The organism is Sphingomonas aliaeris (genome assembly GCF_016743815.1).
Classification (GTDB): Bacteria; Pseudomonadota; Alphaproteobacteria; order Sphingomonadales; family Sphingomonadaceae; genus Sphingomonas; species Sphingomonas aliaeris.
Genome location: NZ_CP061035.1, coordinates 3,685,880 through 3,740,005, shown reverse-complemented (window position 1 = coordinate 3,740,005; position 54,126 = coordinate 3,685,880). Strand labels below are relative to the sequence as shown.

The 54,126-nt window shown below is 65.4% G+C and carries 61 protein-coding genes, 1 tRNA gene and 2 pseudogenes (2 of these 64 only partly in view); 23 read left to right on the top strand and 41 right to left on the bottom strand.

The window, feature by feature from the left end:
* Together H5J25_RS17750 and H5J25_RS17745 are read left to right on the top strand one after the other, a co-directional pair.
* Positions 1-426 carry the 3' portion of a cell wall hydrolase gene (locus H5J25_RS17750; protein WP_202093353.1) on the top strand. Its footprint begins 231 nt before the window's first position, so the window shows 426 of its 657 coding nt (coding positions 232-657); the start codon falls outside the window, past its left edge; its stop codon occupies positions 424-426.
* 49 nt (positions 427-475) lie between these two features.
* On the top strand, positions 476-976 hold the full coding sequence (locus H5J25_RS17745; protein WP_202093351.1) for an MmcB family DNA repair protein: 501 nt from the start codon (positions 476-478) through the stop codon (positions 974-976).
* 173 nt (positions 977-1,149) lie between these two features.
* On the opposite strand, the gene H5J25_RS17740 is transcribed toward H5J25_RS17745, so the two are convergent.
* Entirely contained in the window at positions 1,150-1,770 is a 621-nt protein-coding gene (locus H5J25_RS17740) for an ankyrin repeat domain-containing protein (RefSeq protein ID WP_202093345.1), read from the bottom strand.
* Between the two features lie 101 nt (positions 1,771-1,871).
* Here H5J25_RS17740 and H5J25_RS17735 point away from each other — a divergent pair, with 101 nt between their 5' ends.
* The 3 genes from H5J25_RS17735 to H5J25_RS20945 are packed head-to-tail and all read left to right on the top strand — an operon-like array spanning position 1,872 to position 3,609.
* The gene (locus H5J25_RS17735) at positions 1,872-2,483 is read left to right on the top strand and encodes an SCO family protein (protein ID WP_202093343.1); all 612 of its coding nucleotides are present in this window, start codon (positions 1,872-1,874) and stop codon (positions 2,481-2,483) included.
* Positions 2,480-2,926 (top strand): YcgN family cysteine cluster protein, encoded by a 447-nt coding sequence (locus H5J25_RS17730; RefSeq protein ID WP_202093341.1) that lies wholly within the window; start codon positions 2,480-2,482, stop codon positions 2,924-2,926. The genes H5J25_RS17735 and H5J25_RS17730 overlap by 4 nt, the downstream gene beginning before the upstream one ends.
* A gap of 8 nt (positions 2,927-2,934) precedes the next feature.
* Positions 2,935-3,609, top strand: a complete 675-nt coding sequence (locus H5J25_RS20945; protein ID WP_225883549.1) for a M48 family metallopeptidase — start codon at positions 2,935-2,937, stop codon at positions 3,607-3,609.
* Between the two features lie 445 nt (positions 3,610-4,054).
* On the opposite strand, the pseudogene H5J25_RS17725 reads toward H5J25_RS20945, so the two are convergent.
* The 10 genes and pseudogenes from H5J25_RS17725 to H5J25_RS17680 all read right to left on the bottom strand — a co-directional run.
* Positions 4,055-5,590: pseudogene (locus tag H5J25_RS17725) on the bottom strand (transglycosylase domain-containing protein); the annotation flags it as partial.
* A gap of 282 nt (positions 5,591-5,872) precedes the next feature.
* Positions 5,873-6,277, bottom strand: coding sequence for a peptide-methionine (R)-S-oxide reductase MsrB (gene msrB, locus H5J25_RS17720; protein WP_202093338.1), 405 nt, complete (start codon positions 6,275-6,277; stop codon positions 5,873-5,875).
* Positions 6,278-6,324: 47 nt separating this feature from the next.
* Positions 6,325-7,425, bottom strand: a complete 1,101-nt coding sequence (locus H5J25_RS17715; protein ID WP_202093336.1) for an NAD(P)/FAD-dependent oxidoreductase — start codon at positions 7,423-7,425, stop codon at positions 6,325-6,327.
* Complete coding sequence (locus tag H5J25_RS17710) at positions 7,404-8,090, bottom strand: methyltransferase domain-containing protein (RefSeq protein WP_202093334.1); 687 nt, start codon at positions 8,088-8,090, stop codon at positions 7,404-7,406. The genes H5J25_RS17715 and H5J25_RS17710 overlap by 22 nt, the downstream gene beginning before the upstream one ends.
* On the bottom strand, positions 8,087-9,199 hold the full coding sequence (locus H5J25_RS17705) for a type III polyketide synthase (protein WP_202093332.1): 1,113 nt from the start codon (positions 9,197-9,199) through the stop codon (positions 8,087-8,089). Before H5J25_RS17705 ends, H5J25_RS17710 begins: the two co-directional genes overlap by 4 nt.
* Before the next feature lie 134 nt (positions 9,200-9,333).
* Complete coding sequence (locus tag H5J25_RS17700; protein ID WP_202093330.1) at positions 9,334-9,750, bottom strand: hypothetical protein; 417 nt, start codon at positions 9,748-9,750, stop codon at positions 9,334-9,336.
* A gap of 65 nt (positions 9,751-9,815) precedes the next feature.
* Positions 9,816-10,130, bottom strand: coding sequence for a hypothetical protein (locus H5J25_RS17695; RefSeq protein WP_202093329.1), 315 nt, complete (start codon positions 10,128-10,130; stop codon positions 9,816-9,818).
* Positions 10,127-11,221 (bottom strand): hypothetical protein, encoded by a 1,095-nt coding sequence (locus tag H5J25_RS17690; protein ID WP_202093328.1) that lies wholly within the window; start codon positions 11,219-11,221, stop codon positions 10,127-10,129. The genes H5J25_RS17695 and H5J25_RS17690 overlap by 4 nt, the downstream gene beginning before the upstream one ends.
* Positions 11,222-11,355: 134 nt before the next feature.
* Positions 11,356-11,442, bottom strand: a tRNA-Leu gene (locus tag H5J25_RS17685).
* 119 nt (positions 11,443-11,561) lie between these two features.
* A complete protein-coding gene (locus H5J25_RS17680; protein ID WP_202093327.1) occupies positions 11,562-12,335 on the bottom strand; it encodes a zinc-ribbon domain-containing protein in 774 nt (257 codons plus the stop codon).
* 221 nt (positions 12,336-12,556) lie between these two features.
* Between H5J25_RS17680 and ftsE the strand changes: the two genes are divergently transcribed.
* The 4 genes and pseudogenes from ftsE (at position 12,557) to H5J25_RS17660 (ending at position 15,409) form a co-directional block, all read left to right on the top strand.
* On the top strand, positions 12,557-13,261 hold the full coding sequence (ftsE, locus tag H5J25_RS17675; RefSeq protein WP_202093326.1) for a cell division ATP-binding protein FtsE: 705 nt from the start codon (positions 12,557-12,559) through the stop codon (positions 13,259-13,261).
* Complete coding sequence (locus tag H5J25_RS17670) at positions 13,261-14,154, top strand: cell division protein FtsX (RefSeq protein WP_202093325.1); 894 nt, start codon at positions 13,261-13,263, stop codon at positions 14,152-14,154. The genes ftsE and H5J25_RS17670 overlap by 1 nt, the downstream gene beginning before the upstream one ends.
* Positions 14,155-14,179: 25 nt before the next feature.
* A complete protein-coding gene (locus H5J25_RS17665) occupies positions 14,180-14,716 on the top strand; it encodes a YdcF family protein (RefSeq protein WP_202093324.1) in 537 nt (178 codons plus the stop codon).
* Positions 14,713-15,409 (top strand): annotated as a pseudogene (locus H5J25_RS17660) (lysophospholipid acyltransferase family protein). The gene H5J25_RS17665 and the pseudogene H5J25_RS17660 overlap by 4 nt, the downstream one beginning before the upstream one ends.
* Positions 15,410-15,670: 261 nt before the next feature.
* Here the strand turns inward: H5J25_RS17660 and H5J25_RS17655 are convergent.
* Complete coding sequence (locus tag H5J25_RS17655) at positions 15,671-16,579, bottom strand: prephenate/arogenate dehydrogenase family protein (RefSeq protein ID WP_202093323.1); 909 nt, start codon at positions 16,577-16,579, stop codon at positions 15,671-15,673.
* Positions 16,579-17,703, bottom strand: coding sequence for a histidinol-phosphate transaminase (hisC, locus tag H5J25_RS17650; RefSeq protein ID WP_202093322.1), 1,125 nt, complete (start codon positions 17,701-17,703; stop codon positions 16,579-16,581). Before hisC ends, H5J25_RS17655 begins: the two co-directional genes overlap by 1 nt.
* A 66-nt stretch (positions 17,704-17,769) precedes the next feature.
* Between hisC and metX the strand changes: the two genes are divergently transcribed.
* From metX to H5J25_RS17635, 3 genes are all read left to right on the top strand, one after another.
* Positions 17,770-18,903, top strand: a complete 1,134-nt coding sequence (gene metX / locus H5J25_RS17645) for a homoserine O-acetyltransferase MetX (protein WP_202093320.1) — start codon at positions 17,770-17,772, stop codon at positions 18,901-18,903.
* A 70-nt stretch (positions 18,904-18,973) separates the two neighbouring features.
* Positions 18,974-19,561 carry a methionine biosynthesis protein MetW gene (metW, locus tag H5J25_RS17640; protein WP_225883214.1) on the top strand — a complete coding sequence of 196 codons (588 nt, stop codon included), beginning with the start codon at positions 18,974-18,976 and terminating at the stop codon, positions 19,559-19,561.
* Positions 19,562-19,625: 64 nt separating this feature from the next.
* Positions 19,626-20,027 carry a response regulator gene (locus tag H5J25_RS17635; protein WP_202093316.1) on the top strand — a complete coding sequence of 134 codons (402 nt, stop codon included), beginning with the start codon at positions 19,626-19,628 and terminating at the stop codon, positions 20,025-20,027.
* Positions 20,028-20,060: 33 nt separating this feature from the next.
* On the opposite strand, the gene H5J25_RS17630 is transcribed toward H5J25_RS17635, so the two are convergent.
* Genes H5J25_RS17630 through H5J25_RS21735 form a run of 7 tightly spaced genes read right to left on the bottom strand, consistent with a single transcriptional unit; the run spans position 20,061 to position 25,974 of the window.
* Complete coding sequence (locus tag H5J25_RS17630; protein ID WP_202093314.1) at positions 20,061-21,620, bottom strand: sensor histidine kinase; 1,560 nt, start codon at positions 21,618-21,620, stop codon at positions 20,061-20,063.
* Positions 21,621-21,649: 29 nt separating this feature from the next.
* Positions 21,650-22,204, bottom strand: coding sequence for a single-stranded DNA-binding protein (gene ssb / locus H5J25_RS17625; RefSeq protein ID WP_202093308.1), 555 nt, complete (start codon positions 22,202-22,204; stop codon positions 21,650-21,652).
* Positions 22,205-22,215: 11 nt separating this feature from the next.
* Positions 22,216-24,075 (bottom strand): ferrous iron transporter B, encoded by a 1,860-nt coding sequence (feoB, locus tag H5J25_RS17620; protein WP_202093307.1) that lies wholly within the window; start codon positions 24,073-24,075, stop codon positions 22,216-22,218.
* Complete coding sequence (locus H5J25_RS17615) at positions 24,072-24,368, bottom strand: FeoA family protein (protein ID WP_202093306.1); 297 nt, start codon at positions 24,366-24,368, stop codon at positions 24,072-24,074. The genes feoB and H5J25_RS17615 overlap by 4 nt, the downstream gene beginning before the upstream one ends.
* Before the next feature lie 46 nt (positions 24,369-24,414).
* Entirely contained in the window at positions 24,415-25,029 is a 615-nt protein-coding gene (locus tag H5J25_RS17610) for a COQ9 family protein (protein WP_404829624.1), read from the bottom strand.
* Positions 25,030-25,060: 31 nt separating this feature from the next.
* Complete coding sequence (locus H5J25_RS21740; RefSeq protein WP_404829553.1) at positions 25,061-25,384, bottom strand: EamA family transporter; 324 nt, start codon at positions 25,382-25,384, stop codon at positions 25,061-25,063.
* 23 nt (positions 25,385-25,407) lie between these two features.
* On the bottom strand, positions 25,408-25,974 hold the full coding sequence (locus H5J25_RS21735) for a DMT family transporter (RefSeq protein ID WP_404829552.1): 567 nt from the start codon (positions 25,972-25,974) through the stop codon (positions 25,408-25,410).
* An 85-nt stretch (positions 25,975-26,059) separates the two neighbouring features.
* Between H5J25_RS21735 and H5J25_RS17600 the strand changes: the two genes are divergently transcribed.
* A complete protein-coding gene (locus H5J25_RS17600; RefSeq protein ID WP_202093300.1) occupies positions 26,060-27,148 on the top strand; it encodes an alkene reductase in 1,089 nt (362 codons plus the stop codon).
* 77 nt (positions 27,149-27,225) lie between these two features.
* Complete coding sequence (locus H5J25_RS17595) at positions 27,226-27,438, top strand: hypothetical protein (RefSeq protein WP_202093298.1); 213 nt, start codon at positions 27,226-27,228, stop codon at positions 27,436-27,438.
* A gap of 431 nt (positions 27,439-27,869) precedes the next feature.
* On the opposite strand, the gene H5J25_RS17590 is transcribed toward H5J25_RS17595, so the two are convergent.
* From H5J25_RS17590 to gltX, 8 genes are all read right to left on the bottom strand, one after another.
* Positions 27,870-29,243 (bottom strand): cytochrome P450, encoded by a 1,374-nt coding sequence (locus tag H5J25_RS17590; protein ID WP_202093296.1) that lies wholly within the window; start codon positions 29,241-29,243, stop codon positions 27,870-27,872.
* 358 nt (positions 29,244-29,601) lie between these two features.
* The gene (locus H5J25_RS17585) at positions 29,602-30,138 is read right to left on the bottom strand and encodes a GNAT family N-acetyltransferase (protein WP_202093294.1); all 537 of its coding nucleotides are present in this window, start codon (positions 30,136-30,138) and stop codon (positions 29,602-29,604) included.
* Positions 30,139-30,151: 13 nt separating this feature from the next.
* Positions 30,152-30,571: a 6,7-dimethyl-8-ribityllumazine synthase gene (gene ribH, locus H5J25_RS17580; protein ID WP_202093292.1), complete on the bottom strand. Its 420-nt coding sequence runs from the start codon at positions 30,569-30,571 to the stop codon at positions 30,152-30,154.
* 168 nt (positions 30,572-30,739) lie between these two features.
* A complete protein-coding gene (locus H5J25_RS17575) occupies positions 30,740-31,357 on the bottom strand; it encodes a riboflavin synthase (RefSeq protein ID WP_202093290.1) in 618 nt (205 codons plus the stop codon).
* Positions 31,358-31,360: 3 nt separating this feature from the next.
* On the bottom strand, positions 31,361-32,314 hold the full coding sequence (ribD, locus tag H5J25_RS17570; RefSeq protein ID WP_202093288.1) for a bifunctional diaminohydroxyphosphoribosylaminopyrimidine deaminase/5-amino-6-(5-phosphoribosylamino)uracil reductase RibD: 954 nt from the start codon (positions 32,312-32,314) through the stop codon (positions 31,361-31,363).
* A 14-nt stretch (positions 32,315-32,328) separates the two neighbouring features.
* Complete coding sequence (locus H5J25_RS17565; RefSeq protein WP_202093286.1) at positions 32,329-32,676, bottom strand: hypothetical protein; 348 nt, start codon at positions 32,674-32,676, stop codon at positions 32,329-32,331.
* A gap of 55 nt (positions 32,677-32,731) precedes the next feature.
* Positions 32,732-33,406 carry an energy transducer TonB gene (locus H5J25_RS17560; protein WP_202093284.1) on the bottom strand — a complete coding sequence of 225 codons (675 nt, stop codon included), beginning with the start codon at positions 33,404-33,406 and terminating at the stop codon, positions 32,732-32,734.
* A 530-nt stretch (positions 33,407-33,936) separates the two neighbouring features.
* Positions 33,937-35,265, bottom strand: coding sequence for a glutamate--tRNA ligase (gene gltX, locus H5J25_RS17555; protein WP_202093283.1), 1,329 nt, complete (start codon positions 35,263-35,265; stop codon positions 33,937-33,939).
* Between the two features lie 102 nt (positions 35,266-35,367).
* Between gltX and H5J25_RS17550 the strand changes: the two genes are divergently transcribed.
* Complete coding sequence (locus tag H5J25_RS17550) at positions 35,368-36,303, top strand: ribose-phosphate pyrophosphokinase (RefSeq protein WP_202093282.1); 936 nt, start codon at positions 35,368-35,370, stop codon at positions 36,301-36,303.
* 274 nt (positions 36,304-36,577) lie between these two features.
* Here the strand turns inward: H5J25_RS17550 and H5J25_RS17545 are convergent, their stop codons facing one another.
* Positions 36,578-37,312, bottom strand: a complete 735-nt coding sequence (locus H5J25_RS17545) for a sulfite exporter TauE/SafE family protein (protein WP_404829623.1) — start codon at positions 37,310-37,312, stop codon at positions 36,578-36,580.
* Between the two features lie 11 nt (positions 37,313-37,323).
* The gene (locus H5J25_RS17540; protein WP_404829551.1) at positions 37,324-37,863 is read right to left on the bottom strand and encodes a sterol desaturase family protein; all 540 of its coding nucleotides are present in this window, start codon (positions 37,861-37,863) and stop codon (positions 37,324-37,326) included.
* A 23-nt stretch (positions 37,864-37,886) separates the two neighbouring features.
* On the opposite strand from H5J25_RS17540, the gene H5J25_RS17535 reads away from it, so the two are divergent.
* The 4 genes from H5J25_RS17535 (at position 37,887) to H5J25_RS17520 (ending at position 41,220) form a co-directional block, all read left to right on the top strand.
* The gene (locus H5J25_RS17535; RefSeq protein WP_202093280.1) at positions 37,887-38,195 is read left to right on the top strand and encodes a hypothetical protein; all 309 of its coding nucleotides are present in this window, start codon (positions 37,887-37,889) and stop codon (positions 38,193-38,195) included.
* A gap of 107 nt (positions 38,196-38,302) precedes the next feature.
* Positions 38,303-39,502 (top strand): ADP-forming succinate--CoA ligase subunit beta, encoded by a 1,200-nt coding sequence (gene sucC / locus H5J25_RS17530; protein WP_202093279.1) that lies wholly within the window; start codon positions 38,303-38,305, stop codon positions 39,500-39,502.
* Positions 39,503-39,547: 45 nt separating this feature from the next.
* On the top strand, positions 39,548-40,294 hold the full coding sequence (locus H5J25_RS17525) for an electron transfer flavoprotein subunit beta/FixA family protein (protein ID WP_202093277.1): 747 nt from the start codon (positions 39,548-39,550) through the stop codon (positions 40,292-40,294).
* A complete protein-coding gene (locus H5J25_RS17520; RefSeq protein WP_202093275.1) occupies positions 40,291-41,220 on the top strand; it encodes an electron transfer flavoprotein subunit alpha/FixB family protein in 930 nt (309 codons plus the stop codon). The genes H5J25_RS17525 and H5J25_RS17520 overlap by 4 nt, the downstream gene beginning before the upstream one ends.
* A gap of 374 nt (positions 41,221-41,594) precedes the next feature.
* Here H5J25_RS17520 and H5J25_RS17515 read toward each other — a convergent pair whose 3' ends face one another.
* From H5J25_RS17515 to H5J25_RS17500, 4 genes are all read right to left on the bottom strand, one after another.
* Complete coding sequence (locus H5J25_RS17515; protein WP_202093273.1) at positions 41,595-42,602, bottom strand: histone deacetylase family protein; 1,008 nt, start codon at positions 42,600-42,602, stop codon at positions 41,595-41,597.
* Positions 42,602-43,786: a Na+/H+ antiporter NhaA gene (nhaA, locus tag H5J25_RS17510; protein ID WP_202093271.1), complete on the bottom strand. Its 1,185-nt coding sequence runs from the start codon at positions 43,784-43,786 to the stop codon at positions 42,602-42,604. The genes H5J25_RS17515 and nhaA overlap by 1 nt, the downstream gene beginning before the upstream one ends.
* 220 nt (positions 43,787-44,006) lie before the next feature.
* On the bottom strand, positions 44,007-44,537 hold the full coding sequence (locus tag H5J25_RS17505; RefSeq protein WP_202093269.1) for a 2'-5' RNA ligase family protein: 531 nt from the start codon (positions 44,535-44,537) through the stop codon (positions 44,007-44,009).
* 6 nt (positions 44,538-44,543) lie between these two features.
* Positions 44,544-46,124, bottom strand: coding sequence for a lysine--tRNA ligase (locus H5J25_RS17500; RefSeq protein ID WP_202093267.1), 1,581 nt, complete (start codon positions 46,122-46,124; stop codon positions 44,544-44,546).
* Between the two features lie 113 nt (positions 46,125-46,237).
* Here H5J25_RS17500 and H5J25_RS17495 point away from each other — a divergent pair, with 113 nt between their 5' ends.
* The 3 genes from H5J25_RS17495 to H5J25_RS17485 are packed head-to-tail and all read left to right on the top strand — an operon-like array spanning position 46,238 to position 49,949.
* Entirely contained in the window at positions 46,238-46,633 is a 396-nt protein-coding gene (locus H5J25_RS17495) for a hypothetical protein (protein ID WP_202093265.1), read from the top strand.
* Between the two features lie 51 nt (positions 46,634-46,684).
* Entirely contained in the window at positions 46,685-49,399 is a 2,715-nt protein-coding gene (locus H5J25_RS17490; RefSeq protein ID WP_202093263.1) for an ATP-dependent DNA helicase, read from the top strand.
* 10 nt (positions 49,400-49,409) lie between these two features.
* Entirely contained in the window at positions 49,410-49,949 is a 540-nt protein-coding gene (locus H5J25_RS17485; RefSeq protein WP_202093261.1) for a SixA phosphatase family protein, read from the top strand.
* A 37-nt stretch (positions 49,950-49,986) separates the two neighbouring features.
* On the opposite strand, the gene H5J25_RS17480 is transcribed toward H5J25_RS17485, so the two are convergent.
* From H5J25_RS17480 to rpmF, 6 genes are read right to left on the bottom strand one after another with little or no spacing between them, the layout of a single operon-like run.
* On the bottom strand, positions 49,987-50,343 hold the full coding sequence (locus tag H5J25_RS17480) for a MerR family transcriptional regulator (protein ID WP_202093258.1): 357 nt from the start codon (positions 50,341-50,343) through the stop codon (positions 49,987-49,989).
* Position 50,344: 1 nt separating this feature from the next.
* A complete protein-coding gene (locus H5J25_RS17475) occupies positions 50,345-50,644 on the bottom strand; it encodes an integration host factor subunit alpha (RefSeq protein ID WP_202093256.1) in 300 nt (99 codons plus the stop codon).
* Positions 50,623-50,799, bottom strand: coding sequence for a hypothetical protein (locus H5J25_RS17470; RefSeq protein ID WP_202093253.1), 177 nt, complete (start codon positions 50,797-50,799; stop codon positions 50,623-50,625). The genes H5J25_RS17475 and H5J25_RS17470 overlap by 22 nt, the downstream gene beginning before the upstream one ends.
* A gap of 17 nt (positions 50,800-50,816) precedes the next feature.
* Complete coding sequence (locus H5J25_RS17465) at positions 50,817-51,788, bottom strand: beta-ketoacyl-ACP synthase III (protein WP_202093251.1); 972 nt, start codon at positions 51,786-51,788, stop codon at positions 50,817-50,819.
* Positions 51,785-52,816 (bottom strand): phosphate acyltransferase PlsX, encoded by a 1,032-nt coding sequence (gene plsX / locus H5J25_RS17460; RefSeq protein ID WP_202093249.1) that lies wholly within the window; start codon positions 52,814-52,816, stop codon positions 51,785-51,787. Before plsX ends, H5J25_RS17465 begins: the two co-directional genes overlap by 4 nt.
* A 55-nt stretch (positions 52,817-52,871) precedes the next feature.
* Positions 52,872-53,051: a 50S ribosomal protein L32 gene (gene rpmF, locus H5J25_RS17455; protein WP_055774773.1), complete on the bottom strand. Its 180-nt coding sequence runs from the start codon at positions 53,049-53,051 to the stop codon at positions 52,872-52,874.
* Positions 53,052-53,260: 209 nt separating this feature from the next.
* Between rpmF and H5J25_RS17450 the strand changes: the two genes are divergently transcribed.
* Positions 53,261-53,701 (top strand): MAPEG family protein, encoded by a 441-nt coding sequence (locus H5J25_RS17450; protein WP_225883213.1) that lies wholly within the window; start codon positions 53,261-53,263, stop codon positions 53,699-53,701.
* A 4-nt stretch (positions 53,702-53,705) separates the two neighbouring features.
* Here the strand turns inward: H5J25_RS17450 and H5J25_RS17445 are convergent, their stop codons facing one another.
* Positions 53,706-54,126: the 3' portion of an MBL fold metallo-hydrolase gene (locus H5J25_RS17445; RefSeq protein WP_202093247.1), read on the bottom strand. Its footprint extends 242 nt past the window's final position; the window shows 421 of its 663 coding nt (coding positions 243-663); the start codon falls outside the window, past its right edge — the gene reads right to left on this strand; the stop codon is at positions 53,706-53,708.

The window sequence follows — 54,126 nt, the reverse complement described above, 5'->3', positions numbered from 1 at the left end:
GACGCGGATGACGGCTATGACAGCCTCTCCGAAGCAGTGGCCGATCAGGATTCCAGCGCAGATTTGAACGAGGACCTGACGTGCCTGGCCGGTGCGATCTATTTCGAATCCAAGGGTGAACCGCTGTCGGGCCAGCTCGCCGTCGCCGAAGTGATCATCAACCGCGCCAAGTCCGGCCGGTTCGGATCGTCCATCTGCGGCGTGATCAAGCAGCGCGGGCAATTCTCCTTCGTTCGTGGCGGCCAGATCCCGTCCATCCCAAACAACAGCAATTACCGTACCGCAGTCGCAGTCGCGCAGGTCGCAATGGGTGACGATTGGGCGAGCCCCGCACCCAACGCCTTGTATTTCCACGCACGCCGCGTCGCGCCTAGCTGGCGGATGCAGAAGGTCGCTGCGATCGGCAATCACGTCTTCTACCGCTGAACCGGCGGTTTCGACTTTACCTGTTCGTGTAATGTTCTAGATCGGGTGGATGCTCCAGCGTCCGCCCGATTCCTGTATCGACGCCCCTGGCTCGCCATTATGCGCCGCCGACGTCTGCCGCGGTACGACGCGAATGCTGTTGCGGCACGATCTCATCGCGATGGGAGAGGTGCCGCTGGACGGCGGGCGTCGCGCCGATCTGATGGCGATCGACGCGCGCGGGCAGATCGTGATCGTGGAGATCAAGGTCTCGCGCGCCGACCTGCTCGGCGACGGGAAATGGACCGATTATCTCGCGCATTGCGATCGCTATTACTGGGCGATCCCCGCGGGGTTCGACGCATCGCCGCTGGATGGCGCCGCCTTCCTGCCGGAACGCACCGGAATCATCATCGCCGACCGATATGACGCGGCGATCGTCCGCGAGGCGCACACCGACCCATTGTCGGCCGCGACGCGGAAGAAATGTACGTTGGCGTTCGCCCGGCGTGCGGGGCGGCGGCTGATCGGGACGATCGATCCCGATGCGGACGGGCTCGCCTGGCCGTGACGGGGGTGGCCGGTGGGTCGGCTGGATGTTCCGACGATTCGTGAGACTTACCGCGGCCCAGACCACCTTCGTCCTGAGCTGTCGAAGGACGGCGAGGCAGGACAGGCGCTTCAACAGGCTCAGCACGAACGGGTTGGGGGGTTAGTGATTCTGTTCTGGGGAGCCGGATCGCCCTAAAGCTTCGGCCCAGACACCGCGCGGCGCTTGGCTTTGGGCGCATCCGCCAGCGCCTTGGCGACGGCGGGGGAGCGGGTGTCCAGCTTGGCATAGTCGCGGGCGGATTGACCGGCCAGCAGATCGGCCTGGTCCGGATCGGCCCCGGCTGCGAGCAACGTCTGGATCATCGTCAGGTCGCGGCGGCGGACCGCGGCGATCAACGCCGTCTCGCCATTCGAATTGCTGAAATTGACGTTCGCCTTGCCCGCGATCAGACGCTCGACCAGGTCGTTCCGCCCGCGATTGGCAGCCATAACGATCGGCGCATTGCCGGCATTGTCGCGAACATTGGGGTTGGCACCCTTTGCCAGCAGGAACGACAGATAGGTTTCGCTGCCATTCTGCACGACGATGTGCATCGCGGTCTCGCCGGTCGTGATCGACCGCGTGTTGATGACGGTCGTGCCGGGCTTGTTGAGCATCTGCTCGACATCGTTGCCCTTTTCGTTCTTCACCGCGTCGAGAAACTTATACCCCTCGGACTGCTGCTGCGCGGCGGCGGGTGCCGCGGCCACGGCGATAAGGGGAACGGCGAGCAAAGCGGCGGCGAAGGCGCTGCGAAAGGATGTGGCGACCATCGTGAAGGGGAACCTCGGCGGATTGAAGGGACACGGATCAAAAAGTTATGGATTCGGTGGATTCTACGGACCCGAACTTGCGCCGCCGCACGTAACAGATCATGGCTGGCGACGCCATGAACGAGATCGTCCGTCTGGTTGCCGCGCTATCGATCGCGTGTCTTCCCATCGCCTGTTCCAGCCCCGCCGCGCCCGCCGCCAGCCCCCCGCTGGAAGGTGCCCGGATCGGTGGGCCCTTCGCGCTGACCAACCAGAATGGCCAGAAGGTGACCGAACGGGCGTTGCTCGGCCGATATGCCATCGTGTATTTCGGCTATACGTCCTGCCCGGATGTATGCCCCGTCGACATGCAGAATATCGGTGCCGGCCTGCGGACGTTCGAGAAATCGGATCCGGCGCTCGGAGCGAAGGTCGTGCCTGTCTTCGTCAGCGTCGATCCCGAGCGAGACACGCCAGCGGTGCTGAAACAGTTCGTCGGCGCCTTCCATCCGCGCACGATCGGCCTGACCGGCAGTCCCGAAGCGATTGCCGCCGCCGCCAAATCCTATGCCGTGTACTTCAAGAAGGGCGAGGTGACGTCGAACGGCGGCTATATGATGGATCACAGCCGCGTCGCCTATTTGATGAGTCCCGAAGGCAAGCCGATCGCATTGTTGCCCAGCGACAAGAGCGGCGATGCCGTCGCCGCAGATCTGAAGCGCTGGGTCCGTTGAGCGGCGATACCGAAGGCGCATTCTGGGAAACCAAGCGGCTCGAGGACCTCGATCGCGGGCAATGGGAGGCCTTGTGCGACGGCTGCGGCAAATGCTGCCTGCACAAGCTGGAGGATGACGAGACAGGCGAACTGCTCACCACCAACGTCGCGTGCAAGCTGCTCGACCGGCGCAGCGCGCAATGTTCGAACTACAAGCATCGCTTCGCTTTCGTGTCCGAATGCGTGCGGCTCACGCGCGACAACGTCCACGATATCGACTGGCTGCCCAGCACCTGCGCCTATCGCCTGCGCCGTGAGGGCGAGCCTTTGCCGCGCTGGCACTATCTGGTCTGCGGCGACCGGGAAGCGGTGCACCGCGCGGGCGAATCCGTGCGCGGCTGGACCGTGTCGGAGGTCGATGCGGGCGAACTCGAGAACCACATCGTCGACCGGCGGCTGTGACGGCCAACATAACGGCCGACATCGAAGTCGTTCGCAACGCGCGGTCGCGCCGGGCGAAGCTGTCGGTCGATCCGGCTAGCGGTCGGGTGCGCCTGACATTGCCGACACGGACGCCGATCAAGGCGGCGTTGCGCTGGGCCGAGCAACAGCGCGTGTGGATCGATCGCCAGCGCGCGCGACTACCGCAAGCGCGGCCCTTCGCGCCCGGCGCGATCCTGCCCGTCGACGACGCCATGCTGTCGATCGCCTGGGCGGAGGATGCGCCCCGCCGGATCGCGCGCAACGGCGACACGCTGACCTGCGGCGGGCCGATCGACGGCTTGTCCCGCCGGATCGAGGCGTGGCTGAAACGCGAGGCGCTTCGCATACTGACCGACGACACCGCCGAATTCGCCGCGCGCGCCGACGTCACTGTGGCGAAGGTGTCGGTCGGCGATCCGCGCTCGCGCTGGGGCAGTTGCGCATCGTCAGGCGTGATCCGCTACAGCTGGCGGTTGATTCTGGCGCCGGCGTTCGTGCGCCGATCCACCGTCGCGCATGAGGTCGCGCACCGCGTGCATATGAACCACGGCCCGGCCTTCCACGCGCTCGCCGATGCGCTGACCGAAGGCGATCCGGAGGAGTCGCGCGCCTGGCTGAGGGCCAATGGCGCCGCGCTTCACTGGTTCGGACGCGAATCCTGACTGCGATCCGCCGGCCGGTCGGGCGCCCGGTCTGCGGGGGAGACCCGGGCGGTGCGCGCGGAGCCGGGGCGGGGCGCGACGGCTGGTTGCGGTCCAGCACTCGGTCGATCCACTGCTGGTCGAGCTTTTCCGTCTGGGGTGACGTCGTCGTCGTGGTCGTGGTCGAAGGGTTTGCCGGCCGCGCGGCGGGCGGGGGCAGGGGGTTGCCGTCCGCATCGACCTGTTCGTCCTCCTGCTGCGGTTGCGCCGCCGGGTCGACCGGATTGCCATCCGCATCGACGAACAGGCCATTGTCGGCCTGGCCGAAATAGCTCTCCTCGTCCGGCTCCAGCTGCCATTCGGGCAAGGTCACCTTAGTATCGAATTCCTCGATCGGCCGCTTGGCGACCGCGGGCGTCATGAACGCGGCGAAGGCGCGGGCGGGCGCGGTGCCGCCCTGCAATCCAGGCACGACGCGCGCATCGTCGCGGCCCATCCACACGCCGGTGGTTAGTCCCGACGAGAATCCGACGAACCAGCCGTCCTTGTTCGAGCTGGTGGTACCGGTCTTGCCCGCGACCGGACGGCCGATCTGCGCGGCCTTGCCCGTCCCGGTGTTGACCGCGGTCTGCAACAGGTCGGTCATCTGCGCCGCGACATAGGGGGCGACCAGCACCTGGCTGGTATCCACCTTCTGCTGATAGATCGTCTCGCCCTGCGCGGTGACCTTGGTGATGCCGTACGGGGTCACCGCGACGCCTTTGTTGGCCACGCTGGCAAAGGCGCGGGTCATGTCGATCAGCCGTACGTCGCTGGTGCCGAGCACCATCGCCGGATGCGTATCGATCGGCGTCGTGATCCCGAAACGGCGCGCCATGTCAGCGACCGTGCCGAACCCGACCTCCTGGCCCAGCTTCGCCGCGACGGTGTTGACCGAATAGGCGAAGGCAGTGCGCAACGTCATCTCGCCACGGTTCGCGCCCGACGAGTTGCGCGGGCTCCAGCCGTTGATCGCCACCGGTTCGTCGACCACCTTGTCCTCGACCTTGTGCCCTGCCTCCAGCGCGGCGAGGTAGACAAACAGCTTCCACGCCGATCCCGGCTGGCGAACGGCCTGCGTCGCGCGGTTGTAGATCGAGCTGACATAATCGGTTCCGCCGACCATCGCGCGCACCGCGCCGTCGCGGTCGATCGACACCAGGGCGCCCTGCGCGTTCTTCGGCGCATTGTTGCGGATCGCCGCATCGGCGGCGCGCTGCATGTCCAGGTCCAGCGTGGTCCACACTTCCAGCGGGCGCGTCGTCTCGTCGATCAGCACTTCCAGCTGCGGCAGCGCCCAATCGGTGAAGTAGCGCACGCTGTTCTGCTTCGGCTCGGGCGCCAGCGTCACGCTCTTCGGGTCGGCGGCGGCGGCCTGTGCGGCGGTGATGGTGCCCGTCTCGCGCATCAACTGGATGACCACGCCGGCGCGACCGATCGCCGCCTCGGCATCGGCGGTGGGAGAATACCGTGACGGTGCCTTGACCAGACCGGCGATGACGGCGGCCTCGTTCAGGTTCAGCGTCTCGGCGCCGTGGCCGAAGAATTTGCGCGATGCGGCATCGATGCCGTACGCGCCGCCGCCGAAATAGACCTTGTTCAGATACAGTTCGAGGATCTGGTCCTTGGAGAATTTCCGCTCCATCGCCAGCGCAAGGATCGCCTCGCGCGCCTTGCGGCTGACATCGTATTTGTTCGACAGGAATATCGTGCGCGCGACCTGCTGCGTGATCGTCGATGCCCCCTGCAGGCGGCGACCGGTGCCGCGATGCTGATAGGCAAGCTTGGCCGACCGGGCGAGACCGATCGGATCCACGCCGGGATGCGACCGGAACCGCCGATCCTCGACCGACACCATCGCATCGCGCATCACGTCCGGAATCTGATCGTAAGACAGCCATTCGCCATAGCTTGGCCCGAGCGACACGATCACCGTACCGTCGGCAGCGTGGACGCGGATCATCTGGCCGTTGGGCGACGATTTCAGTTCATCGAAGCTCGGCAGTTGCGACCGCGCGACATAGACGGCGATGACCAGCCCGATCAGCGCGAGCACCCCCAGCCCGAACAACACCTGGATCGTGCGCACGATGCGACGACGCCACGGCGACCGGGTCTTGGAACGGGATTTGGGGGAGGGTGCGCGGGCCATGTGAAGCGCGGATACGGATAGGCGTTATACGCAGGCTGAACAAGCGCCAGAAACTACACCGCAACGATACCGCAACGGCATGCCTATCGGCCCCTAGTCCTCCGTGCCGCGGGCCCGGAAATCCAGGCTCAGCGAGTTGATCGCGTATCGAAGGCCGGTTGGCGGCGGGCCGTCGTCGAACACATGCCCGAGATGCCCGTCGCAGCGCGTACAGCGCGCCTCGATCCGCTTCGCTCCGCTGCCCGCATCGCCGTGCGCGCCGACCCGATCCGCGCCGATCGGCTGGGTGAAGCAGGCATATCCGAATTCCGTCTCGAACTTGTCCGCGCTATCGAACAGCGGCGTCGCGCATCCGGCGCAGCGGTACAGGCCATCGGACCGGTTATTGTCGTATCGTCCGGTAAAGGGCGCCTCGTTCGCCCCCTCGCGCAACACACCATATTGGTCCGGGCTCAGTCGCTTGCGCCATTCGGTCTCGGACAGGGTGAAACGGTCCATGATCTGCCGAAAAAGCCCCTTGCCGGCCGCATTGCCCGCCGCATCGTTCAGCCGCGATCATGGCCGATGCGCGTCGCGCGGGCGATAATCTCGATCAGCGCCGGGACGTTTCGTGCCAGCGGCAATGCCGCCCGGGCGATGCCCGGACGTTCGGCCGCAGCGCGGATCACGCCGGCCAGCCCGATCGGCCGTGCCAGATCGCGCGCCAGCCGTTCCTGAAACGCAACCGCGACGCCCGGGCCATGCGCGACGTAGGCGTTGGCGGCACGGATGCCGCTGGCGATTGCGATCCCCATGCCTTCGCCCGCCAGCGACGGGATGACGCCAGCCTGATCGCCCAGCCGGAAAAGACCCGCCTCGCCGTGTCGCACGCGCCAGCCATAGGGGACGTTCGCCACCGCATCGATCGCACCCCCCGCGCGATACGACATCCGCTCGGCCAGCCGCGGGCTTTCGATCGCGAGGGCGAGCATGAGTTTCTCCGGGTCGCCCGCATCGCTCAGTCGCGATCGATGCACCGCCATGCAAAGGTTGGCGGTGCCATCCTCCTGCATCACGATACCGGCATAGCCCCGGTCGAACAGGTGAAGCTCGATAGACCCTCCGATCAACCGGGCAAGTCCGGGTGACGGACCCAGACGCACGCGCAGACCCAAAGTCGGATCGGCCCCGCGCGCGTCCTCCGGGCGGGCCAGGCCGCGTACGTCATGCTTGCCGCTCGCCAGGAACAGCGCGTCCGTCTCCAGCATCGTGCCGTCATGAAGTCGCGCCGCGCGACTGGTCGTCTCCTTCACCGTCACCCCGCGCTCGATCGCCGATCCTGCCGCTGCCGCACGGGCGAGCAACAGCGTGTCGAGGTGATGGCGCGACACGCCATGCGCCGGACGGGGCAATCGCGCCTCCGCCACGCCGTTCCCGCTGAACAGCCGCACGTCGGTGACCCGCGCGGGGCCGAGTGCGTCCGTGTCCACGCCGATCGTCGCCAGCGATTCCAGCGTCCGCCAGCTCAGGAAACCACCACACAGCGCATCACCCGTCTCGCGCGTCCGCTCGATCAGCAGATGCGGCCGCCCCGCCTGCGCCAGGCGGATCGCCGCGCTCGCGCCCGCCGGGCCTCCGCCCAGGATCAGCGCAGGCGTTCGACGCACAACCGGAACGGGAATCGGCGCATTATCTGCGCGTCGGAAATACCGGCTTCGGCCAGCAATGGGGGCCATTCTTCGGGTCGATAGGAACGGGCGATCGACAGTGTGCCGTCCAGCCGCACGATCCGGTGCCACCCGAACACGCGCGCGAGCAGCGGATAGCCCGCATGCGCAAAGCCGTGACGATGCAGATCGTTGACCAGCCAGCCCCTTACTGCGCGCGCTTCCATGAACCGCAGGAATGCGATCAGTTGCGTATGCGTCATGTGATGCGCGACCAGACTGCTGATGATGAAGTCGAACGGTTCGTCCTGGTCCGCATAATCCCCCGTCACCCACCGGATCGGCTGATCCGGTGGCGTATGGGCGCGCGCCGCTAATTCGCTACGCGGGTTCAGATCGACGCCGACCAGATGGGCCTCGATCCCCTGCCGGCCTGCCCAGCGCGCGATCCGTCGCAGCATGTCGCCATCGCCGAAACCCACGTCGAGCAGGCTGAACCGCGGCAATCCGGCCGTTCCACGCCGCAGGAAATCGATCGTCGGTCGCCCGGCCATCGTAACCGCATTGACCCGCGCAAGATCGCCGACGACCGCGGCATAGGTCTCCGCGTCCAGATCGTCGGCGTCCATCAGCTCCTCGGCGATGGCGCGGTGTTTCAGGCTCACGCCGCCGCGCCCGCCGCGCTGCGAAAGCCGAACCCCTCGGCGGCAAGACCCGGTCCGAACGCCAACGCAACGCCGTCACGGATCGGCGGCCCGTCGAGCATCCGCGCGAGCGCGAACATCAACGTCGCGGACGACATGTTGCCATTCTCCGCCAGCACCGCGCGCGATGCGGCCAAGGCGTCGGGCGACAGGCAAAGGCTGGTTTCCACCGCATCCAGGATAGAGCGGCCCCCGGCATGCACCGCCCAGCCGTCAATTTCCTCCGGCAAGCGACCACCGGTCGCTGCATGTGCGAAATCCGGGTCGGCCAATCCGGCCGCGATCCTCGACGGAACTTCGCCCGACAGATGCATCGCGAACCCACGATCGGTGATGTCCCAGCGGATCAACGCGTCGGATTCGGGCAAAGTGGTCGCAAATGGCTGGCCGATCGAAAAGCCCAGCGGCTCCGCCGTGACCAGAGCCGCCGCCGCGCCGTCGCCGAACTGCAGCATCGCCAGCAGCGGCTCGATCTCCGGCGTATCCTGCAGGTGCAGCGTGGACAGTTCAACGCATACGACCAGCACGCGCGCGGCGGGATCGGAGCGGACGATATGCCGCGCGCTGCGGAGCGCCGCGACCGCGGCGTAACAGCCCATGAACCCAACCAGCAGCCGCTCGACAGATGGCGCGAGGCCGATCCGCCGCGCGACGATCTGGTCCACGCCCGGCGCGACGAAGCCGGTGCAGCTCGCGACGACCAGATGGGTGATATCGTCCAGCGACACCTTCGCCCGCAACGCCTCTATCGCGGCGATCGCCAGATCCGGGGCGGCCTGCGCGTACAGTTGCATCCGCTCGGCCGTACCGGGCAGGATCGCATCGGCGTAAAATCCCCCGGCGTCCACCGGCGACCCGCCATCTTCGCCCACCGGCAGTACGGACCAGCGATGGCCGATCCCCGATCGCGCCGCCATCCGGTCGAACAGCTTCGCCGACCGGGCGTCGTCCAGCCGCGCGCGTGCCCAGCCGATAAAGGCGTGGTGGATGTCATGGCCGGGAACGGCCGTACCGATCGCGTTGATACAGGGGGCTGTATGATTGGGGTCGGCGGAATGGTCTGGGGACAAGGGCGGCTTTCAGTCGCGCAGGGTTTGGCCCCTGCGTCGATCGTTCAACGCTACTCCTTTACAGTCGATCCACCAGCCCGAATATCGTTGCGTACGCGGATGTTATGGTCGGTGCGCCCACCGCGACTTCGCACCTACAGATCGTAGACCGGAAACGCATCGGGATCCCACGGCGGATAGACGATCGGCTTGTCGCCAAAGTGCCGCCGCACCGATCGCGCGCGCCGGTCCGCCAGATCCTCCTCGGGGTCGATCTCGTCGGGGTAGAAATAGTTCACATCGAATCGCCCGTCCCGCAGCACATATTCCAGTTCGGACCACCGGTCGTCACCCTCCTGCGCTTCCCACAATTCGAGCAGCGCATAAGGAAGCCGCCGGTTCAGCGGGTCGCGGTACAGGAACTGGTTGCCGAGAATCTTGAAGATCGATTCGCCGATATAGTCATGCCCGACTTCGGCATAGAGCAAGGTATCGACGCCGGGATAGTCCCGGTCCTGCGCCAGCAATTGCCCGATTTCGTTGAGCAAGGCATCCGACCCATCCGTTTGCACGACGTTTCTCCGATCGTTCGTTTGGGATCAGCGTGAGCCGGGGTGCAGCGTGGATGCCGGTTTAACTAGAGCGGCGTCGCATCACGTATCGCCTCCAGTTCAGCCAGCCTCACGGGATCGTCCGCCGCCAGCTCCTCCTCAAGATAAAAATCGAGCGGTATATTACGAACGATATCATGCGACTCACCAGTATATTCCGAAGCAACGATTGAAAACGCATCGATCAGCTCCCGGAGGAAAGGTTTGTCCAATAACAAAAGAAGATGTCCGAGATATTCCATGATCTCGCAGGATTCGTCCGGATCGAGCAATTCATCATCCGTAACGCTACAAAATACGACAAATACAGCGATAATCCGCGCGACTTGAACAGCTATCATGGTTTGACAATCCTCACTTTGATGTTTTTCACGTTCATCTCTTTAAGTAGCTTCAAGGCTTTCTCTTTTTGAAGGGCAGTAGGCACCTCCCAAAGGCCGATCTGTCGATTTTGCGCTAAAGCTTGGGATTGACGCAAAACCTGTGCCCTCGCTCTTGGGCGGTTCACTACGGTCCATTTGCGGTCGATTAGGTAATCGCCATCGATACCGTCGAACTTCACGGGCCGTTTTGAGCCATCCGGCAAGGTTCGCATCAGTGTGGGGGCCTTACCGGGCCGTGCGCCGGTCGCAGAATCGTTATATATTTTCCAGAGTTCCCTGCTCTTCAGATTTTCGTTCGCCCAACCGATCTCCGGTGGCAGGTAGGTTGTCCTAGGCCGCGCCTTCCGTATCGCCCGCGCAACGGAAATCCTTGAAAGGGCGGGAATCGGAGCGGCCGCCAGGGCCACGTTGCCAACGACCGATCCGGCGGCCCGGCCAATATCGCGTGCCGAAGCCTCACGGGCGATTTTGGCCGCGCGCGATATTTGGACGCTGGCGGGCGTATCCTCCGCCACCAAGGCATCGTCCACAGCATGTGCTAATCTGTCGCCCAGGTTACGGGCAGTGGTCACAGGATTTGTCGTCAGTGCAGAATATAGCCCGGATACGGCGCCTTTGCCGGTAGAATATATCTCTTCACCAAAGCCGATGACCCCTTCGACGACTGGATTCTTCGTATCATTCAAGCTCAGAGTATTTGTCCGAGTGCGATTTCTGATCGCGGCTTGATCGTTCAACTTGGGACTGACGACTGTTCGTGGCCGGGTGGGCGACGCATTCGCCAGCGCACTGCTTCCCCCGCGAGGCTTGCGGGTGGCGCCAGAGTTCTCAACATTACGTGGTATGTTGCGCGCGCGGGCGACCGTCATCGTACCGCCGGCATTACCATATCGACGCCCTGACCCGACGAATGTGAACCGGCCGTCTTCGGTGTCATGCCAGGGATTGAATTTGAGTTCGTGTCCGTCCGCATTGCGCACGGACGGCAGTCGGCCAGTACGCAGCCATGTGGAAAAGCCTTGCCGCCGTTCAGTGTCCGATAGGTTCATCTTGCCCCCCGCGGTCGTTGCGGTGAGAACATTTGAGGAACACAATCCAACAAGTCAAACGGCCGAATCGGCGGCAAAGCGCTGGTTCGGGAACCTTGCCCCGTTAGCTCTTCGTATCGGGGGATTTAAAAAAGTGGTGCGGCCGAGAAGACTCGAACTTCCACGGGCTTTCGCCCACAACGACCTCAACGTTGCGCGTCTACCAATTCCGCCACGGCCGCACGTAACACTCGCCGGGCGGACCCGGCAGCTGGTAGGCGAGCGCCCCTAGCAAGCGCTTGAGCCATTGGCAAGCGTACCGTGCGCGGGTCTGGCGACGCGGCACGCGCCGCCGGCGCGATTATTGCGGGGAGCCGCCCGAGAAGCTCAGCACCAGCTTTTCCGAATTGACCGGCACGTCCAGCTTGGCGCTGTTGAAATCGACCGAACCACGCGGCGGCAATGCGGTGACTTCCGGCCGGATCGTCCAGCTGTAAACCAACCGGCCTTGGGCATCGCGCAGCTCGGCGCGGATGTCGGGGACGCTCTGGTGCGTGTCGGTCGGGTTGGTCACCTTGCCGCTAACCGCGAACATCTCGCTGCCATTGCTCAATTCGCGCCGTTCGATCGGATTGTCGATCAGCCGCAACGGCGTTTCCTGCGGCGCGATCGGCAGGCCGAGCCGCTGCGCGATCCCGGTATCGCCGGTAAAGACGAGCGCGATCAGCCCGGCGAGCAGCAGGAAGCCGACCACGAAGGCGATGATCGTCCACTGCTTCGTCCGGTTGCGCCGCGGCTGGAACGGCGCTTGGTGCGCGAAGGGATCGTAGTCATCCGTTTCGCTCGCCGGGGGATAGACGTCGCGCGCCGGGGGCGGGGGCGATGCCTCTCGCATCTGCTCGGTCACGTCCGGTTGCGCCACCGGAGCAGGCGGGGCGGCCGGCTCGACAAGCGGGGGCGTGGCCGCGTCGGCCTGCGCCCGTTCAACCAGATCGGCTGGTTCGGCTGGTCCGGACGCCGGCGCCTGGAACCAGCTGTGTCGGCAATTGGCACAGCGCACGGTGCGGCCTTCGGCGCCGATCGCGGTATCGGGGACGGTGTAGCGGGTCCCGCATTCTGTGCATTCGAGGATCATCAAGGCTCTTCGCGCTCTGCACCCAGGAGTATGGGGCGGCAAAACTAAACACGCGATGGCGGCAACTGGCAAGAGCGCTCGATACGTCTCGTTCCTGCACCACACCCCGCGCTTGCCGCGCGGGCAGGGCCCCTACTACCCCGCGCTTGCCGCGCGGGCAGGGAACGTGCGAAGGCTGACCCGGGGCATACATCAGGTAACGAAGCAGGCACTCGCCGGTAATGGCCAATATCGCGCAGTTCGAGAATGTTGGGCTGCGGTATGGCACCGGGCAGGAAACGCTGTCCGATGTCTCGTTCACCCTGGCGAGCGGCGCTTTCTATTTCCTCACGGGGTCAAGCGGCGCGGGCAAGACGTCGCTGCTCAAGCTGTTGTATCTAGCGCAGCGCCCGACGCGCGGTCTGATCCGGCTGTTCGGCGAGGATGCCGTCACGCTGCCGCGCAAACGCCTGCCGGGTTTCCGTCGGCGCATCGGCGTCGTGTTCCAGGACTTCCGGCTCGTCCCCCACCTGTCCGCTTTCGACAACATCGCGCTGCCGTTGCGCGTGTCGGGCGTGCCGGAAAGCGATATTGCCGAGCCGGTGCGCGAGATGCTCGCCTGGGTCGGGCTGAACGACCGTGCCAATGCGAAGCCGCCGACCTTGTCGGGCGGTGAACAGCAACGCGTCGCGATCGCACGCGCCGTGATCAGCCGGCCGGAAATCCTCGTCGCGGACGAACCGACCGGCAACGTCGATCCGGACATGGCCGAACGCCTGCTGCACCTGTTCCACTCGCTCAACCGGCTGGGGACGACCGTCGTCGTCGCGACGCATGATTTCCATCTGCTCGGGCGCATCCCGGGCGCGCACATGATGCGTCTGGATGGCGGCCGCCTGCTCGACCCAACGGGATCGCTCCGCTTCCCGCCCGCGCAGGCGGACTAATGCCGGTTAAGCTCATCCCGTCCGCCGCCGACCGCCGCCTGCTCGACGAAAGTCGCGGCACGCGTGCGATGACGTGGATCATGGCGATCATGCTGTTTCTCACGGTGCTCGCCGGTGCGCTCGGGCTGGGCACGCGATCCGCGGCGGCATCGCTCGACCGGCAACTCGCCGGGCGCCTGACCGTACAGGTCGTCGCGCCGGTAGGATCGGTGCGCGAGGCCCAGGCGGCGGCGGCACTCCGGGTGCTGCGCGGACTGCCTGACGTCAAGCGGGCAGTGATGGTCGATCGTGCCGAACTCACCGATCTGCTCCGGCCGTGGCTGGGCAGTGACGCAGCCGATCCCGATCTTCCGATCCCGGCAATGATCGACGTCGATCTTACGCCCGCATCGAGCGCGTCGATCGCACGCGCCACCGCCGCGGTCCTCGCGGTTGCTCCTGCAGCGCGGATCGACCGTCAGGAAAGCTGGATGGCACCCGTCCGCACCTTCATGGGGATGATCACCAGCCTGGCCGGCGCGATCGTGCTGCTGATGGCGGCGGCGACCGCGGCGGTGGTTATCCTCGCGGCGCGCTCGGGGCTGGATACGCACCGTGACACGATCCAGGTGCTTCACATGCTGGGATCGACCGATATCCAGGTGTCGCGCCTGTTCCAGCGTCGCATCGCGCTGGATACGCTGGTCGGCGGCGTGATCGGCACCGCCGTCGCCTGTGCGCTGATCGGTCTGGTTGGAATGCAATTGGGCGCGATCGGGTCCGATCTGCTGTCCGGGGTGATCCTGTCGCCACGCGACTGGGCGCTGCTCCTGTCGCTGCCCGTGCTGTTCGCGCTGCTCGCCACGCTGGCCGCGCGCATCGCGGTGACGGCGGCGTTGAGCAAGATCCTGTGAGCGCCGCTCGCCACGGCCGGCCGGTATGATCCGGCGGCTACTGTCCCTCATGCTGATGCTATGGCTGCTCGGGTTCGCCGTGTTCATGCTCGTATTGTCAAGGCCGCTGAACGACGTGGTGACCGATGCGATCGTCGTCCCCACCGGCGGCCCAGGCCGGATCCAGCGCGGTTTGGAACTGCTTCAGGCGCGCGCCGCCAAACGCATGCTGATCACCGGGGTCGCGCCGGAGGTGGAGGCAAGCGAACTCGCCGCGGAATACAAGGTGTCCGACCAGATCTTCGATTGCTGCATCGATCTGGGTCAGGAGGCGGTCGATACCAAATCCAACGCGACCGAAACCGCACGCTGGGTGCGCGATCATCGCTACCGGACGGTGCGGCTGGTCACGTCGGACTGGCACATGGCGCGCGCGCGGCTGGAACTCGCCTACGCGCTCGGCAACGATGTCGAAGTGGTCGGCGACGGCGTCCCCAGCCATCCGCGCTTCGCCACCCTGGTCGCCGAATATAACAAATTCCTGCTGCGGCAGATCGCCTTATGGACTGGAATCGGACGATGATCGCCCTGCGCAACCTGCTGTTCAAGATCGTATTCTACACGATCTCCGTCCCGATCGTTCTCGCCACGCCGATCAGCGCGCTGTTCGGCCGAAACGCGATCATCGTCAACACGCACATCTGGACCGCCTTCCACCATTGGGCGACGCGGACGTTCCTCGGCATCCATCAGAACATCGAGGGCACGAAATTTCCCGGCGGCCCGGTCATCTATGCCGCCAAGCATCAGGCGATGTATGAGACGCTGGAACTCGGCCGGATGCTCAATACCCCGGCGATCGTGATGAAGCAGGAACTGGCCAGCATCCCGGTCTGGGGCTGGGCCGCGCGCATCTACGGCTGCATCGTCGTCGATCGCGAGGCATCGGCCGGGGCATTGCGCCGCATGGTCAAGGAAGCGAAGACCGCGCTCGCCGAGGGACGCTCGATCCTGATCTTTCCAGAGGGCACACGCGTCCCCCCCCGGCGAACACCCCCCGCTGCGCGCCGGGTTCGCCGGCCTATATCAGATGCTCAAGATTCCCGTCGTGCCGATCGCGATCGATTCCGGAATAGTCTGGCCTCGTCACGGCCCGAAAAAGGCGGGCATCGTGACGTTCCGCTTCGGTGACGTCATTCCCGCAGGCCTGCCCCGCGAGGAAGCCGAAGCCCGCGTCCATGCCGCGATCAACGCGATGGATGTGGCGAAGGGTTGATTCGACGTGCCTTGAGGGGGAGGGGGTGCCGTTACTGCTCCGCCCTGAAGGGTGGCGTCCTTAACTGCTCCCCTCCCTGAAAGGGAGGGGCCGGGGGTGGGTCGATGCGCGCGATACGGCAACCCAAATACAAGCGGCAACGGTACGCCCGGACAACACCCACCCCCAACCCCTCCCTTCCAGGGAGGGGAGCAAGAAGCGGCCACCGACGCCCACCTAACAAGGCCGGCAAGAAGTCCCCACCGCCCCCTTCCAAAACCCTCAGTCGTGCGTCCGCCCGAAATCGGGCGCAGGATCGTCCTGCCCCTGTTCGATGATCCCGCGCCGTATGTCGCGCGTACGGGTGAAATGCTCGAACAAATCGTCGCCCTTGCCCAGCCGAATCGCGCGTTGCAGCGCGGTCAAATCCTCGGAAAAGCGTTGCAGCATATCCAGCACTGCATCCTTGTTGGTCAGGAACACGTCGCGCCACATCGTCGGGTCCGACGCCGCGATCCGCGTGAAATCGCGAAAACCGCCGGCGGAATATTTGATCACCTCGGACTGGGTCACTTCCTCCAGATCCGATGCGGTGCCGACGATCGTATAGGCGATCAGATGCGGCAGGTGGCTCGTCACCGCCAGCACGCGATCATGATGTTCGGGCGCCATCATCTCGATGTCCGCGCCCAGCCGGCGCCAGAATTCCGCCACGCGCTCGACCGCGGCCGGGTTCGCGCCCTCGGGCGGGGTGATGATGCACCAGCGTTTGTGGAACAGCGACGCGAACCCCGCATCCGGCCCGCTGCGCTCCGTGCCCGCCACCGGGTGTGCGGGGATGACGATCGCGCCGGGCAACGCCTCGCCCAGCACGCGCGCGACCTCCGCCTTGGACGATCCGACATCGCTGACGATCGCATCGGCGGGCAGGTCCTGCGCGAACTCTGCCGCCGCCGCGCCCATCGCGCCGACCGGCACGCACAGGATCACCAGATCCGCGTCGATCACCGCCGCGCCGCTCGAATCCGCCACGTCGTCGCACAATTGCAACCGGTCCACGGTCTCGCGCACCTGCGGGTCGGCATCGTATCCCGTCAGCCGCACGGTCGGCATCGCCAGCCGCACCGCGCGCGCGATCGACGATCCGATCAGCCCCAGCCCGATGATCGTGACGCGCGAAAACGGCAGCATCAGCCGGCGGTTTCGACCAGATCGCGCAGCGCGCCCAGCACGCCCTGTGTCTCGTCCGCCGTGCCGATCGTGATGCGCAGCCCGTCGGGCAGGCCCTGACCGGGCAGCCAGCGGACGATATAGCCCGCATCCATCAGGCCCTTATACGCGACCTCTGCGGTCAGCTTGCCCTCGAACAGCACCAGCACGAAGTTCGCCTGGCTCGGCACCGCGCGCAGGCCCGCATTGCCCAGCTTGCCGATCTCGTCGCTGAACCAGCGGCGCCACTCCGCATTGTGCCCCCGCGTATTGTCGACGAATTCCGTATCCGCGACCGCCGCGACCGCCGCCGCCGTGCCTGCGATCGTGATCGAGAAGGGCAGGCGGATGCGGTGCATCGCGTCGATGATCTCCGCGGATCCATATCCCCAGCCGATCCGCTCCGCCGCCAGCCCGTACATCTTGGAAAAGGTCCGCGTCACCAGCACGTTGGACGCGCTCTCGGCCAGAGCCATCCCGCCATCCTCGGCATCGCCATCGATATATTCGGCATAGGCATGGTCCAGCACCAGCAGGATGTCGGGGCGCAGGCCAGCGTGCAGCCGCGCGATCTCGTCGCGGGCCGAATAGGTGCCGGTCGGGTTGTTCGGATTGGCGACATAGACCAGCTTGGTGCGATCAGTGACGCAGGCCAGGATCGCGTCGACATCGGTCGCATAGTCGCGGTCCGGCGCGATCACCGGAGTCGCGCCGACGCGGCGGGTGGCGATCTCGTACACCGCGAAGCCGTAGCGGACATGGATGATCTCGTCGCCCGGCCCGGCGAACGCGCCGGCGACCAGATGCAGCACCTCGTCCGATCCGTTACCATAGATGATCCGCGCCGGGTCCAGACCGTGCTTCGCGGCCAGAACGTCGCGCAACTCGGTCGCGCTGGCGTCGGGATAGCGTTCCAGCTGGTTCGCTGCCCCGGCGAACGCCGCACGCGCCGCCGGGCTGGTGCCGAGCGGATTCTCGTTTGATGAAAGCTTGATGACCTTGCGGCCATCATCGGTGGTCGACCGGCCCGGAATATACGGGGCGATCGCCAGGATCCAGGGGTTGGCCACGGGTTTGGCCGAGGATTTGGTTTCGGGTGCGCTCATGCGCTGGCGGCATAGCGGGCCTGTACAAATTGACAAGGCGACGCCGTGGGCCGTAGCGCCCGATGCGTGACTTCGACCGATCAGCGCTACGGGCTCGCCCGCTCCGTCACCCTGCCGGGACCGCTCAGGCTGGACGGCGGCGTGCTGCTGTCCCCTGTCGATATCGCATACGAAACCTACGGTACGCTGGACCCGGACGGCGGCAATGCGATCCTGATTTGCCACGCGCTCACCGGAGACCAGCATGTCGCGAGCAACCACCCCGTCACGGGAAAGCCCGGCTGGTGGACGCGGATGGTCGGTCCCGGCAAGCCGATCGATCCGGCGCGCGATTTCATCGTCTGCGCGAACGTGCTTGGCAGCTGCATGGGCTCGTCCGGCCCGGCCAGCGTCAACCCGGCGACCGGCCGCCCCTGGGGCATGGCGTTTCCGGTCATCACGATCCGCGATATGGTCCGCACACAGGCGATGCTGCTCGATCATCTGGGTGTCGGCATATTGAAGTCCGTCGTCGGCGGGTCAATGGGCGGGATGCAGGCGCTCAGCTGGCCTGCGACCTTCCCCGATCGCGTCCGCGCCATCGTCGTCATCGCCTCGACCGCGCGCCATACCGCGCAGAACATCGCGTTTCACGAGGTTGGCCGTCAGGCGGTGATGGCTGACCCAAAATGGCGTGGCGGCGACTATTACGGCATCGGCGGAGAGGCCACCGATCCACCCGCCGCCGGTCTCGCCGTCGCGCGTATGGCGGCACACATCACCTATCTGTCGGAAGCCGGCCTGACCGAGAAGTTCGGACGGAAACTCCAGGCGCGCGAGACGAAGACGTTCGGGTTCGACGCGGACTTCCAGATCGAAAGCTATTTGCGGCACCAGGGCATCGCCTTCGTCGATCGCTTCGACGCCAACAGCTATCTCTACATCACCCGCGCGATGGATTATTTCGATCTCGCGGAGGAACATGGCGGCCAACTCGCGCGCGCGTTCCGGACGAGCAAGGCGCGCTTCTGTCTCGTCAGCTTCGATACCGACTGGTTGTATCCGACCGCAGAATCCCGCGCGATCGTTCACGCCCTCAACGCAGCCGGCGCGCCGGTCAGTTTCGTCGAACTGTCCAGCCCGTTCGGTCACGACGCCTTCCTGCTCGAATCGCCCGAACTCAACCGGGTCGTCGACGGCTTCCTGAAGGCCCGCACATGAGCGACATAATCTTATCCCGCGCTAAAGCATTGTTACACGTGGAACAGGCGTTCGCGATGTGGGGGCCAGCGTGATGCTCCGGCCCGACCTCGCGATCATTGCCGACACGGTTGCCGCCGGTTCGCGCGTGCTGGACGTCGGCTGCGGTGACGGCGCATTGATGGCCGCCCTGCGCGACACTAAAGGCGTCGATGCGCGCGGTCTGGAGATTGCGGCCGATAACGTCGCCGCCGCCGTCTCGCGCGGCCTGTCGGTAATACAGGGCGATGCCGACACCGATCTGGCGGCCTATCCCGACGCCAGCTTCGACTATGCGATCCTCAGCCAGACGCTGCAGACCGCGCGCCGCCCCGATGTCGTGTTCGATCATCTGCTCCGCATCGGTCGCCGCGCCTTCGTGTCCTTTCCGAACTTTGCCCACTGGCGCGTCCGCGCATCGCTCCTGTGGGGCGGTCGCATGCCCGTGACGCGGCTGTTGCCCGAACGCTGGTACGATACACCCAACATCCACCACGTTACCGTGGACGATTTCCGCGCGTTCGTGGCGGACCGCGGAATTGAGGTCGAAGGCGCCTGGTTCCTTTCCGGCGACCGTCGAACGAGTTCGGCCGCCGCCAATTTCCGCGCCGAACATGCGGTATTCCTGCTTCGGAATTGATCGCGATCAAGGAACCTAACGGCTGATCGGCGGTTTTTAACGGCTCATCGCTCTTGGAAATTCAATGACCGCCACTGCCTTGATTGTCGAAGACGAGATTTTCGTCGCGCTCGATCTGGAGCGTATCCTGACCGACGCCGGGTACAAGGTGAAGGCGATTGCCGCCGATCGTTCCACCGCCTTGCAGGAAGCCGGGGAGTGCAGTTTCGCACTGGTGGACATAAATCTTCGAGACGGACCGACCGGTCCCGCGCTCGCGCAGACGCTGTCGCAGGAATACGGATTGAAGGTGGTATTCGTCACCGCAAATCCCGCGCAAATCGGCGAGGCGAGCAACGCGCTCGGTTATGTCCGCAAGCCGTTCAGCGAGGCCGCGATCCTTGCCGCTGCAGCACTCGCCAGCGCTGGCGGGGGTCATCCGGCGAATGACGATCTCGTGCTGATCGACGACGCGATCACCGGCTGACACCGGACACTCCGCACCGAAGATCGCGCACGTTTACCGGCTGAACGCTTTCGCCGGTATGCAGGCGGTGACGACCAGCCCGTTCGCCTTCCAGTCCCGTTCGACCGTTCCGCCCAACTGCCGGACCGCACTCATCTCGATCAGCTGTGATCCGAATCCGCTCGATTCAGGCGCGACCTCGATGGTCGGGCCACCAGTCTCGCTCCAGATCAGGCAAATCCGCTCGTCAGGCGAAACGATGTCCACGGTAATTTGACCGCTATCCCTGGACAACGCGCCATATTTCGTCGCGTTCGTCGCCAGCTCGTGGAACAGCAAAGCCAGCGGCGTCGCGGACCGGTCGTCGATCCGCACGTCGTTGCCGGTTACGGCGATCCGGGCTGCGCCGCTCTGCTGATAAGGCTTGAACAGTTCGTCCAGCAGACCCCGAAGGCTAGACTGCGCTGCTGCCGGGCGGGAATGCGTGCTGTGCGGCCGAACGAAATCGTGCGCACGGCCCAGTGCCATCACCCGGTCGCGCAGATCGTCGGCGATCACCCGGAATCCGGGATTGGCACGCGCTGCGAACCCGATCAGGCCGGATATCACCGCAAAGATGTTCTTGATCCGGTGGCTCAGTTCCTGCGCCACGATCTCGCGCTCTTCGCTGGCCTGCTTCTGTTCGTGAATGTCGGTGCACGTGCCGAACCAGCGGACGATCTCGCCCGCCTCGTCGCGCAACGGCAAGGCGCGCCCCAGCGTCCAGCGGAAGTCGCCGTCATGGCGGCGCAGGCGATATTCGATCTGGTACGGCTCGCCCGTCGCCAGGCTGTGCGACCACGCCTTGTGCGATCGCTCCTGATCGTCGGGATGAAACATGCCGTTCCACTCCGCGCCGTCGGTCGATCCCTCGGGCACGCCGGTGAATTCGTACCAGCGCGCATTGTAATAATCGTGATAGCCATCGGGCAGGGTGGACCACACCATCTGCGGCATGGAATCCGCCAGCACGCGGAACCGGCCGTGGCTTTCGGTCAGGGCGCGATGATTGGCATTATGCGTGTCGCGCCATGCGGCGGCATCCCGGCTGTCGCGCAACCGCGCCATCACCGCGTCCGCCAGCGTGCTCAGCCCCTGCTGCTGCAATGGCGTCAATCCGGCGCGCGGCACGGTATCGATGATGCACAGCGATCCCATCGGCATGCCGTCGTCGGCGATCAACGGCGCCCCGGCATAGAAGCGGATGTGGGGGTCCCCGGTAACCAGGGGATTGTCGGCGAAGCGCGAGTCAAGCGTCGCATCCGGCACGATCATGATGTCGCGATCAAGCATCGCGAACGCGCAGAAGCTCGTCTCGCGCGGGGTTTCCGTGTCGCACAGGCCGGTCCGGGCAAGGAACGTCTGGCGGGTTTCCTCGACCAGGCTGACCAGGGCGATCGGCGCCTCGCACAGCGCGGCGGCGAAATCGGTGAGCCGCTTCAGCCCCTCGCTTTCGCGCAGCGATCCGATGTCATGCGCGGCAACCGTGCGCAGGCGTGCCGCCTCGTCCAGCTGCCAGCCGCGCGGGGTATCGCCGGGCGATTGCCCGGTCGGCTGGTTTTCGGCATCGGTCATCGTGTCGCGTTCAGGCGGGGCGTCGTCCTTCAAAACGGTACGTCGTCGTCAAGGTCGTCGGCGAAGCTGCTGCGGCTGCCGCCACCGGCCGGCGCGTTGCTCCGGCCACCACCGCCGCCGCCGCCATAGCCGCCACCCGATCCACCGCCGGAACCGCCGCCGAATTCGTTACCGCCGCCGAAATCGTCACGGCTGCCGCCGCCACCAGCGCCACCGCCGCCGCCCTGACCACCGGCGCCGTCCAGCATCGTCAGCACGGAATTGAATCCCTGCAGCACGATTTCGGTCGAATAGCGGTCCTGCCCCTGCGGGTCCTGCCACTTACGCGTCGTCAGCGCGCCCTCGATATAGACCTTGCTGCCCTTGCGCAGATAGCGTTCGGCGACATTGGCCAGCCCCTCGTTGAACACCTTGACGGTGTGCCACTCGGTCTTCTCCTTGCGCTCGCCCGAATTGCGGTCCTTCCAGCTTTCGGACGTGGCGATGCGCAGTTCCACCACCTTGCCGCCATTCTGGAAGCTGCGGCTTTCCGGATCGCGGCCGAGATTGCCGACGAGAATGACCTTGTTGACGCTTCCCGCCATATTCCTGTTTCCTACAAACCTATTGCTGTCGCGGCCCAGTATGTAGCCCCGGCCGCGATATATGCCAGCGCGAACAGGTATCCCACCATGAACATCGGCCATCGCCAGCCATTGGTTTCCCGTTTCGTGACGGCGATGGTGGAGATGCATTGCGGCGCGAAAACGAACCACATCAGGAACGCCAGTGCGGTCGGAAGGCTCCACCGTCCGCGCAGGCTTTCCGCCAGCCGGCCTTCCCCCGCCGGTTCGTCGGGATTGTCGATCGCATAGACCGTCGCCATCGCGCCGACCGCCGCCTCGCGCGCGGCCATTGCGGGCAGCAGCGACAGCGCGATGTCGTGATTGAACCCGATAGGCTTGACGACGATTTCGATCCCGCTCGCGATGCGCCCCGCGATCGAATATTCGCTCTGCCGCTGCCCCTCGGGCGCGACGGGATAGCTCGCCAAGACCCACAGCAAGGCGACCGTCGCAGCGATCGTCGTGCCCGCGCGCTTCAGGAAGATGACCGCACGGCTCCACAGCCCGATCGCGACGTCGCCCAGCCGCGGCCACTGATATTTCGGCATCTCCATCATGAATCCGGAGGACGGCCCCGCCGTCACCGTGCGGCGCAGAACCAGTGCGGCGATATAGGCGGAGACGACGCCCAGCACGTACAGCCCGAACATCACCAGCCCCTGCAGCCCGACCAGCGGCAGCACCTCGCGGTTCGGGATCAGCGCGCCGATGATCAGCGTATAGACCGGAAGCCGCGCCGAACATGTCATCAGCGGCGCGATCAGGATCGTCGTCAGCCGGTCCTTCTCGTCGTCGATCGACCGGGTCGCCATGATTCCGGGCACTGCGCAGGCGAAGCTCGACAGCAACGGAATGAATGCGCGCCCCGACAGGCCGACGCCCGCCATCAGCCGGTCCATCATGAACGCCGCGCGAACCATGTACCCGCTCGCCTCCAGCACCAGGATGAAGGTGAACAGGATCAGGATCTGCGGCAGGAAAACCACCACCGCGCCCACGCCCGCGATCAGCCCGTCGGCCACGAACGACCGTACGAATCCGTCCGGCAGCGCGCCGTTCACCCCCTCCGTCAGCAGGGCGAAGCCGCTTTCGATCCATCCGATCGGCGCCTGCGACCAGGCGAACACCGCCTGGAACATCACGAACAACAGTCCGAGCAGCAGGATTGGCCCGCTCACCGGGTGCAAGGCGACCGCATCCAGCAGGTGTGTCCAGCGCCGACCGGTCGTCTCCGACACCGTCGCCTTCACCGACAGCGCGCGCGCCCGGCGTTGCAGTGTCACGATATCCTCGTCGACATGCCCCTCGTTCGGGCGCAGCCGCCGCACCGCGCCGCTGCCGATCGTGCTCGACATGCGCGCCTTCAATTCGTCCAGCCCGCGCCGCCGTACCGCGACCGTCGGCACCACCGGCACGCCAAGCTCGCGCTCCAGCACCGCGGCATCCAGCGTCAGCCCGTCGCGCTCCGCCAGGTCGATCATGTTCAGCGCCACCACCACCGGCAAGCCGAGCGAGATCAATTGCAACGCGAAGCGAAGATGATTGTCCAGGTTGGACGCATCCACGACGATGACGATCGCGTCGGGCAATCGCTCGCCCTCCTGCCGGCCCATCATCACGTCGCGCGTCACGCGCTCGTCCGGGCTGCTCGGGTCCAGGCTATACGCGCCGGGCAGGTCGACCAGCTCGATCGGCCGGCCATCGTCCAGCGCCAGCCGGCCCGAATGCCGCTCCACCGTCACGCCCGGATAATTGCCGACCTTCTGCCGCGCACCAGTCAGCGCGTTGAACAGCGCGCTCTTGCCGGCATTGGGATTGCCGACCAGCGCCACCAGCGGCAGGGTGGTCATGCCAGTGGTCGGGACGCGGGCGAGACGGGAACGGGGGAAACCTGGATCGCGGCGGCGACGGTGCGGCGCAGCGCGATCGTCATGCGTCCGATGCGACATGCGATCGGGCCGCTGCCGAACACCGATTTATGCAACACCTCGACATCGACACCCTCGTCGAAGCCCAGTTCGCGCAATCGCCGCGCCTCGGGCACGCTCAATCCCTGCCAGTCGATCGCTGCCACGGTCGCCTGCTGGCGCCGCGGAAGCTTTTCGAGGCTGAGGGGAATCGCACGGGTGGCGGTCGCATTCATGATGCGACTGATTATCAATAACTGGCCGGCGATGCCAGCGAATTAGTCAGACCGCCGGATAGCGCAGCCGTCCGACGAAGCGCGACAGGCTCGGGCGGTGCTGCCCGCGCGCGAGGAAACCCGCCTTCGCCTTCTCGAACCGCATGATCCCGTCGATCCGCCGCGCCAGGAATGCGCGCGTATCGGCGTGACCTTCGCTGTCATCGTCCAGGAACACCGTCACCGTCGCGGCATAGACGCCAGCCAGGATCGTGCGCTTCGTATAGTGATTGTAATCCGTCGCCGTGTCGCCCGCCGCGCGCCACATCACGTCGGCGGCATGCCAGCCGAGTTTCGCCGCGCGCGCCAGATTCTGCGGCATGGCCAGGATCGCCAGCGCGCGCCGCAGCGCCTCCCGGTCCGGTGCGACCGCCGTCAGCCGCGCCTCGACCAACGCGGTGATCCGCTCGCGAATCTTCATCGCCCCCAGCGTTTCGGGCGGCAGCAGCGCCAGCATTTCCGCATCGATATGGGCGAACCACGCCGCGATCATCTCGACCGCGCCGCCCGGAAACGCCAGCATCGCGACGTCGCGGTCGATGCCCAGCGCGTCCGCACTCGCATCCCGCGCCTCGTCGCCCCAGCCGTCGAATGCGGCATTGCTCGCCACCACCGGCGCCATCGCGGCGCGGATCTCGTCCAGCGTGGGATCGTCAGGCAGGTCGGTCATCGCGCTCGCTCCTCGATTCTGTCTTAGCCGGTCGCCGCACCAGCACCAAGGCCACCGCGACCAGTACCACCCCGATCACGTCGGCCATGCCCAGCCGCTCGCCATACACGCTCCACCCGATCGCCGCCGCCACCACCGGCTGCGTCAGCAGTGCCAGGCCCACGACCAGCGGAGAGAATTGCCCCAGCGCATAGATCATCAACCCCTGACCGATCACTTGGCTGCACAGCGCAAGCCTGATCAGCGGCGTCCAATGGTCCGGCATCACCTTTTCGCCCAGCGCCAGCGCGAAGATCAGCAAGGGCACGATCCCCGCGATGCTCGACAGCGTCAGCGCGGGCAGGGGGCCATCGTGTCGCGCACCCGCGCCATGCCGATGAAATACAATGTGTAGAGGATGCCCGCGAACAGGCACAGCAGGTCGCCGACCAGGTTGCGCGGGTTCAGGCTGTACGACTGCCCCATCAGCAACGCCGCGCCGATCGCCGCCAGCACCAGCGCCAGCCCCTGCGTCCGGCTCGGCCACGCGCGCGCGATCAGGAAACCGTAGAGCGGGAAGATCAACGTCGCCGAATTGCCGAACAACGTCGCGTTCGCCAGCGTCGTGCGCAGGATCCCCAGATGCCAGCTTGCCAGATCCGCGGCGAAGCTGACGCCCGCCACCGCAATCAATATCCACACCGTCTTGCCCAGCCGCACGGGGCGCCATCCGCAGCCCAGCGACATCGCCAGCAGCAACGGCACCGCCAGCGTCACGCGCCAGAATCCCGCCGCGACCGGCCCGGTATCCGCCAGCCGGACGAACCATGGCCCGAACGCCAGCGCGACGTTCGCGCCGATCAACGCGAGAAAGGCGAGCGGGTGGGGGCCAGTCGATGCGCGTCCGGTTTGCGGCATGTTAGATTTTCTTGGGGTCGGCGGGATGCATGCGGCGCTGTAGCGTCCTATCTGCGATCCGTCAGGTAGCAAAAGGAAACGTGATTTGCCCAGTTTGTTCGATCCCATCCAGCTGGGCGCGATTTCCGCCCCGAACCGCGTCATCATGGCGCCGCTGACGCGCGGCCGCGGTACGAAGGATCACGTGCCGACCGAGATCATGATCGAATATTACCGCCAGCGCGCCTCGGCCGGCCTGATCATCTCGGAAGCGACCGGGATCAGCCGCCAGGGTCTCGGCTGGCCGTTCGCCCCCGGCCTGTGGAGCGACGAACAGGTCGAAAAGTGGAAGCCGATCACCAAGGCGGTGCACGATGCCGGCGGCCGGATCGTCGCGCAATTGTGGCATATGGGGCGTCAGGTGCATTCCAGCGTCACCGGCGAACAGCCCGTCTCTTCCTCCGCCACCGCGACCGACGGCCAGGCGCACACCTATGAAGGGAAGAAGCCGTTCGAGACCGCACGCCCGCTGTCGCTCGACGAAATTCCCGCTTTGCTTGACGATTACGAACGCGCCACCCGCAACGCGCTCGCCGCCGGGTTCGACGGCGTGCAGGTACATGGCGCCAACGGCTATCTGATCGACGAATTCCTGCGCGACAACGCCAATTTCCGTGACGACCAATATGGCGGCTCGGTCGAGAACCGCATCCGCCTGATGGTCGAAGTGGTCGAACGCGTCGTCTCCGTCGCCGGCAAGGATCGCACCTCGATCCGCCTGTCGCCCAACGGCGATTCGCAAGGCGTGAACGACAGCGATCCCGCACCTTTGTTCACCGCCGCGGCAAAGGCGCTGGACGAGATCGGCATCTCCTTCCTCGAACTGCGCGAGCCGGGACCCGAGGGCACGTTCGGCCGCACCGATGTGCCGAAGCTGTCGCCCGAAATCCGCAAGGTGTTCAAGGGGCCGCTCATCCTCAATTCCGACTATGTCACGGCGGAAGAAGCGCAGGCGGTGATCGATGCCGGCACCGCGGACGCGGTCTCGTTCGGCCGCACCTTCCTCGCCAATCCGGATCTTCCGGCGCGGTTGAAGGCGGGCGCCCCGCTCAATCCGATGAACCCGGCAACCATGTATAGCCAGGGGCCGGAAGGCTATACCGACTATCCCGCGCTGGAAACGCAGGACGCCTGAAGTCACCGCATCGCGGCGGGCACCAAACCCGCCGCATCCCGCTGGACACGCCCATCGCTGCCGCTATCAGCGCCGCGATGGGCGTCACAGCAACGATAATGAACACGGCCACCGGTCAGCCGATCCAGAAATTCGTCTTCGGCCGCATGCCGAAGCCGTGGGTCTCCTTCAATCTGGAAACCGGCGAACTCGTCACCGCCGACCGCGTCGACGTGGGCAAACCCGCCCCCGGCAAGTTCGCCGTCCCCGTCACCGTCTGGGTAACGCCGAAGGCGGTGCGCGCGGTTTGAGCGGTGGAAGTTAGGCGTGCCGGTCCGCGACCAAAAAGCCGGCAAAGGCGACCTTACCACCCGTTCGTGCTGAGCCTGTCGAAGCACCTGTCCTGCGCTACCCGCCCTTCGACAGGCTCAGGGCGAACGGGGCGGGCTGATTGACCCGGCGACGTGATGATCCGGTATCACCGCTCTCGCGTCGCACGACGCAGACCGTCGGTTAAAACCACCCTGCCCGTTCGTTTCGAGCGAAGTCGAGAAACCGGCCATTCGCTGCGAAGGCTGTGACGCGGCGGTATCTCCATGCCCAATAGACGGAAGGACGGGAAGGGATACCATCAACCGCCCGTTCGTGCTGAGCCTGTCGAAGCACCTGCCCCCGTGCCACGCCCTTCGACAGGCTCAGCAAGAACCAAGTGGAGTGACACCCGTCCCAGTCCCGACCGCAATCACCCCAAAGGCACGAACCGCAACGGCAATCCGTCGCGCGGCTTGGGGATCGGCCAGGCCTGCCATTCGTCGCCCGAACCCTCGTCCAGTTCGATCCGGTAGCGGCTGAGCAACCCGGCGATCAGCAGCTTCATCTGCATCGTCGCGAAATGCAGGCCCAGGCACATATGCGCGCCGCCGCCGAACGGGATCCACGCATATTTGTGCCGCGCCCGCACCGCTTCCGGGGTGAAGCGCATCGGATCGAAGGTGTCGGGGTCGGGCCAATGCTTGGCCATGCGGTGCGTGTGGCCGACATTGATGCCGACCGGCGTACCCGCGGGGATGTCATATCCCCCGAAACTGAACGACTTCAGCGCACGCCGCGGCAGCGACGGCACCGGCGGGATCATCCGCAGCGCTTCCTTGAACGCATATTCGGTCAGCACCAGCCGGTCGAGCTGACCGTGCGGCACGCCGCCATTCTCGTTCAACCCGAGTGAGCGGATCTCCACGCGCAATTTGTCCTGCCATTCGACGTTTCGGCCCAGCATCATGACCAGGCTGGTCGCGGACGAGGTGATCGTGTCGTGCGCCGCCATCATCAGGAAATTCATGTGATCGATGATCGCGGCGTCGGGCAGGGGATTGCCCGCATCGTCCGTCGCGCGGCAGAATTGCGAGAAGAAATCCTGTCCGTCGCCTGCGCGCCGCTTGGGAATCTCCCGCGCGAACAATGCGACCAGATATTCGCGCGCCTTGACGCCACGGCGCATCTTGGTGCCGGGCAACGGCACGCGGATCGGGTCGATCGACGCCTGCACCTCGTCGACGAACGCCTGGTTGATCCGGTCCGCCTCCGGCCCCAGCGGCATGCCGAAGAAACTGTCCGCCGCCAAATCCAGCGTCAGCTTCTTGATCGCATCGTAGAATTTGATCGGCGTGTTGCCCCAGGTCGAAACCTGCGCCGCGATGCCCGTGCTCATCGCCTCGGCATAATGCCGCATCGGTTCCGGCTTGAACGCCACCGACAGCACCTTGCGATCCGCGCGATGGTGATCGAAATCCATCAGCATCAGCCCGCGCGGAAACAGCAGGTTGAGCATCGGGCCCCAGCCTTGCTCGGACGAGAATATCTTCTCGCGGTCGAACAACACCAGCTCGTTCGCATCCGGCCCCAGCAGCACGACGTTCGGCCCGCCGAAACTGTTGTTGCGGTATACCGGCCCATAGGTCGCCGCCATCCGCTTCCCGAACCCCACGGGATCCTTCAACAGCCGCAACGTATTGCCGACGATCGGCAGGCCATCCTCGCCCGGAATGAAATCCAGCACGCCCTTCTTCTGGCGCGGCATCCAGTGCGGGTTGGCCTTGAAGCTGTGAGCAAGTGCCATGCCGTCTCTCCCTTACTGACATTGGTATCAGTAAGCGGCGGCGGTCGGCAAGGCGGGATTTTGGGGTGGGAGGGCGCACCGCCTCCGCTACATCCGATCTGGCGTGTACGGAACGAACGGACCGCCCCATGGCCCCCCGTCACCCCGGACTTGTTCCGGGGTCCACCGTCCCGCAGATGAAACGGAAAGTGGCTCGAACCGTGACGCTCGCTGCACCGTGGACCCCGGAACAAGTCCGGGGTGACGGGCAGGGCCGCAAGGAGAAACCCGCCCCAAACGTCCTCCCGTTCGTGCTGAGCCTGTGGAAGCACCCCGAACTCACGGCCGGACGCTGGCAGTCACAGGTCCCCGCAGCACCTCAGCGTCCCCGCGCGCGCCAATCCTCGGCGCTCTGTCCCCAGGCATCGACCCGGAAATCGGACAGCGGATCCGGCAAGGTCACCGGTCCGCCGTTGATCGATCCCAGCCGCTGGGCAAGGCGAATGGAGGGTGCATTATCAGGATGGATCGTATGGATGATATGGGACCATCCAAGAATATCGACGGCATAGTCCATTGCAGCCACGGCCGCTTCATAGGCATATCCGCGTCCGGCAAATGCTGGTGCCACGCCCCATGCGACCTCGGTGCCTGGCCACCCTTCGGGTTGCCATGGCCCGATCCGTCCGACCCACGCGCCCGTCTCGCGTTCGATCACAGACCAGTAGGAATAGCCGTTGATCGACCACGCACCGGCAATCGTCGTGAAGACTCGCCACGCCGCGCTGCGTGACTTGGCCCCGCCGAGGAAGCGCATAGTCGTCGCATCCGCACAAAAGTCGGCGAACGCATCGAAATCGCACGCCTCGGGCCGGCGCAGCGTCAGCCGTTCGGTCTGCAGGACCGGCGCATTCACCGCCGGACCCCGATTAACCGAACCGCCCCTTCAACTCCAGCATCGCGATCGCAGCCTTCGCGGCTTCGCCGCCTTTGTCCTTCTCGGTCTTGCGCGCGCGCGTCAGCGCCTGCGCTTCGTCCTCGGTGGTCAGGATGCCGTTGCCGATCGCGAGACCGTCCATCGACAGCGCCATCAGCCCGCGTGCGCTTTCGCCCGCGACGATCTCGAAATGATAGGTCTCGCCGCGGATCACGACCCCAAGGGCGACGAACGCGCTATATTGCCCGCTGTCCGCCGCCAGCGCGATCGCGCCCGGCACTTCCAGCGCGCCCGGCACGGTGATCGTCTCGTGCGTGTGGCCAGCCGCCTCGATCGCGGATCGCGCGCCGTCCAGCAGCAGGTCGTTGAGATGGTCGTAGAATCGCGCTTCGACGATCAGGAAATTCGCCATGTCATTGGCCTCCGGTGCCGGGGATGGGGTGCTCGCCTATTCTCCGCGGTTGGGTACCAGTGCGCCTGGCCCGGATCGCGCGGCTTTCGATGAGGAGCATGCTCATTCACTTGCTAGATCACACCAAAATGTGATCGTCAAGCACGCCAATCACATCGGGCCGAACGATCAGTTCGGCAAGAAAGACCGCATCCGCCCCAGATACCGCGCCAGCACGTCGATCTCGATATTGATCCGGTCCCCCGCCGCCAGCGCGCCGATCGTCGTCACATCGGCCGTATGCGGGATGATGTTGACCCCGACCGTCACCGTTCCCGCCGCGTCCTCGACCTCGTTGATCGTCAGCGACACGCCGTCCAGCGTGATCGATCCCTTCACCGCGACGAACGGCGCGATCTCCGGCCCGGCGGCGATGCGGATGCGTTTCGATCCGCCATCCTCAATCACCGATACGATCTCGCCGATGCCGTCGACATGCCCGGTGACGATATGCCCGCCCAGCTCGTCGCCCAACTTCATCGCGCGTTCCAGGTTCAGCCGGCGGCCCTCGGTCCATTGCCGGTCCGCGGTGCGGCTGATCGTCTCGCCCGACACGTCGACCGCGAACCAGTGCCCGTCCGCGTCGCTGCCCTTGTCGATCACCGTCAGGCACACGCCCGAACACGCGATCGACGCCCCCAGGTCGATCGTCGCCGGGTCATAGCCGCTGCGTACGACGACGCGCGTATCGCCCGGCGTCGTCACACTGGCGATCGTGCCGATGTCGGTGATGATTCCGGTGAACATTGGTCAGCTCCTCACGCGCTCGTAGACGTCGAGCCGATCGCTGCCAAGGCGCCGCGCATCGTGCAACTGCCACCGCCCGTGTGCGTCGGCCAGATGCGCAAGCCCGATATCCCCCAGCGTCCGCCCGGCCCCAACCAGGATCGGCGCACGGTATATCAGCAACCGATCGACGAGATCGTCCCTCAGGAACGCTGCCGCAGCCGACGCCCCGCCCTCCACCAGAACGTGATCGACCCCGTCCAGCGTTGCGATACCCTTAGGCTCCGCGATCCGCGTCCACCCCTCCGCCACCCCCAAATCGCGCGACGAAAGCACTACACGCCGTGGCGACCGCGCCTTCAGTCCCGCCAGACGCACATCCAGCCGCGGCGCATCCGCCTCAAGCGTGGCCCGCCCGACAAGGATCGCCTCGTGCCGCGCGCGTTCGACATGGGCATGTGCGCGCGCCGCTGCTCCTGTGATCCACTTGCTCGATCCGTCCGCCATCGCGACGGCACCATCCAGCGACAGCGCCAGCTTCAGCGTCACGAACGGACGCCCCAGGCCCTTGCGCGTCAGGAACCCCGCCATCGATCGCCGTGCCTCTGTCGCGCCGGTCCCGACATCGACCGCGATCCCCGCCGCCCGCAACCGCGCGATCCCCGCGCCGTCGGTCCGCGCGTCCGGATCCCCCAGCGCGATCACCACCCGCGCGACGCCGGCGGCGACCAGCCCGTCCGAACAGGCCGGTCCGCGCGTGGAGACATGCGCGCACGGTTCCAGCGTCGTATAGACGGTTGCGCCGCGCGACTTCTCGCCGGCTTGCGCAAGCGCCATCGCCTCCGCATGCGGCCGCCCGCCCGGCTGCGTCCATCCGCGACCGACGACACACTCGCCCTGTACGATCACGCAGCCGACATTGGGATTGGGCGCGGTCCGCCCGCGTCCACGCTCGCCCTGCGCCAGCGCCGCCGCCATCCAGCGTGCGTCGGTCAGATGCCCAGCTTCTTCAATTTGTCGTCCATCCGCTTGAAACCGGCCTGGACTTCCTTTTCCCGCGCGGCCTGCTCGGCGGCCCGCTTGGCCTCGATCGGCCCATCGATCTTCTGCTGCGCGATGATCTGTTCGTCGGTACGGTTCGCGGGCCATTGCTCGACATAGACGATGTTGCGCCGATAGACCGGCTCTTCATGGCTATCGATCGTGAACCCGACCAGCACCGCGCCGAACGCGAAGATGGACAGCATCAGGAAGACCAGCTTGTGCGGCGCCTCCTGCGACAGGTAAACGCGCAAGTCATTGATTGCGCGAACAATGTTGAAATGGCGGAAGAATTTCATCACGTCGCAAGATAGGCACACGGGGGGCCACGCGCCAGCCCCCGCACCCACCATCCTATTCCGTGTCGTTCAGCACGAACGTCACCGTCATCGTGCGCCAGTCCTCCTGCGGCACGCCGTCGCGCGTCGCAGGCGTGAAGCGCCATTTCTCCAGCGCCTGCCTGCGTGTCGCGGCGAAGAAGGCATCGCTGACGGCGCTCAGCAATTCGACCCTCGCGACACGCCCGTCGATCCCGACCAGCACGCGAACCACCACCTTGCCCTCGCGCCCCATCCGCCGTTCGCCCGGCGGGTAATCCGGCTGCAGGAACCGGGCGTAGCGCGGATCGACCTTCGCCCCGATCGTCACCGGCGTGCGCGGCGGCTCGTACGGCGTGACGACACCGCCCGTTCCGCCTGTCACGCCGCCATCCATACCGGTCGGGCCCGCAGGGATCGTGAAGTCGCTCTTCGACGGCGCGATCGGGTCCTGCGCGACCGGGCGTTCCACGGGGGGCGGATCGATCACCGTCTGCCTGGTCTTCGGGACGATCTTGGTCTCCACCGGCTCGATCGGCGGCGGCGGCACGGGAAGCGGTATGTTGACGGCCTCGAACGGCTCGGGCGGCGGTCGCTCGAAAATCTCCGGCCCGGAAAAGATCAATGCCGCCAGAACCGCAGCATTCAATCCCACCGCAATCGTCAACGCACCCGGCTTGATGCCCGTCTTGCCATATCGATCCGCATACATCGTCCGTCTCCATATCTCCTCGAGGAACCGGTCTTCCGCCGGGTTGAAACGAAACGATACATCATAACATTGGCCTGACAAGTGATACTTTGTCACATGGCGAAGCCGGTTGGACATCGGGGCAGCAAGGGGAGGGCAGAGCAGCGAAATAGGACACCCTCGCACCGTTCGTTTCGAGCGAAGTCGAGAAACCGGCCGCGCAGACCACGGCGAGAGGTTTCTCGACTACGCTCGAAACGAACGGGGAGGGGGCGAGGCTAGTCGCACATCGTCAGACGATCCTATGCCTCACCAAGAACGAATCAACCCGCTCGGACACGCCACCACTCCACCGTTCGTCCCGAGCGTGTCGAAGGACGGGCAAAGAGGACACGTGTTTCGCCAGGCTCAGCACGAACGGTCAGGATGAGGCCACCGCGCTGAAATCACCCCAGAACGGCTTTCGAGTTCACCCCCCCGTTCGTTTCGAGCGAAGTCGAGAAACAAGCCACGCGGGCCACGCACCCCGGACGCACTCACACCCGGCGCACTCAACCCCCGCCGAGTCGCGCCATCGCGCGCTCGCGTCCGATCAGCGGCAGCAAAGCGGCCATGTCCGGTCCGTGATCACGCCCGGTCAGTGCGCGGCGCAGCGGGAGGAACAGGGTCTTGCCGCTCCGCCCCGTCGCCGCCTTCAGCGCGGCGGTCAGCGCGTGCCACGGGTCGGCGGACCAATCGATCCCGCCCGCCACGCGTGCCGCCTCGGTCAGGAACGCCGCGTCGGCCGGGTCGCGCGTCCCGGCAATGTCGCCCTCGATCACCTGCCACCAGTCCGCCGCCTCGGCGATAGTCTTCAGATTGGGGCGCACCGCTTCCCATTCCGCCCGCGTCATGCCCTGCGGCAGGCGATCCGACACGGCGTCGAAGTCCAGCATATGGACGATCTTCGCATTCAGCCCGGCCAGTTCGGCATCGTCGAACCGCGCCGGCGCGCGCCCGAACCGCGCGAAATCGAACGTCTCGATCAGCCGCGTCACGTCCGTGACAGGCTCGACCGGATCGCTCGTCCCGATCCGCGCCAGCAGCGCGCGCACCGCCTCGGGTTCGATCCCCTCCTCGCGAAACGCATCGACTCCGAGCGACCCCAGCCGTTTCGACAATTTGCCCTCGCTGCCGACCAGCAGCGCCTCGTGCGCGAAGGCCGGCGGGGTCGCGCCCATCGCGGCGAACATCTGCAACTGCAGCGCGGTGTTGGACACGTGATCCTCGCCGCGAACGACATGCGTGACGGCCATCTCGACATCGTCGATCGCCGATATCAGCATGTACAGCCACGATCCGTCCGCGCGGCGGATCACCGGATCGCTCATCGTCGCGGCATCGAACTTCTGGTGCCCGCGGATCAGGTCGTCCCATTCGATCGGCGCGGCATAATCCAGCTTGAAACGCCAGTGAGGCCGTACGCCCTCCGCCGCGAACTTCGCGTGATCCTCTTCGCCTAGGTTCAGCGCGGCGCGATCGTAGATCGGCGGCAATCCACGCCCGGCGGCAATCTTGCGTTTCAGGTCCAGTTCCTGCGACGTCTCATAGGCGGGATAGATATGCCCCGCCGCGCGCAACGCCTCGAACCGCGTCTCGTACAAGGCGGTGCGCGCCGATTGCCGCTGCTCCCCGACCGACTCCAGCCCCAGCCAGGCGAGATCGCCGCGGATCGCCTCGACATACCGTTCCTCGCTCCGCTCCGCATCCGTATCGTCGATGCGCAGCCAGAACTGCCCGCCATTCTTCTTCGCCCACAGCCAGTTATGCAAAGCGGCGCGGATGTTGCCGACGTGCAGCCGTCCGGTGGGGCTGGGCGCGAAACGGGTGATTACGGTCATGCCGATGCTCTATGCGGGGGGCATCGTGGCCGCAATGCCCCTTTACCGCTGGCGATTCGCGCCTAAAGGATCGCGCAACCAAGCGCAGGGGAGCGACCGACCATGAAACTTCTGACCGGCAATGCGAACCTTCCGCTCGCGCGCGACGTGGCGCGCTATCTCGAAACGCCGTTGACCAAGGCCAGCGTCCGCCGTTTCGCTGACGAGGAGATCTTCGTCGAGATCCAAGAGAATGTGCGCGGCGAGGACGTGTTCGTGCTCCAGTCGACCGGCTATCCGGCGAACGACAACCTCATGGAATTGCTGATCTGCATCGATGCGCTGAAGCGCGCGTCGGCAAAGCGGATCACCGCCGTCGTGCCCTATTTCGGCTATGCGCGACAGGATCGTAAACCCGGGCCGCGCACGCCGATCTCGGCCAAGCTCGTCGCCAACCTGATCACCGTCGCGGGTGCGGACCGCGTCCTGTCGGTCGATCTGCATGCCGGCCAGATCCAGGGCTTCTTCGATATCCCGACCGACAATCTGTACGGCGCACCGGTCATGTCGGCGGATATCCTGACGCGCTTCGGCGATCGCAACCTGATGGTCGTGTCGCCCGACGTCGGCGGCGTGGTCCGCGCCCGCGCGCTCGCCAAGCGGCTCGACAACGCCCCGCTCGCGATCGTCGACAAACGGCGTGAACGTGCCGGCGAGTCGGAAGTGATGAACATCATCGGCGAGGTCGAGGGCCGGTTCTGCATCCTGATCGACGATATCGTCGATTCGGCGGGCACGTTGTGCAACGCCGCCGCCGCGCTGAAGCAGGCGGGGGCGGCGGGCGTCGTCGCCTATGTCACGCACGGCGTCCTCTCGGGCGGCGCGGTCGCCCGCGTCGAGGGGTCGGAACTCGAGGAACTGGTCATCACCGATTCGATCGGCAGCCACGACATCGTCGCCAACGCCAAACGCATCCGCCACCTGACGATCGCGCCCCTGCTCGCCGAAGCGATCCGCCGCATCGCCGACGAAAGCTCGGTGTCGAGTCTGTTCGACTAAGGTTTCGAGGTGTTTGTTCGCGCAGAGGCGCGGAGGACGCTGAGAAGAACACATCTCTCTTGGAGGGCCGAAATATTGTACCTCCATTCCGTCATTCCCGCGAAGGCGGGAATCCATAATCACCGACAATGGAGACGGAGCGAACGCTCAACCCACAGCCCTTCCAAACCGCGCAAAGCGCGTGGCCGGACACGAAATCGAAACCCGCGCCCGAACCGGAACACGACACCCCAGCGTTCTCTGCGCCTCTGCGCGAACCAAATCTGCTTCTAGTCTAAACCAAAGCGTCCCAGATCAGCCTGACCCCCACCAGCATCATCAACACATAGATCGCGGTGTAGAATCGCTCCGGCGCGATCCGCCGCACGATCCATACCCCCGCCAGCGTCGACAGGATCGCGACCGGCATCAGCAGCCCCGCCGCCACCAAATTCTCGTGGCTGAACTGCCCCAGTGCCCAATAGGCCGGCACCTTCGCCCAGTTGATGATCGCGAAAAAGATCGCAGTCGTCCCGACCAGCACGTCTCGCGGCAACCGGCGCGGCAGGACCCAGATCTGAAAAGGCGGCTGGCCCGCATGCGCGACCTGGCTGGTGAAGCCTGACGCCACCCCGCACAGCATGCCGACCCAGCCGGGCGAATTGGCGGCGGCCGCGACGACATGCCCGCGCTCGCGCCACAGCCGGTATCCGCCGAACGTCAGGCTGATGACGCCGACCAGCCCCAGCACCGCATCCGCCGACACCTGCGCCGCGAACAGATATCCCAACACGATGCCGATCGCGGCGCCGGGCAGGGTCCAGCCCAGCACATAACCGTCCCAGTTCCTGCGGAACGCCCAGACGCCGACCACGTCCTGCACGATCAGGATCGGCAACAGGATCGCCGCCGCGCGCACCGGTGACATGGCCAGCGCCATGATCGGCAGCGCGAGTCCGCCCACGCCCGCAAACCCGCCCTTGGCAAGGCCGGTCAGCATCACCGCGGGCACCGCCACGGCGAACAGCATCAGCGCGTCGTTCAAGCGGCCGGCGTTTCGGACCGTTCGACCGGCGCGCGCACCCCGGCGCGGTCACGGCGCTTCAGCTCGGCCTTCAAATCCTCGGGCTTCGGCGCCCACAGGAATCCGAAGCTCACCGTGCCGCGCTTCGTCTCCACGACATGATGCAGCCGGTGCGCCTGGATGATCCGCTTCATATAAGCCGATTTGGGAAGATAGCGGTGGTTCAGCCGCTTGTGGACGATGACGTCATGAAACCCGAAATAGATCGCGCCATATGCTGCGATCCCGTACCCGATCCACACGAATCCCGGCCACCAGCCGAGTTGCAGCCCGCCGAAAATCAATGCGAACGACGGCACGGCGAAGATCACCGCATACAGGTCATTCCACTCCCAATTGCCGTGGCGCGGGCGGTGGTGGCTCGCGTGCAGGAACCAGCCGACGCCGTGCATCACCCAGCGGTGCGCGACATAGGCGAACCCCTCCATCCCGATCACGGTCGCGAGGAACAGGAGAAGGCCGGTTGCCCAGTGCATCCCGGCGCTATAGCGGCGCATGTCAGTCCTTGCGAGGTGAAGCCGTGCGATTTTCGATTCCCGTCCTCGGCCTTCCGCTGCTCGCGCTCGCGGCCTGTTCCCCGATCCAGGATCGCACCCGCGACGGCCTGATCGCGGCGGGCCTGTCGCCCAAGCTCGCGGGCTGCATGGCCAAGCCGATGGCGGAACAATTGTCCGTCCCGCAATTGCGCAAGCTCGCCTCGATCGGCCGGCAACCGGGCGAAGGCGGCGGACGCAAACAATTGCTCAAGCGTCTCCGCGCGCTCGACGATCCGGAGATCGTCTCGGTCACCGCCACCGCCGCGGCCCTGTGTTCCGTCGGCCTGGGCTGAGCGCGCAGGGACGATCCGGGCACAGCGAAGGGTGGATTCACCCGCGCCACTGTGCTTAAGGCGCATGCAAACCTCCGTCTTCCACACGAAAGGTGCGAACGCTTCTCATGAACATCCATGAATATCAGGCCAAGGAATTGCTGGCCAAGTTCGGCGTGCCAGTCCCCGCCGGTTTCGCCGCCCTCTCCGTCGAGGAGGCCGTCGAGGCGTCAAGGAAGCTGCCCGGGCCGCTCTACGTCGTGAAGTCGCAGATCCATGCCGGCGGCCGCGGCAAGGGCAAGTTCAAGGAACTCGGCCCCGATGCCAAGGGCGGCGTGCGTCTCGCCTGGAATGAGGAAGAGGTCCGCGCGGCGGCGACCGACATGCTCGGCAACACGCTGGTGACGATCCAGACGGGCGATGCCGGCAAGCAGGTCAACCGCCTGTACGTCACCGACGGCGCTGATATCGAGAAGGAATTCTACCTCGCGCTGCTCGTCAACCGTGCGACCGGCCGCGTCTCGATGGTCGTCTCGACCGAAGGCGGCATGGACATCGAAACCGTCGCGCACGACACGCCGGAAAAGATCCAGACGCTGGATATCGATCCCGCGACCGGCTTCATGCCGCATCACGGCCGCGCCGTCGCCAATGCGCTCGGCCTCGAAGGCGATCTCGCCAAGCAGGCCAGCAGCACCGCATCGAAGCTGTACGACGCCTTTATCGGCACCGATGCCGAGCAGATCGAGATCAACCCGCTCGCCGTCACCAAGCAGGGCCAGGTCCTGGTGCTCGACGCGAAGGTCGCGTTCGACGGCAACGCCATGTTCCGCCACAAGGATCTGATGGAACTGCGCGACGAGACCGAAGAGGATCCCGCCGAGCTGGAAGCCTCGAAGTACGACCTCGCCTATATCAAGCTGGACGGCGATATCGGCTGCATGGTCAACGGCGCGGGCCTCGCGATGGCGACGATGGACATCATCAAGCTGAACGGCATGTTCCCCGCCAACTTCCTCGACGTCGGCGGCGGCGCCACGACCGAAAAGGTCACCGCGGCGTTCAAGATCATCCTCAGCGATCCGGCGGTGAAGGGCATCCTCGTCAACATCTTCGGCGGCATCATGCGCTGCGACATCATCGCGGAGGGCATCGTCGCCGCGGCGAAGGAAGTGAACCTTTCGGTCCCGTTGGTGGTTCGGCTTGAAGGCACCAATGTCGAGCTGGGCAAGGACATTTTGTCCAATTCCGGTCTGGCGATCGTTCCTGCTAACGACCTCGGCGATGCGGCGAAGAAGATCGTGGCCGAAGTACAGAAAGCCGCCTGAGCGTTTCCTCCCCAGGGCGCTACTCGTGGGTACGGAGAGAGTGAGATGAAGGTATTGGTCGGGGTCAAGCGCGTGCTTGACTATAACGTTAAGCCCCGCGTGAAGGCGGACGGATCGGGCGTCGATCTGGCGAACGTCAAGATGAGCATGAACCCGTTCGACGAGATCGCGGTCGAGGAAGCGATCCGTCTGAAGGACAAGGGAGTGACGGAAATCGTCGTCGTCTCGATCGGCGAACAGAAGTCGCAGGAAACGCTCCGCACCGCGCTCGCGATGGGTGCGGATCGTGCGATCCTCGTCGTCTCGGAAGAGAAGGTCGAGCCGCTGGGCGTGGCCAAGCTGCTCAAGGCGATCGTGGACGAGGAAAAGCCCGATCTGGTGATCCTCGGCAAGCAGGCGATCGACGACGACAACAACCAGACGGGCCAGATGCTCGCCGGTCTGCTCGGCGTCGGCCAGGCGACCTTCGCATCGAAGGTCGAACTCGCCGACGGCAACGTCACCGTCACGCGCGAAGTCGATGGCGGTTCGGAAACCGAATCGCTGAAGCTTCCGGCGATCGTCACGACCGATCTCCGCCTCAACGAACCGCGCTACGCCTCGCTCCCGAACATCATGAAGGCGAAGTCCAAGCCGCTCGCGCAGAAGACCGCCGCCGATTACGGCGTCGATATCAGCCCGCGCATCACCACGCTGAAGGTCGTCGAGCCGGCCAAGCGCTCGGCCGGCATCAAGGTCGCCGACGTGGATGAACTGGTCACCAAACTCAAAGCGATGGGAGTGGCGAAATGAAGACGCTCGTCTGGGTCGAACATGACGGCGCCACCGTCAAGGATGCCACGCTCGCCGTGGTCACCGCCGCTGCCAAGCTGGGTGAAGTCCACCTGATCGTCGCCGGCCAGGGCGTCGACGCCGTCGCCGCCGAAGCTGCGAAGATCGCCGGCGTGGGCAAGGTTCATGTCGCCGACGACGCAGCCTATGCGCATGCGCTCGCCGAAAACGTCGCGCCGCTGATCGTCCAGCTGATGGGCGATCACGATGCCGTCCTGTTCCCCGCCACGTCCGGCGGCAAGAACATCGCACCCCGTGTCGCCGCCCTGCTCGACGTCATGCAGATCAGCGACATCCTGTCGGTCGAGAGCGCGGACACGTTCACGCGTCCGATCTACGCCGGCAACGCGATCGCCACCGTCCAGTCGAAGGACGCGAAGAAGGTCATCACCGTCCGCGGCACCGCGTTCGACAAGGCCGCGACCGAAGGCGGTTCCGGCACGATCGAGGCCGTCGCCACCACCGGTGACGCGGGCATGTCGACCTATGTCGGCAGCGAGATCGCCAAGTCGGAACGTCCCGAACTGACGTCCGCCAAGATCATCGTCTCCGGCGGCCGCGCGCTCGGATCGGGCGAACAGTTCCACGCGCTGATCGATCCGCTGGCGGACAAACTCGGCGCCGGCGTCGGCGCCTCGCGCGCCGCGGTCGATGCGGGCTATGCCCCCAACGACTATCAGGTCGGCCAGACCGGCAAGATCGTCGCCCCGGAAGTCTATATCGCTGTCGGCATCTCCGGCGCGATCCAGCATCTGGCAGGCATGAAGGACTCCAAGACGATCATCGCGATCAACAAGGACGAAGACGCCCCGATCTTCCAGGTCGCGGATCTCGGCCTCGTCGGTGACCTGTTCAAGCTGGTCCCGGAACTGACCGAGAAGCTGTAACGGCGCGCTCGGTTCGACCGATCAAAGGGCGGCGCCTCACCCGAGGCGCCGCCCTTTTCGAGTCCGGAGGATCCCCCTTTCTTCTCCCCTCCCTTCAGGGAGGGGCCGGGGGAGGGCAGTACCCCCGGCGATACGGCATTGCTCAGCCACGCAACAACGCCGTCGCCATGACGCCACCCACCCCCAACCCCTCCCTTTCAGGGAGGGGAGTGAAGAAGGCACTCCCGCTACTCCTCTCCCGTCAAAGACGGAGCAAGGAAGCCGAAACCCAACTTCTCCCCTCCCTTCAAGGGATGGCCCGGGGGTGGGTGGCGTCCCGGCGAAACAGCAACCAACGCGGCAAGCCTCTCAGCAGCCCCCTCGAAACGACAAACCTACACAAACCCCTCCAGCAAACTCGCCACGTTCGCGCCCAGCGCGTCGATCGCATAGCCGCCTTCCATCGCGATCACCGTCGGCCACCCGCACGCCGCGATCTCACGCGCCAGCACCGCATAATCGCCCGTCGTCAGCCTGAACTGCGAGATCGGATCCTCCTCCCACGTATCCGCGCCGAAACTCAGCACCAGCAGGTCCGGCTCGAACGACGCGATCGCCGCCAGCGCCGATGCCTGCGCCGCCCGGAATGCCTCCAGCGTCGCACCCTGCGGCAGCGGCAGGTTCAGGGTCGTGCCCGCGCCCGCATCCTCCCCGGTCTCGTCGGCATGGCCCCAGAAGAACGGATAGTCGGTCGCCGGGTCGGCATGGACGGAGGCGTAGAACACGTCGCCGCGCGTCCAGAAGATGTCCTGCGTCCCGTTGCCGTGATGATAGTCGATATCCAGGATGGCGACCCGCTTCGCCCCCGAATCCAGCGCCGCCTGCGCCGCGATCGCCGCCGTGTTGAGGTAGCAATAGCCACCCAAATAATCCGCCCCCGCATGATGCCCCGGCGGCCGGCACAATGCGAAGGCGCTGCGGTCCCCCGCCAGCACCGCATGCGTCGCCGCAAGCACCGATTGCGTGCTCCAATAAGCGGAACTCCAGCTCTCCGCCGTCAGCGGCGTCGATGCGTCGAGGCTGTAGCGTCCCGCCAGCGCATCGATCCGGTCCAGCTTCACCGCGCGCCGCCGCGCGATCGGCCAGATATATCCCATGACGTCACCCGGGCGTCCCGCCTCGGCCCAGCGCGCGGGCGCGGTCTTCAGGAAATCCACATAGTCCGCATCGTGGATCGCCAGGATCGGTGCCTCGCCATGATCGTCGGGCGCCTCGAACGCGCCGATCGTCTTCAGGATCGCGGCGGCGCGCGCCGGCGTCTCGGCATAATCGACGAAACTGCCGTTATGCAGTTCCTTGGCGGGCGAATGGCCGAGCTGGCGGGGGTCGAAGAAGCAGCGCATCAGCGCAATTTCGCCGGGCGGGCGGCGAAACGCAACACCGCGTATCCGGCCAGCGCAGACAGGATCGATCCGCCGAGAACACCGATCTTCACCTCGTCCATCAACAGCGCGTTGCCGGGAAAGGCGAGCCCTCCGATGAACAGGCTCATCGTGAAACCGATCCCCGCGAGCAACGCCACGCCGTAGATCTGCGCCCAGTTCGCCCCCTCCGGCCGGCGCGCGATGCCCAGCCATTCCGCCAGCGCGATCCCGCCCAGTATCCCCACCTGCTTGCCCAGGAACAGTCCGGCGCCCACCGCGATCACCACCGGTTCGACCAGCACGGACGCGCTCATCCCGGTCAGCGCCACGCCTGCATTGGCGAACCCGAACAGCGGCACGATCGCGAACGACACCCACGGGCTCAGCGCATGTTCCAGCCGGTGCAGCGGGGATATGCGGTCCTCGCGCGCGATCGGAATCGTCATCGCCGCCAGCACGCCCGCGACCGTCGCATGCACACCCGACAGCATCACCATCCACCACAGCAGCAGTGCCGCGATCAGATAGGGCGTCAGCCGGTGGACGCTGTGGCGGTTCATCGCCGCCATGATCGCCAGCACCCCCGCCGCCGCGGCCAATGCGGGCAGGTTCAGCCCGTCGCTATAGCCGACCGCGATGATCGCCACCGCGCCCATGTCGTCGACGATCGCCACCGTCGTCAGGAACAGTTTCAGCGATGCCGGAACGCGCGGGCCGAGCAGGGCCATCACCCCAATCGCAAACGCGATGTCGGTCGCGGCGGGGATCGCCCATCCGCGGATCAAAGCCGCATCGTGTCCCGCGATCCCCAGATAGACGACCGCCGGCACGATCATCCCCGCCGCCGCCGCGATCACCGGCAGGCGGCGCTTGCGCGCATCGGCCAGTTCGCCGTCGATCAGCTCGCGCTTGATCTCCAGCCCGACGAGCAGGAAGAATATCGCCATCAGCGCATCGTTGATCCACAGATGCACCGTCATCGGCCCCAGCGCGGGCGCGATGACCGGCCCGGTCTCCGCATGCAGCAGGTGGAAATAGTTTTCGGCGAGGGCCGAATTCGCTGCGATCATCGCCAGCACCGCGGCTGCGATCAACACGATCCCACCCCCGGCCCCATCCGTCAGGAAGGCGCGCAGGGCGGATCCGGGAAATTTTCGTTTCATCGGGTTACTCTAGAGCAAGATGCCATCAGGCCAAGGCGTTCCTGCCCAACACCGGTTGGTTCGCGGCTAACTCCGACCCGTTCGTGCTCAAGTCCAACCCGCTCGTGCCGAACTCCAACCCGTTCGTGGCCAACAGCGGTTCGTTCGCGCCCAACTCCAACCGTTCGCGCCCAACTCCAACCCGTTCGTGCTGAGCTTGTCGAAGCACCTCAGGCCAAGCTCACCGCACCCGCGAAGGCCAGCACCCGATCTCGTCATACCGCCCCTGACCGATCAGGCTGTGCACCAGCACGAACCGGTCCACCGTCAACCCGACCGGCGGGATCGATCGCACCCCGGCCAGACCCCTGCGATAGGCCAGGGTCATGTGCGGCGTGAACGCATACCCCTCGCGCCCCTCGACGCCCGCGTTCACTCGCGCCGCGACGATCGCATCGTGCAGCGCCTGCATCGCCGGATCGGGAACCTCCGGACGCAGCGACATCGTATAGGGCGTGTCCACGACGCTATCGAAGGTCAGTGCGAACGGCGGAACATCGACCTGCGATCCCGCCGCGATCAATCCCTGTACGACCCCGTCCGGATAGTCCGCGAAATCTTCCGACAGGTCGATCGTGACGTGCAGCCGATCCGCCCGGATCATCCGCACGCCCTCCACCGCGAACCTTTGCGCGATCTCCGCCGCCAGCGGGGGCGGCGGGAACAAGGCGTAAAAGAACCGGTGCCGCAACCGCACCCGCGGGGCGTTCATCCGGGCCTATTTCGCCAGCGCGTCGGCGATCAGCTTGCGGGAATTCGCGATACCGTAAAGTGCGATAAAGCTGCCCATTCGCGGCCCTTGCTCGGCGCCGAGCAACGTTTCGTACAGTGCCTTGAACCAATCGCGCAGGTTTTCGAACCCGCCCGTCTTGCCGATTTCATAGACAAGGTTCTGGATATCCTCGGCATTCGTGTCCTCTGGCAGAACCGAAAGTTCCTCGTCCAAACGCCGAAGTGCGGCAATTTCGACACCTTCCGGCGCCCGCCGCTTCAACGTCGGCGCGACGAAGTCCCGCCCATAGACCAACCCCCGGTCGATCAGCCGGTCCAGCTCGGGATATTTGTCCGGCGTCGCATCCGGCACGTAATTGCCGAGATACCCCCAAACCTGCTCCTTCGTCGCATCGCCCATCACGCTGACGAGGTTCAGCAACAGTCCGAACGTCACCGGCATCTCGCTCGCCGGGACTTGCCCGTCGTGGATGTGATGCACCGGATTGCCCAGCCGTTCCTTCAACTCCTGCCCGGCATAATTGCCGCGGAACTGCCAATATTCGTCCACCGCACGCGGGATCACGCCCATGTGCAACTGCTTCGCCTTCTTGGGCTCGCGATACGCATAGAAGGCGACCGATTCCTCCGGACCATAGGTCAGCCATTGCTCCAGGCTCAGCCCGTTGCCCTTGGACTTGGAGATCTTCTCGCCCTTCTCGTCCAGGAACAGTTCGTAGATCAGCCCCTCCGGCTTGCGTCCGCCAAGCACCTGCGCGATCTTGCCCCCAAGGGTGGCGCTGTCGATCAGATCCTTGCCGTGCATCTCGTAATCCACGCCGAGCGCGGCCCAACGCATGCCCCAGTCGGGCTTCCACTGCAGCTTCGCAAGTCCGCCCAGGATCGACTGCTCGATCCGCTCGCCGCCCGGAACGCTGCTATCCACGAAGGCGATCGTGCCGGCATCGGGATCGACCACCTCGACGGGTACTTGCAATACGATCCCCGTCGTCGGGCTGATCGGCAGTACGGGCGAATAGGTCGCCTGCCGCTCGCCCCGCAGCGTCGGCAGCATGATCGCCATGATCGCGTCGTAATTGCGCAGCACGTCGCGCAACTTGTCGTCGAACCGGCCGCTCGCATAATAGTCCGTCGACGACGCGAATTCGTAGTCGAAGCCGTATTGATCGAGAAACGCCCGCAACGTGGCGTTGTTGTGCGCAGCGAAGCTTTCGTGCGTGCCGAACGGATCCGGAATACGGCTCAGCGGCTTGCCCAGATGCCCGGCCAGCATCTCCTTGTTCGGCACGTTGTCCGGTATCTTGCGCAGCCCGTCCATATCGTCGCTGAACGCCAGCAGCCGCGTCGGCTGATCGGACAGCGCGTGAAAGGCGTTGCGCACCATCGTCGTGCGCAGCACCTCGTTGAACGTGCCGATATGCGGCAGTCCCGACGGGCCATAGCCGGTCTCGAACAGGATCGGCGCACCACCCGGCTTGCCGTGCGGATAGCGCTTCAGGATCTTGCGCGCCTCCTCATAGGGCCAGGCTTTGGATTCCAGGGCGGCGGTGCGGAGGGCGTCGGTCATGATTCCTGCGACCTAGCATGCTGACCACGACACACAACCGCCAACGCTCGCCCGTCCGGTACCGGGGCGGGCGGGGCCTTGCGTAACATCCGGAAATCGATCAGCTTCGACCGATGCGGTACCGCAACCTCGGCTGGACGATCGCGCGTATCCTGTTCGGCGCGTTCTTCATCTATGCGCCCATCATGATCATCGTGACGTTCGGCGGCCGGCATCCCCCGGAACCGAATGCCGCCGCGCAGCACTTCACCGATGCGCTGACCGCGTCCGGCTTCATGAACCCCCTGCTGATCGTCGATCTCCTGATCGGCGGCGCGCTGATGCTGTTCAATCGCACCGCGCCGCTCGGGCTCATCCTGCTGGGCCCGCCGATATTGGTGATCGCCTGTTTCCACTGGCTGCTGACGCACAGCTATGTCTGGGGCAGCATCTGGCCAATCTGGTTCGCGGCGCTCGCCTGGCATTACCGGGCTGTATTCCGGCGCTTGGTCGAACCTCGACGGCATTGAGCGCGTCGATCTGGCGTTGCCATTCTGTTCCCGCTGCGCGACAAGGGCGGCGTGACCCCGCTTCCCTATCCCGCGATACATGCGAGCCATAGCGGCATCTGGATCGCCACCGCGGACGGCACCCGGCCGATCGGTCGAGGCGAGGCGATCCGTATCGCGGCCGATACGCCGGTCATCGTGCTGAATGCGGCGCTGATCGGGCAGCGGCTGGGATATGCCGAGTTTTCCGGGCTCGATCTGCTCGAACTGTACGCGTTCATGTGTCCGGCACGCTTCATGGTCCCGACGCCGCGTGGCCTGGCGCGGGCGACGGGCCTCGAAGCGCCTGCGCGGGACGAGGATGTGGCGGCATTCCTGTTGCACGCGGCGGTCGCCTTGCTGGACCTGCCGAAGCACGATTGGCCCGAGAAGGAAGGGGCCTGGACCAGCGCCCAATCCCTGTTCCGCCTGCGCTGGCCGTGGGCGCCGGTGGTCGGCGACCATCTCGACAAGCCGGTCGAGGCGGAACGGTGGCTGTTCACGAAACTCCCCGAATGGTCGGAAGGCGCCCCCCGGCCGCAGCCGCGCACGATCGCGCTGGAGCCGGAAGAAACGCAAAGTCGTCTCGCGCAACTTACCGGGAGCGCCGCCGAACAGCGGCCGGGACAGCGTGCCTTTGCGCAAGCCGCGATAGAGGCGTTCGGCCCGCGGATGATGCGGGATACGCCGAACATGGTGCTGGCCGAGGCGGGCACGGGGATCGGCAAGACTTTGGGCTATCTCGCGCCCGCATCGCTTTGGGCGGAGAAAGCAGGCGGTGCCGTCTGGGTATCGACGTTCACCAAGGCGTTGCAACGGCAACTCGGTCAGGAAAGCGCGCGGCTCTACCCCGACCCCATTGTGCGAAAGGCGAAAGTCGTCACCCGAAAGGGCCGCGAGAACTATCTTTGCCTGCTCAATCTGGAAGACGCCCTGCAGGGCGGGTTCGCCGGACGCGCGGCGATCCTCGCGCAACTCGTCGCGCGCTGGGCGGCCTATAGTGCGGACGGGGATATGGTCGGCGGCGATCTTCCGGGCTGGCTGCCGACGCTTTTCCGGCGCAACGGATCGACGGCGCTGACCGACCGGCGCGGCGAATGCGTCTATGCCGGATGCCCGCACTACCGGAAATGCTTCATCGAACGCGCGGCCCGCGCCAGCGCGGAAGCCGACATCGTCATTGCCAACCATGCTTTGGTGATGGTCAATGCGGCACGTGGGCGCGAATTGACCACACGCCCGACACGCTATGTCTTCGACGAGGGGCATCACATCTTCGATGCCGCGGATTCTATGTTTTCCACCGGGCTGACCGGCGGCGAGACGATCGAGATCCGGCGCTGGATCCTCGGTCCCGAATCCGGTGGGCGCGGGCGGCGCCGCGGGCTTCAGGCGCGGTTGTCCGACGTGGCGAGCTATGACGAAGGCGGCGCGCGTGCCATTTCCGAAGCGGTCGTGGCGGCGAGTGCGCTGGCCAGTGACGGCTGGTTGCAACGGCTGGCCGAGGGGGCACCGTTCGGCCCGATCGAGACGCTGCTTGCCGCCGTTCGCGGCCTCACCTTCGCGCGTGCCGAGGCGGGCAGGGATGTTGGCGGCGATGCCGGCTATGGTCTGGAGACGGAGCTTGCCGAACCGGACGCGGCTTTGGTCGAGGCGGCGGGGCCGGCCGCCGAAGCGCTCGACGCGCTGGTTCGCCCGCTGGTCGGCCTGGGGCGGCGGCTGGAGGCGGTGTTGCAGGAGGCGCCCGACTGGATGGACGGTCCCGCCCGCGCGCGGGTCGAGGGCGCGATCGCGTCGATCGGCTGGCGGGCGGAGACCGTCGCCGCCTGGGTGTCGTTGCTCGCGCGGATCGGCGGGCCGGCAACGCCCGATTTCGTCGACTGGATGGCGGTCGACCGTATCGAGGGCCGGGAATACGATATCGGCCTGCACCGGCATTGGCTCGATCCCAGCAAGCCCTTCGCGGAGACGGTGTTGAAGCCTGCGCACGGTGCCCTGGTCACCTCGGCGACGTTGCGCGGCGGCGGCGAGTGGGATGTAGCCGAGGCGCGCACCGGCGCCACCCATCTGCTGCGCGGCGCCAGTCGATTCGAAGCGCCGTCGCCGTTCGACTATGCCAGCCAGGCGCAGGTCGTGATCGTCACTGACGTCAAGCGGGGCGATATGGGCGCGCTCGCCAATGCCTATGCCCGGCTGGGATGCGCGAGCCGCGGCGGGATGCTCGGCCTGTTTACCGCGATCCGGCGGCTGCGCGGTGTCCATGCGCGGATTGCCGATCGTCTCGCGCGCGACGGACTGCCGCTCTATGCGCAGCATGTCGATCCCATCGATACGGGCACGCTGATCGATATCTTTCGCGACGATGCATCGGCCAGCCTGCTGGGCACCGATGCATTGCGCGACGGTGTCGACGTACCCGGCGATTCCTTGCGGCTGGTGGTGATGGAGGGGGTGCCCTGGTCGAAGCCGACGGTGCTTCACGCGGCGCGCCGGCTTGCCGGGGGCGGAAGTGCTTATGAAGACCGGATCGTCCGCGCCCGGCTGGCGCAGGCGTTCGGGCGGTTGATCCGCCGCGCCGACGATCGGGGAATGTTCGTATTGCTGTCCGCGGCGATGCCGTCCCGCCTGCTCACCGCCTTTCCGCCGGGGGTGAAAATCGAACGCGTCACGCTCGACGAGGCGGTAATGCGCGCATCTCGTCTTCCTTCCGTCACGAGTGTCGTGCATGAATCTCCGCAGGACGCCTGACGGAGAGCCCATGAAGACGTTGACCCTGCTCCGCCATGCCAAGTCCGGTTGGGACGACAAGGTCGTCCGTGATGTCGATCGGCCCTTGAACGGCAAGGGCAAGCGAGCGGCGGCGATCGTCGGGCGTCATTGGCGCGGGCTGGGGCTTTCCTTCGATCACGTCGTCGCTTCGCCGGCCGCGCGCGTCGCGGAAACGATCGAGGAGCTCGTTCGGGGATATGGCGATACCCTTACGCCCGTCATCGATCGCAGGATCTATCTGGCGTCGGCGGTTACGTTGCTCGACGTGATTCACGAACTGCCTGAATCGGCAGAGAACGTGTTGATGGTCGGGCACAATCCCGGCCTCGAGGATCTGGTGTTGATGCTCGTGCCGGACGATTCCACCGATACGCTGCGCGATACGGTCGAGGAGAAGTTTCCCACGGCAAGCACCGCGGAAATGACGTTTCAGGGTAAGTGGTCGGACGTGGCGCAGAACCGCGCGATGTTGACCAGGTTCATTCGTCCGCGCGATCTGGATCCTGCGCTTGGGCCAGACCAGGACTGAGCGTCAAAGACGGACGCGACATCCGGTAATGCATTGATCAGACGCCAGGTATTGAAGCCTCGTCTTCGGCCAGGCCCAAAGCCAGCGAGTCACGTACGGCCCGTAAAGTTGCCAGATCCGGCTTCGTCCCGCGCTTGCCTTCGGTGGCCAGCAGCTTCTGGACGCCGCGAATGGTATACCCTTCCTGATCGAGCAGCGTCTGGATGCGAATGACCAGCGCGATGTCGTTGGGTCGGTAGTATCGGCGGTTGCCAGCACGTTGCAGGGGGCGAAGTTGAGGGAACCGTGTCTCCCAATACCGCAAGATATGCTGCGGCAATCCGGTTTCACGAGAGAGTTCGCCAATCGTCCTGAACGCACCCTCAGCTTTTTCGGGTACGCCGGCCAGCGCCATATCAGCCGCCGCTCACGATACGGTCGCGCATCATCTGGCTGGCGCGGAAGGTCAACACCCGGCGCGGTGCGATCGGCACTTCTATCCCGGTCTTGGGATTTCGGCCGACCCGCTCACCCTTGTCGCGCAGCACGAAGGTACCGAAACCCGAAATCTTGACGTTCTCACCGTTCGAAAGGGACTCGCACATGTGAGAAAGGATGTCCTCGACCATCTTGGCCGAGTCGGCACGAGACAATCCGACCTGGTGATGCAGGGATTCTGCAAGATCAGCTCGTGTCAAAGTTCCTGCAGGCGCCATGCGCTTCCCTTTCCCACCACCACGGTAGGATTTTTTCCTAGCATATTACCGATCCGGCCGGAAACCCCTTTATGACGCTCCGGGAACATTTTTATCCTATATGTCCTGAAATCATACAGCGCGAATTCAGTAAGATAACCGGCCAGCAATGACACCGGTATCCTATAAGATTTCAGAAACGGACCACGGCCGCACCCCAGGTGAAGCCACCGCCCATCGCTTCGAGGACGATCAATTGTCCTTGCCTGATACGCCCATCGCGAACCGCTGCATCCAGCGCCAGCGGTACGGATGCGGCCGATGTATTTGCATGTTGATCGACCGTAACGACGACCTTTTCCGGCGCCAACCCCAGCTTGCGGGCGGTGGCGTCGAGTATCCGTGCATTGGCCTGGTGCGGCACCACCCAGTCGACATCCGCAGCCACCAGCCCGGCAAGTCCCAGCGACTCGTTCATCACCGCGGCCAGGTTGACGACCGCATGTCGGAACACTTCGCGTCCCTTCATGCGGACCTTGCCGACCGTCCCCGTCGTCGACGGCCCTCCGTCGACATAGAGAAGTTCGTTGTGACGGCCGTCGGCGTGCAGCCGCGTTGCCAGGATACCCCGTGCGTCCGTACCACCGTCGCTTTCCTGGGCCTCCAGGACGATCGCGCCTGCGCCGTCGCCGAACAGGACGCAAGTGGTGCGATCCTCCCAGTCCAGAATACGGCTGAACGTTTCCGCACCGATGACGAGCGCGCGCGTGTGACAGCCGGCGCGCAGCATCGAATCGGCGACCTGGACGGCATAGAGGAACCCGGAACACACCGCCGCCACGTCGAACGCGACGCAGTCGTTGATTCCCAGCATCGCCTGGACCTTGGTCGCGCTGGCCGGGAACGTCTGGTCGGGCGTGGCCGTGGCCAGGACGATCAGGTCGATGTCCTGCGCCGATATCCCCGCCGCGGAGAGGGCGGCCTTGCACGCATCGGCGGCGAGTGTCGCGGTCGTTTCGTCCGGTCCGGCAATGTGGCGAAAGCGAATGCCGGTACGCTCGACGATCCACTCGTCCGTCGTATCGACGGTCTCGGCGAGTTCCGCGTTCGACACCCGTCGCGCCGGCAAGGCCGATCCGGTGCCCGTGATGACGCTGCGAATCATGCTACCTTTGCCTCGAAATTGCCGAGGTCTTCACTGATCCGGCGGGTAAGATCGTCGCGCACCATCTTTGCGGCGGCGGCTATGGCGGTCGCGACGCCCAGTTCGGTGGCACCGCCATGGCTCTTCACCACGATACCGTTCAGCCCAAGGAAGACCGCGCCATTGTGGATATTGGGATCGAGATGATGACGCAGCAATTCCGTCGCCGGCTTGGAGATCAGGAACCCGATCTTCGATCGGATCGATGACCGGAACGCGCGCTTCAGCAGGTCGGCGACGAAACGTGCCGTCCCCTCCGCCGTCTTCAACGCGATGTTGCCGGAAAATCCGTCGCATACGATCACATCGACTTCGCCGCGCGACAGTCGATCGCCCTCGATGAAGCCAGTGAACGTCAGCGGCAGATGCGTCGCTTCGCGCAAGGCGGCGGCGGCATCCCGGATTTCGTCCGTGCCCTTCTGGTCCTCGCTGCCGATGTTCAGCAGCGCGACGCGCGGCGAGGCCAGGTCCATATTGGTCCGGGCATAGGCCGCGCCCATCACGGCGAATTGGATAAGGTTGCGCGCGTCGCATTCGGTATTCGCGCCCAGATCGAGCACGACGACATCGTTGTCGCCCAGGGTCGGCAGCATCGCCGCCAGGGCAGGGCGATCGATACCGGGCAACATGCGCAGCGACAGTTTCGCCATCGCCATCAGCGCGCCGGTATTGCCCGACGACACCGCGGCACCCGCGCGCCCCTGCTTCACCATGTCGATGGCGATGCCCATCGATGTCTTCTTGGCGCGACGAAGGGCGACTCCCGCTTTCTCGCTGGAGCCGACGACTTCGGGCGCGTGGACGATTTCCGAATTCGCCGTCAGGTTCGGATGCGACTGCAATCCTTCGCGGATCGCCGTCTCGTCCCCGACCAGCAGGAAGCGCATGTCGGGAAAGCGATGACGCGCACGGGCGACCCCGGCCAGCATGACTGCCAGCCCCTTGTCGCCACCCATGGCGTCAACGGCAATGAAGGAGCTGTCGGTCACGTCGCTCCGATCCTGTACCTGTTCGGGCCCTGAAACTGGTCGGGCGGTGTCCCGGTCAGGCCTTGTCCGCGATGATCTCGCGACCGTTATAGTGGTTGCACGACGGGCACATGTTGTGCGGCCGCTTCAGTTCGCCGCAGTTCGGGCATTCCTGGAATGCATCGATGCTGAGCGAATCGTGGCTACGACGCATGCCGCGCTTGGACGGCGTGGTTTTTCTCTTGGGGACGGCCATTTCGGCGAAACCTTGTGTTTGATCGGACCTGAATTTGCGGCAAGCCCGAATCGAAGGCCCCACGCAACCGACGTGAAGTCGGCCGCAGTGGCACCAGCGGCCGGACACACGCGCGAAGCGATGCGCCTATAGCGATTCCTGCGAACGTTGCAAGTCGGCGCAGCGGCTGGCAGGTTCATATCACATCGGAAACCAGGGGAGGGGATAGCATGGAAACGATCACGATGCCGATCACATTGGCAACGACTGGCGGCGCGGCGATCCTCGCCTTGTGGCTGGGGCTGCGCGCAGGAAGGATCCGGTCGGGCGCGAAGATCAGCATCGGCGATGGCGGAAACGCCGCCTTGATCGCCCGGATGCGGGCACAGGCCAATTACGTCGAATATGCGCCGTTCATCGTCATGCTCATCGCCGTGATCGAGTTTTCGGCCGGCACTTCGACCTGGCTGTGGGGCGCGGCGATCCTGTTCCTGGTCGCCCGCGTCGCGCATCCTTTCGGCATGGACGGCATGAAGGGCGCACGTGCCTTCGGTACGGTCGTCACGTTCCTGCTGCTGCTCGGCCTGGGCGGTTATGCCATCGCGCTGCCGTTGATGAGCCATGCCGGCAAATCCGTAGACACGGTCGAGGTCGTCCCCGCAGCCGGCTGAGCCGTCAGCCGGTCGCGCCCTGCCCGACGAACGGATTATATTTCCGTTCGTGCCCGAAATTGCTCATCGGCCCGTGCCCGGGGATGAAGGCGGTATCGTCGCCAAGCGGCCACAGCTTGGCGACGATCGAATCGATCAGGTCCTGATGATTGCTGCGGGGGAAATCGGTTCGGCCGACGGATCCCTGGAACAGCACGTCCCCGACCAGCGCCAGTTTCGATTCCGGGTGATGGAAGATGACATGCCCCGGCGTATGCCCCGGCGTCTCGTAGACGTGCAGCGTCAGGTTCCCGACCGTCACGGTATCGCCCTCGACCAGCCAGCGATCCGGGACGAACGCCTTGCCGCCCATGATGCCGTATTTCATGCCATCCTCGGCCAGCGTCTCGAGAAGGAAAAGGTCGTCCTCATGCGGCCCCTCGATC

Excerpts from the sequence above, each read along its gene's own strand:
- feoB (WP_202093307.1), bottom strand. The coding sequence starts at position 24,075 with ATGACCACCCTGCCGCTGGTGGCGCTGGTCGGCAATCCCAATGCCGGC.
- H5J25_RS17745 (WP_202093351.1), top strand. The coding sequence starts at position 476 with ATGCTCCAGCGTCCGCCCGATTCCTGTATCGACGCCCCTGGCTCGCCA.
- hisC (WP_202093322.1), bottom strand. The coding sequence starts at position 17,703 with ATGAGCGCACCCGAAACCAAATCCTCGGCCAAACCCGTGGCCAACCCC.
- msrB (WP_202093338.1), bottom strand. The coding sequence starts at position 6,277 with ATGGACCGTTTCACCCTGTCCGAGACCGAATGGCGCAAGCGACTGAGC.
- H5J25_RS17550 (WP_202093282.1), top strand. The coding sequence starts at position 35,368 with ATGAAACTTCTGACCGGCAATGCGAACCTTCCGCTCGCGCGCGACGTG.
- H5J25_RS17630 (WP_202093314.1), bottom strand. The coding sequence starts at position 21,620 with ATGACCGATGCCGAAAACCAGCCGACCGGGCAATCGCCCGGCGATACC.
- H5J25_RS17540 (WP_404829551.1), bottom strand. The coding sequence starts at position 37,863 with ATGCGCCGCTATAGCGCCGGGATGCACTGGGCAACCGGCCTTCTCCTG.
- H5J25_RS17590 (WP_202093296.1), bottom strand. The coding sequence starts at position 29,243 with ATGGCACTTGCTCACAGCTTCAAGGCCAACCCGCACTGGATGCCGCGC.
- H5J25_RS17495 (WP_202093265.1), top strand. The coding sequence starts at position 46,238 with ATGCGGTACCGCAACCTCGGCTGGACGATCGCGCGTATCCTGTTCGGC.
- H5J25_RS17480 (WP_202093258.1), bottom strand. The coding sequence starts at position 50,343 with ATGGCGCTGGCCGGCGTACCCGAAAAAGCTGAGGGTGCGTTCAGGACG.
- nhaA (WP_202093271.1), bottom strand. The coding sequence starts at position 43,786 with ATGAAACGAAAATTTCCCGGATCCGCCCTGCGCGCCTTCCTGACGGAT.
- H5J25_RS17670 (WP_202093325.1), top strand. The coding sequence starts at position 13,261 with ATGCCGGTTAAGCTCATCCCGTCCGCCGCCGACCGCCGCCTGCTCGAC.
- H5J25_RS17450 (WP_225883213.1), top strand. The coding sequence starts at position 53,261 with ATGGAAACGATCACGATGCCGATCACATTGGCAACGACTGGCGGCGCG.
- rpmF (WP_055774773.1), bottom strand. The coding sequence starts at position 53,051 with ATGGCCGTCCCCAAGAGAAAAACCACGCCGTCCAAGCGCGGCATGCGT.
- H5J25_RS17695 (WP_202093329.1), bottom strand. The coding sequence starts at position 10,130 with ATGATAGCTGTTCAAGTCGCGCGGATTATCGCTGTATTTGTCGTATTT.
- H5J25_RS17505 (WP_202093269.1), bottom strand. The coding sequence starts at position 44,537 with ATGAACGCCCCGCGGGTGCGGTTGCGGCACCGGTTCTTTTACGCCTTG.
- ribH (WP_202093292.1), bottom strand. The coding sequence starts at position 30,571 with ATGGCGAATTTCCTGATCGTCGAAGCGCGATTCTACGACCATCTCAAC.
- H5J25_RS17615 (WP_202093306.1), bottom strand. The coding sequence starts at position 24,368 with ATGAATGCGACCGCCACCCGTGCGATTCCCCTCAGCCTCGAAAAGCTT.
- H5J25_RS17545 (WP_404829623.1), bottom strand. The coding sequence starts at position 37,312 with ATGCTGTTCGCCGTGGCGGTGCCCGCGGTGATGCTGACCGGCCTTGCC.
- H5J25_RS17565 (WP_202093286.1), bottom strand. The coding sequence starts at position 32,676 with ATGAAATTCTTCCGCCATTTCAACATTGTTCGCGCAATCAATGACTTG.
- H5J25_RS17680 (WP_202093327.1), bottom strand. The coding sequence starts at position 12,335 with ATGATCCTCGAATGCACAGAATGCGGGACCCGCTACACCGTCCCCGAT.
- gltX (WP_202093283.1), bottom strand. The coding sequence starts at position 35,265 with ATGACCGTAATCACCCGTTTCGCGCCCAGCCCCACCGGACGGCTGCAC.
- H5J25_RS17485 (WP_202093261.1), top strand. The coding sequence starts at position 49,410 with ATGAAGACGTTGACCCTGCTCCGCCATGCCAAGTCCGGTTGGGACGAC.
- H5J25_RS17575 (WP_202093290.1), bottom strand. The coding sequence starts at position 31,357 with ATGTTCACCGGAATCATCACCGACATCGGCACGATCGCCAGTGTGACG.
- H5J25_RS17500 (WP_202093267.1), bottom strand. The coding sequence starts at position 46,124 with ATGACCGACGCCCTCCGCACCGCCGCCCTGGAATCCAAAGCCTGGCCC.
- H5J25_RS17560 (WP_202093284.1), bottom strand. The coding sequence starts at position 33,406 with ATGTATGCGGATCGATATGGCAAGACGGGCATCAAGCCGGGTGCGTTG.
- sucC (WP_202093279.1), top strand. The coding sequence starts at position 38,303 with ATGAACATCCATGAATATCAGGCCAAGGAATTGCTGGCCAAGTTCGGC.
- H5J25_RS17655 (WP_202093323.1), bottom strand. The coding sequence starts at position 16,579 with ATGCTGCCGTTTTCGCGCGTCACGATCATCGGGCTGGGGCTGATCGGA.
- H5J25_RS17465 (WP_202093251.1), bottom strand. The coding sequence starts at position 51,788 with ATGATTCGCAGCGTCATCACGGGCACCGGATCGGCCTTGCCGGCGCGA.
- H5J25_RS17610 (WP_404829624.1), bottom strand. The coding sequence starts at position 25,029 with ATGGCGCCGGTGGTGGCGAGCAATGCCGCATTCGACGGCTGGGGCGAC.
- H5J25_RS17665 (WP_202093324.1), top strand. The coding sequence starts at position 14,180 with ATGATCCGGCGGCTACTGTCCCTCATGCTGATGCTATGGCTGCTCGGG.
- H5J25_RS17595 (WP_202093298.1), top strand. The coding sequence starts at position 27,226 with ATGGGCGTCACAGCAACGATAATGAACACGGCCACCGGTCAGCCGATC.
- H5J25_RS17690 (WP_202093328.1), bottom strand. The coding sequence starts at position 11,221 with ATGAACCTATCGGACACTGAACGGCGGCAAGGCTTTTCCACATGGCTG.
- H5J25_RS17520 (WP_202093275.1), top strand. The coding sequence starts at position 40,291 with ATGAAGACGCTCGTCTGGGTCGAACATGACGGCGCCACCGTCAAGGAT.
- H5J25_RS21735 (WP_404829552.1), bottom strand. The coding sequence starts at position 25,974 with ATGCCGCAAACCGGACGCGCATCGACTGGCCCCCACCCGCTCGCCTTT.
- H5J25_RS17525 (WP_202093277.1), top strand. The coding sequence starts at position 39,548 with ATGAAGGTATTGGTCGGGGTCAAGCGCGTGCTTGACTATAACGTTAAG.
- H5J25_RS17475 (WP_202093256.1), bottom strand. The coding sequence starts at position 50,644 with ATGGCGCCTGCAGGAACTTTGACACGAGCTGATCTTGCAGAATCCCTG.
- H5J25_RS17515 (WP_202093273.1), bottom strand. The coding sequence starts at position 42,602 with ATGCGCTGCTTCTTCGACCCCCGCCAGCTCGGCCATTCGCCCGCCAAG.
- ssb (WP_202093308.1), bottom strand. The coding sequence starts at position 22,204 with ATGGCGGGAAGCGTCAACAAGGTCATTCTCGTCGGCAATCTCGGCCGC.
- H5J25_RS17735 (WP_202093343.1), top strand. The coding sequence starts at position 1,872 with ATGGCTGGCGACGCCATGAACGAGATCGTCCGTCTGGTTGCCGCGCTA.
- H5J25_RS17635 (WP_202093316.1), top strand. The coding sequence starts at position 19,626 with ATGACCGCCACTGCCTTGATTGTCGAAGACGAGATTTTCGTCGCGCTC.
- ribD (WP_202093288.1), bottom strand. The coding sequence starts at position 32,314 with ATGGCGGCGGCGCTGGCGCAGGGCGAGCGTGGACGCGGGCGGACCGCG.
- H5J25_RS17740 (WP_202093345.1), bottom strand. The coding sequence starts at position 1,770 with ATGGTCGCCACATCCTTTCGCAGCGCCTTCGCCGCCGCTTTGCTCGCC.
- ftsE (WP_202093326.1), top strand. The coding sequence starts at position 12,557 with ATGGCCAATATCGCGCAGTTCGAGAATGTTGGGCTGCGGTATGGCACC.